Source organism: Sphingomonas sp. BRN-1R, from assembly GCF_057748035.1.
The window spans coordinates 2075776-2131577 of the sequence record NZ_CM173236.1 but is presented as its reverse complement, the minus strand read 5'-3'; the positions used below and the strand labels follow the sequence as shown (position 1 = coordinate 2131577).

At 67.3% G+C, this 55802-nt stretch carries 51 protein-coding genes and 1 pseudogene (1 of these 52 running past the window's edge); 24 read left to right on the top strand and 28 right to left on the bottom strand.

Annotation, left to right across the window (positions count from 1 at the left end; genetic code table 11):
• The 7 genes from hflX to dusB form a co-directional block, all read right to left on the bottom strand.
• On the bottom strand, nt 1-875 hold the 5' portion of the coding sequence (gene hflX / locus AC3ANX_RS09850) for a GTPase HflX (protein ID WP_488336817.1). It extends 412 nt beyond the left edge of the window; only the first 875 of its 1287 coding nucleotides appear in the window; it begins with the start codon at nt 873-875; its stop codon lies off the left edge, out of view.
• Nucleotides 876-885: 10 nt separating this feature from the next.
• Nucleotides 886-1380 carry an RNA chaperone Hfq gene (gene hfq / locus AC3ANX_RS09845; RefSeq protein ID WP_488336816.1) on the bottom strand — a complete coding sequence of 165 codons (495 nt, stop codon included), beginning with the start codon at nt 1378-1380 and terminating at the stop codon, nt 886-888.
• Nucleotides 1381-1618: 238 nt separating this feature from the next.
• The gene (gene ntrX / locus AC3ANX_RS09840; protein ID WP_488336815.1) at nt 1619-2992 is read right to left on the bottom strand and encodes a nitrogen assimilation response regulator NtrX; all 1374 of its coding nucleotides are present in this window, start codon (nt 2990-2992) and stop codon (nt 1619-1621) included.
• 3 nt (nt 2993-2995) lie between these two features.
• The gene (locus AC3ANX_RS09835) at nt 2996-5197 is read right to left on the bottom strand and encodes a sensor histidine kinase NtrY-like (protein ID WP_488336814.1); all 2202 of its coding nucleotides are present in this window, start codon (nt 5195-5197) and stop codon (nt 2996-2998) included.
• A gap of 84 nt (nt 5198-5281) precedes the next feature.
• The gene (gene ntrC, locus AC3ANX_RS09830; protein ID WP_488336813.1) at nt 5282-6703 is read right to left on the bottom strand and encodes a nitrogen regulation protein NR(I); all 1422 of its coding nucleotides are present in this window, start codon (nt 6701-6703) and stop codon (nt 5282-5284) included.
• Nucleotides 6700-7767: a two-component system sensor histidine kinase NtrB gene (locus AC3ANX_RS09825; protein ID WP_488336812.1), complete on the bottom strand. Its 1068-nt coding sequence runs from the start codon at nt 7765-7767 to the stop codon at nt 6700-6702. Before AC3ANX_RS09825 ends, ntrC begins: the two co-directional genes overlap by 4 nt.
• 12 nt (nt 7768-7779) lie before the next feature.
• Nucleotides 7780-8784 carry a tRNA dihydrouridine synthase DusB gene (dusB, locus tag AC3ANX_RS09820; RefSeq protein ID WP_488336811.1) on the bottom strand — a complete coding sequence of 335 codons (1005 nt, stop codon included), beginning with the start codon at nt 8782-8784 and terminating at the stop codon, nt 7780-7782.
• 94 nt (nt 8785-8878) lie between these two features.
• Here dusB and AC3ANX_RS09815 point away from each other — a divergent pair, with 94 nt between their 5' ends.
• Genes AC3ANX_RS09815 through AC3ANX_RS09805 form a run of 3 tightly spaced genes read left to right on the top strand, consistent with a single transcriptional unit; the run spans nt 8879 to nt 11120 of the window.
• A complete protein-coding gene (locus AC3ANX_RS09815) occupies nt 8879-10030 on the top strand; it encodes a bifunctional 2-C-methyl-D-erythritol 4-phosphate cytidylyltransferase/2-C-methyl-D-erythritol 2,4-cyclodiphosphate synthase (protein WP_488336810.1) in 1152 nt (383 codons plus the stop codon).
• Nucleotides 10027-10566, top strand: coding sequence for a hypothetical protein (locus tag AC3ANX_RS09810; protein WP_488336809.1), 540 nt, complete (start codon nt 10027-10029; stop codon nt 10564-10566). The genes AC3ANX_RS09815 and AC3ANX_RS09810 overlap by 4 nt, the downstream gene beginning before the upstream one ends.
• An 11-nt stretch (nt 10567-10577) precedes the next feature.
• Nucleotides 10578-11120 carry a CinA family protein gene (locus AC3ANX_RS09805; RefSeq protein ID WP_488336922.1) on the top strand — a complete coding sequence of 181 codons (543 nt, stop codon included), beginning with the start codon at nt 10578-10580 and terminating at the stop codon, nt 11118-11120.
• Here AC3ANX_RS09805 and AC3ANX_RS09800 read toward each other — a convergent pair.
• Nucleotides 11039-11539, bottom strand: a complete 501-nt coding sequence (locus tag AC3ANX_RS09800; RefSeq protein ID WP_488336808.1) for a type II toxin-antitoxin system RatA family toxin — start codon at nt 11537-11539, stop codon at nt 11039-11041. The genes AC3ANX_RS09805 and AC3ANX_RS09800 overlap by 82 nt on opposite strands.
• A 22-nt stretch (nt 11540-11561) precedes the next feature.
• The gene (lipA, locus tag AC3ANX_RS09795) at nt 11562-12506 is read right to left on the bottom strand and encodes a lipoyl synthase (RefSeq protein ID WP_488336807.1); all 945 of its coding nucleotides are present in this window, start codon (nt 12504-12506) and stop codon (nt 11562-11564) included.
• 124 nt (nt 12507-12630) lie between these two features.
• Here lipA and AC3ANX_RS09790 point away from each other — a divergent pair, with 124 nt between their 5' ends.
• Entirely contained in the window at nt 12631-13260 is a 630-nt protein-coding gene (locus AC3ANX_RS09790) for a carbonic anhydrase (protein WP_488336806.1), read from the top strand.
• Nucleotides 13261-13264: 4 nt separating this feature from the next.
• Here the strand turns inward: AC3ANX_RS09790 and AC3ANX_RS09785 are convergent, their stop codons facing one another.
• The 3 genes from AC3ANX_RS09785 to aspS are packed head-to-tail and all read right to left on the bottom strand — an operon-like array spanning nt 13265 to nt 16943.
• Nucleotides 13265-14278: a cell wall hydrolase gene (locus tag AC3ANX_RS09785; RefSeq protein WP_488336805.1), complete on the bottom strand. Its 1014-nt coding sequence runs from the start codon at nt 14276-14278 to the stop codon at nt 13265-13267.
• Nucleotides 14279-14325: 47 nt separating this feature from the next.
• A complete protein-coding gene (locus AC3ANX_RS09780) occupies nt 14326-15099 on the bottom strand; it encodes a polyphosphate kinase 2 family protein (RefSeq protein WP_488336804.1) in 774 nt (257 codons plus the stop codon).
• 53 nt (nt 15100-15152) lie between these two features.
• Nucleotides 15153-16943 carry an aspartate--tRNA ligase gene (gene aspS / locus AC3ANX_RS09775; protein ID WP_488336803.1) on the bottom strand — a complete coding sequence of 597 codons (1791 nt, stop codon included), beginning with the start codon at nt 16941-16943 and terminating at the stop codon, nt 15153-15155.
• Between the two features lie 168 nt (nt 16944-17111).
• Here aspS and rnd point away from each other — a divergent pair, with 168 nt between their 5' ends.
• On the top strand, nt 17112-18293 hold the full coding sequence (gene rnd / locus AC3ANX_RS09770; protein WP_488336802.1) for a ribonuclease D: 1182 nt from the start codon (nt 17112-17114) through the stop codon (nt 18291-18293).
• A 17-nt stretch (nt 18294-18310) separates the two neighbouring features.
• On the opposite strand, the gene AC3ANX_RS09765 is transcribed toward rnd, so the two are convergent.
• From AC3ANX_RS09765 to AC3ANX_RS09750, 4 genes are read right to left on the bottom strand one after another with little or no spacing between them, the layout of a single operon-like run.
• Nucleotides 18311-19804, bottom strand: coding sequence for a Ppx/GppA phosphatase family protein (locus AC3ANX_RS09765; protein WP_488336921.1), 1494 nt, complete (start codon nt 19802-19804; stop codon nt 18311-18313).
• Entirely contained in the window at nt 19801-21978 is a 2178-nt protein-coding gene (locus AC3ANX_RS09760) for an RNA degradosome polyphosphate kinase (protein WP_488336801.1), read from the bottom strand. Before AC3ANX_RS09760 ends, AC3ANX_RS09765 begins: the two co-directional genes overlap by 4 nt.
• Nucleotides 21975-22610, bottom strand: a complete 636-nt coding sequence (locus AC3ANX_RS09755) for an HdaA/DnaA family protein (protein WP_488336800.1) — start codon at nt 22608-22610, stop codon at nt 21975-21977. Before AC3ANX_RS09755 ends, AC3ANX_RS09760 begins: the two co-directional genes overlap by 4 nt.
• Complete coding sequence (locus AC3ANX_RS09750; protein ID WP_488336799.1) at nt 22607-23866, bottom strand: heavy-metal-associated domain-containing protein; 1260 nt, start codon at nt 23864-23866, stop codon at nt 22607-22609. Before AC3ANX_RS09750 ends, AC3ANX_RS09755 begins: the two co-directional genes overlap by 4 nt.
• Before the next feature lie 63 nt (nt 23867-23929).
• Here AC3ANX_RS09750 and purM point away from each other — a divergent pair, with 63 nt between their 5' ends.
• From purM to AC3ANX_RS09730, 4 genes are read left to right on the top strand one after another with little or no spacing between them, the layout of a single operon-like run.
• The gene (purM, locus tag AC3ANX_RS09745) at nt 23930-25021 is read left to right on the top strand and encodes a phosphoribosylformylglycinamidine cyclo-ligase (RefSeq protein ID WP_488336798.1); all 1092 of its coding nucleotides are present in this window, start codon (nt 23930-23932) and stop codon (nt 25019-25021) included.
• Nucleotides 25014-25577 (top strand): phosphoribosylglycinamide formyltransferase, encoded by a 564-nt coding sequence (gene purN, locus AC3ANX_RS09740; protein ID WP_488336797.1) that lies wholly within the window; start codon nt 25014-25016, stop codon nt 25575-25577. Before purM ends, purN begins: the two co-directional genes overlap by 8 nt.
• Nucleotides 25574-25951 (top strand): MmcQ/YjbR family DNA-binding protein, encoded by a 378-nt coding sequence (locus AC3ANX_RS09735; protein ID WP_488336796.1) that lies wholly within the window; start codon nt 25574-25576, stop codon nt 25949-25951. The genes purN and AC3ANX_RS09735 overlap by 4 nt, the downstream gene beginning before the upstream one ends.
• The gene (locus tag AC3ANX_RS09730) at nt 25948-26574 is read left to right on the top strand and encodes a hypothetical protein (protein WP_488336795.1); all 627 of its coding nucleotides are present in this window, start codon (nt 25948-25950) and stop codon (nt 26572-26574) included. Before AC3ANX_RS09735 ends, AC3ANX_RS09730 begins: the two co-directional genes overlap by 4 nt.
• Nucleotides 26575-26687: 113 nt before the next feature.
• Here the strand turns inward: AC3ANX_RS09730 and ndk are convergent, their stop codons facing one another.
• The 3 genes from ndk to AC3ANX_RS09715 form a co-directional block, all read right to left on the bottom strand.
• The gene (gene ndk, locus AC3ANX_RS09725) at nt 26688-27110 is read right to left on the bottom strand and encodes a nucleoside-diphosphate kinase (RefSeq protein WP_069206651.1); all 423 of its coding nucleotides are present in this window, start codon (nt 27108-27110) and stop codon (nt 26688-26690) included.
• 120 nt (nt 27111-27230) lie between these two features.
• Nucleotides 27231-27671 carry a DNA polymerase III subunit chi gene (locus AC3ANX_RS09720; RefSeq protein WP_488336794.1) on the bottom strand — a complete coding sequence of 147 codons (441 nt, stop codon included), beginning with the start codon at nt 27669-27671 and terminating at the stop codon, nt 27231-27233.
• Between the two features lie 100 nt (nt 27672-27771).
• The gene (locus AC3ANX_RS09715; protein ID WP_488336793.1) at nt 27772-29244 is read right to left on the bottom strand and encodes a leucyl aminopeptidase; all 1473 of its coding nucleotides are present in this window, start codon (nt 29242-29244) and stop codon (nt 27772-27774) included.
• A gap of 180 nt (nt 29245-29424) precedes the next feature.
• Here AC3ANX_RS09715 and AC3ANX_RS09710 point away from each other — a divergent pair, with 180 nt between their 5' ends.
• The 4 genes from AC3ANX_RS09710 to rsmA all read left to right on the top strand — a co-directional run bounded on the left by AC3ANX_RS09710 (nt 29425) and on the right by rsmA (nt 34977).
• On the top strand, nt 29425-31677 hold the full coding sequence (locus AC3ANX_RS09710; protein WP_488336792.1) for an LPS-assembly protein LptD: 2253 nt from the start codon (nt 29425-29427) through the stop codon (nt 31675-31677).
• Nucleotides 31678-31764: 87 nt separating this feature from the next.
• The gene (locus AC3ANX_RS09705) at nt 31765-33147 is read left to right on the top strand and encodes a peptidylprolyl isomerase (protein ID WP_488336791.1); all 1383 of its coding nucleotides are present in this window, start codon (nt 31765-31767) and stop codon (nt 33145-33147) included.
• A gap of 16 nt (nt 33148-33163) precedes the next feature.
• Nucleotides 33164-34159 (top strand): 4-hydroxythreonine-4-phosphate dehydrogenase PdxA, encoded by a 996-nt coding sequence (gene pdxA / locus AC3ANX_RS09700; RefSeq protein ID WP_488336790.1) that lies wholly within the window; start codon nt 33164-33166, stop codon nt 34157-34159.
• Nucleotides 34156-34977 carry a 16S rRNA (adenine(1518)-N(6)/adenine(1519)-N(6))-dimethyltransferase RsmA gene (gene rsmA / locus AC3ANX_RS09695; RefSeq protein ID WP_488336789.1) on the top strand — a complete coding sequence of 274 codons (822 nt, stop codon included), beginning with the start codon at nt 34156-34158 and terminating at the stop codon, nt 34975-34977. The genes pdxA and rsmA overlap by 4 nt, the downstream gene beginning before the upstream one ends.
• A 90-nt stretch (nt 34978-35067) precedes the next feature.
• On the opposite strand, the gene AC3ANX_RS09690 is transcribed toward rsmA, so the two are convergent.
• The 3 genes from AC3ANX_RS09690 to guaB are packed head-to-tail and all read right to left on the bottom strand — an operon-like array spanning nt 35068 to nt 38233.
• Complete coding sequence (locus AC3ANX_RS09690; protein ID WP_488336788.1) at nt 35068-35571, bottom strand: tetratricopeptide repeat protein; 504 nt, start codon at nt 35569-35571, stop codon at nt 35068-35070.
• Nucleotides 35572-35603: 32 nt separating this feature from the next.
• Nucleotides 35604-36779, bottom strand: coding sequence for an RsmB/NOP family class I SAM-dependent RNA methyltransferase (locus AC3ANX_RS09685; RefSeq protein WP_488336787.1), 1176 nt, complete (start codon nt 36777-36779; stop codon nt 35604-35606).
• Nucleotides 36776-38233: an IMP dehydrogenase gene (guaB, locus tag AC3ANX_RS09680; protein ID WP_488336786.1), complete on the bottom strand. Its 1458-nt coding sequence runs from the start codon at nt 38231-38233 to the stop codon at nt 36776-36778. The genes AC3ANX_RS09685 and guaB overlap by 4 nt, the downstream gene beginning before the upstream one ends.
• 165 nt (nt 38234-38398) lie before the next feature.
• Here guaB and AC3ANX_RS09675 point away from each other — a divergent pair, with 165 nt between their 5' ends.
• A complete protein-coding gene (locus AC3ANX_RS09675; RefSeq protein WP_488336785.1) occupies nt 38399-39376 on the top strand; it encodes an SPFH domain-containing protein in 978 nt (325 codons plus the stop codon).
• Complete coding sequence (locus tag AC3ANX_RS09670) at nt 39373-39828, top strand: NfeD family protein (protein WP_488336784.1); 456 nt, start codon at nt 39373-39375, stop codon at nt 39826-39828. The genes AC3ANX_RS09675 and AC3ANX_RS09670 overlap by 4 nt, the downstream gene beginning before the upstream one ends.
• Nucleotides 39829-39997: 169 nt before the next feature.
• Here AC3ANX_RS09670 and AC3ANX_RS09665 read toward each other — a convergent pair whose 3' ends face one another.
• Both AC3ANX_RS09665 and AC3ANX_RS09660 read right to left on the bottom strand, forming a co-directional pair.
• Nucleotides 39998-40318: a hypothetical protein gene (locus tag AC3ANX_RS09665; RefSeq protein ID WP_488336783.1), complete on the bottom strand. Its 321-nt coding sequence runs from the start codon at nt 40316-40318 to the stop codon at nt 39998-40000.
• A gap of 140 nt (nt 40319-40458) precedes the next feature.
• The gene (locus AC3ANX_RS09660) at nt 40459-42066 is read right to left on the bottom strand and encodes a phosphoenolpyruvate carboxykinase (RefSeq protein WP_488336782.1); all 1608 of its coding nucleotides are present in this window, start codon (nt 42064-42066) and stop codon (nt 40459-40461) included.
• A gap of 159 nt (nt 42067-42225) precedes the next feature.
• On the opposite strand from AC3ANX_RS09660, the gene AC3ANX_RS09655 reads away from it, so the two are divergent.
• From AC3ANX_RS09655 to AC3ANX_RS09625, 7 genes and pseudogenes are all read left to right on the top strand, one after another.
• Complete coding sequence (locus AC3ANX_RS09655) at nt 42226-42933, top strand: response regulator (RefSeq protein WP_488336781.1); 708 nt, start codon at nt 42226-42228, stop codon at nt 42931-42933.
• Nucleotides 42902-44470 carry a sensor histidine kinase gene (locus AC3ANX_RS09650; RefSeq protein ID WP_488336780.1) on the top strand — a complete coding sequence of 523 codons (1569 nt, stop codon included), beginning with the start codon at nt 42902-42904 and terminating at the stop codon, nt 44468-44470. The genes AC3ANX_RS09655 and AC3ANX_RS09650 overlap by 32 nt, the downstream gene beginning before the upstream one ends.
• A pseudogene (locus AC3ANX_RS09645) lies at nt 44467-44865 on the top strand (HPr kinase/phosphorylase); the annotation flags it as partial. The gene AC3ANX_RS09650 and the pseudogene AC3ANX_RS09645, both read left to right, overlap by 4 nt.
• 71 nt (nt 44866-44936) lie before the next feature.
• A complete protein-coding gene (gene rapZ / locus AC3ANX_RS09640; protein WP_488336920.1) occupies nt 44937-45836 on the top strand; it encodes an RNase adapter RapZ in 900 nt (299 codons plus the stop codon).
• 16 nt (nt 45837-45852) lie between these two features.
• Nucleotides 45853-46260 carry a PTS sugar transporter subunit IIA gene (locus tag AC3ANX_RS09635; protein WP_488336779.1) on the top strand — a complete coding sequence of 136 codons (408 nt, stop codon included), beginning with the start codon at nt 45853-45855 and terminating at the stop codon, nt 46258-46260.
• Complete coding sequence (locus AC3ANX_RS09630; RefSeq protein WP_488336778.1) at nt 46257-46532, top strand: HPr family phosphocarrier protein; 276 nt, start codon at nt 46257-46259, stop codon at nt 46530-46532. Before AC3ANX_RS09635 ends, AC3ANX_RS09630 begins: the two co-directional genes overlap by 4 nt.
• Nucleotides 46533-46741: 209 nt before the next feature.
• Nucleotides 46742-47314, top strand: a complete 573-nt coding sequence (locus tag AC3ANX_RS09625; protein WP_488336777.1) for a CC0125/CC1285 family lipoprotein — start codon at nt 46742-46744, stop codon at nt 47312-47314.
• A gap of 56 nt (nt 47315-47370) precedes the next feature.
• Here AC3ANX_RS09625 and AC3ANX_RS09620 read toward each other — a convergent pair whose 3' ends face one another.
• Nucleotides 47371-49761 (bottom strand): PAS domain S-box protein, encoded by a 2391-nt coding sequence (locus tag AC3ANX_RS09620; protein WP_488336776.1) that lies wholly within the window; start codon nt 49759-49761, stop codon nt 47371-47373.
• 88 nt (nt 49762-49849) lie between these two features.
• Nucleotides 49850-50518, bottom strand: coding sequence for a UPF0149 family protein (locus tag AC3ANX_RS09615; protein WP_488336775.1), 669 nt, complete (start codon nt 50516-50518; stop codon nt 49850-49852).
• A 95-nt stretch (nt 50519-50613) separates the two neighbouring features.
• On the opposite strand from AC3ANX_RS09615, the gene AC3ANX_RS09610 reads away from it, so the two are divergent.
• Together AC3ANX_RS09610 and AC3ANX_RS09605 are read left to right on the top strand one after the other, a co-directional pair.
• The gene (locus AC3ANX_RS09610; protein ID WP_488336774.1) at nt 50614-53025 is read left to right on the top strand and encodes a DUF3772 domain-containing protein; all 2412 of its coding nucleotides are present in this window, start codon (nt 50614-50616) and stop codon (nt 53023-53025) included.
• Nucleotides 53026-53086: 61 nt separating this feature from the next.
• Nucleotides 53087-53977: a type 1 glutamine amidotransferase gene (locus AC3ANX_RS09605; protein ID WP_488336773.1), complete on the top strand. Its 891-nt coding sequence runs from the start codon at nt 53087-53089 to the stop codon at nt 53975-53977.
• On the opposite strand, the gene AC3ANX_RS09600 is transcribed toward AC3ANX_RS09605, so the two are convergent.
• Both AC3ANX_RS09600 and AC3ANX_RS09595 read right to left on the bottom strand, forming a co-directional pair.
• A complete protein-coding gene (locus tag AC3ANX_RS09600; RefSeq protein WP_488336772.1) occupies nt 53974-55311 on the bottom strand; it encodes a DUF3443 family protein in 1338 nt (445 codons plus the stop codon). The two genes, AC3ANX_RS09605 and AC3ANX_RS09600, sit on opposite strands and share 4 nt — an antisense overlap.
• Nucleotides 55308-55718, bottom strand: coding sequence for a DUF2844 domain-containing protein (locus tag AC3ANX_RS09595; protein ID WP_488336771.1), 411 nt, complete (start codon nt 55716-55718; stop codon nt 55308-55310). The genes AC3ANX_RS09600 and AC3ANX_RS09595 overlap by 4 nt, the downstream gene beginning before the upstream one ends.
• Between the last annotated feature and the right edge of the window lie 84 nt (nt 55719-55802).

The window sequence follows — 55802 nt, the reverse complement described above, 5'->3', positions numbered from 1 at the left end:
TGGACGAGCAGATCGGCGGAGACCACTTCTTCAAGCGTCGCCTTGAACGCGGCGACAAGCTGCGTCGGCAGTTCCGAGACGAAGCCGACGGTGTCGGACAGGATCGCCTTGTCGATGCCGGGCAGCGAAATCTGCCGGAGCGTCGGGTCGAGCGTCGCGAACAGCAGATCCTCCGCCATAACGTGCGCGCCGGTGAGGCGGTTGAACAGCGTCGACTTGCCGGCGTTGGTATAGCCGACCAGCGCGATCACCGGCCAAGGCGCGCGCTGGCGCCGCTCGCGGTGGAGCCCGCGCGTGCGGCTGACCGAATCGAGTTCCTTGCGCAGCCGCGCCATGCGGTCGCGGATCAAGCGGCGGTCGGCCTCGATCTGCGTTTCACCCGGGCCGCCGAGGAAGCCGAAGCCGCCGCGCTGGCGTTCGAGGTGGGTCCAGCTTCGTACCAGCCGGCCGGCCTGATAATCCAAATGCGCGAGTTCGACCTGCAACCGCCCTTCGGCGGTGGCGGCACGCTCACCGAAAATTTCGAGGATCAGCCCGGTGCGGTCGATCACCTTGGCCTCGAGCGCGGTTTCGAGGTTGCGCTGCTGCACGGGGGTGAGCGCGGCGTCGAACACGACGAGCCCCGCCTCCTCCATCCGCACCGTCGCGGCGAGCTGCTCGACCTGACCGCTGCCGATCAGCGTTGCCGGCTTGGGCGCACGCACCCTGAGCGGCACCTTCTCGACCACCGTCACGCCGATTGCGGCGGCGAGGCCGGAGGTCTCCTCCAGCCGCGCCTCGGCGTCCCGCGATGAGACGCCGTGATCGGGATACACGACGATGGCGCGCGCACCGCGCGCGAACTCGTCGCGATCCCGTTCGAACCCTGTACTCAAATCGTCACTCTCAATCTTCGTCGTCCGTATCCGCCTGCTCGTCGGCGAGGTTCAGCGGGTGCGCCGGCTGGATGGTCGAAACCGCATGCTTATAGACGAGCTGCGACATGCCATCGCGCTGGAGCAACATGCAGAACAGATCGAACGCCGCAATGTGTCCCTGCAACATCACGCCGTTCACAAGGAACATCGTCACATTGTCGTTCGACTTGCGCACCGCGTTGAGGAAAATCTCCTGCAACAACGGTGCCTTGCGCTGCGCCTCGCCGACCGCGTTGACGATCGCGGCGATATCAACCGCGCTCGACGGCATGATGGTGGAGATGGCGTGCTTGTAGATGAGCTGCGATTGACCATCGCGGCGGAGCAGCACGGAGAAATTGTCGAACCACGTCACGATGCCTTGCAGCTTCACGCCCTTGACGAGGAACATCGTCACCGGGGTTTTCGAGCGGCGCAGCGCGTTGAGGAAGAGGTCCTGAAGGGAGGCTTGTTTGTCGGCCATCGGTCGATCCTTTGTTCTTGGCGGGTTTTTTCCCGCAGCGCGCCATTTCCGGCGTCGGTTGTGCGATTGTCGCCCACGCGATTTAGGGTGCGCCGCGGCATCCGTCCACCGATAACGGGATTAATCGTCCAGCCCGTCACTCCAGCGCATGCTGGAGTCTCCCGCGGCTCTTGTGGTGCCCTCCCCCGGAAGACGCCAGCTTTTGCTGGAGTGACGATTTGGGCTTACGGGTAGCCCCTCACTCGTCGCGACCTTCGGTGATGCCTAGCAACTTCAGCTTACGGTGCAGTGCGGAACGCTCCATGCCGATGAAGTTCGCGGTGCGCGAGATATTGCCCGAGAACCGCTTGATCTGGACGCGGAGATACTCGCGCTCGAACGTCTCGCGCGCCTCGCGTAGCGGCGAGCCCATGATCGCGGTTGCGCCGCCGCCAAGCTCGCCGGGATCGCCCAGCACCTCGCTTGGCAGCATGTCGAGGTCGATCCGGCCGATCCGATCGCCCGGCGCCATGATGATGACGCGCTCGACGATGTTGCGAAGCTGGCGGACGTTGCCCGGCCACTCGTAGCTTTGCAGCGCGACCATCGCGTCGGGCGCGATCTCGGGCGTCGGCACGCGGCGATCGGCGGCGTAATGCGCGACGAAGTGCTGGATCAAGGCGGGGATGTCCTCGCGCCGCTCGGCGAGCGGTGGGATCTGCACCGGCACGACGTTCAGCCGGTAATAGAGATCCTCGCGGAACCGACCCTCGGCGATTTCGAACGCGAGGTCGCGCGCGGTGGCGGAGACGACGCGCACATCGACCTTGACCACGCGCGTGCCACCGACGCGGGTGAAGCTCTGGTCGGTCAGCACGCGCAGGATGCGGGCCTGCGTGGTGATCGGCATGTCGGCGATCTCGTCGAGGAACAAGGTGCCGCCATGCGCCTGTTCGAGCAGACCCGAGCGGACGAGATCGCCCCCCTCCTCCACGCCGAACAGTTCCTCGTCGACGCGTTCAGGCGTCATGCGCGCGGCATTGACGATCACGAACGGTGCATCGGCGCGCTGGCTCCAGCCGTGGAGCAGGCGCGCGGCGATCTCCTTGCCGACCCCGGCCGCGCCCATCACCAGCACGCGGCTGCCGGTGGCGGCGACCCGCTTCAGCGTGGCGCGCACCGCGTTGATGCCGGCCGAGTTGCCGGTCAGGTCAGCATCGCGCGCCGCCACCGCGCGCAGGCTTGCGACCTCGCGGCGCAGCCGCTCGGTCTCGGTCGCGCGGGCTACCATCAGCAGCAGCCGCTCGGCCTCGAACGGCTTTTCGATGAAATCGGCCGCGCCGCGGCGGATCGCGGCGACGGCGGTGTCGAGGTTGCCGTGGCCCGAGATCATCAGCACCGGGATGGTCGGATCGCGCCGCTTGATCTCGTCAAGCAGATCGAGCCCGTCGAGCCGCGAGCCGTGCAGCCACACATCGAGCAGCACCAGCGACGGCCGCCGGGTCGAGATCGCCTCGAGCGCGGCATCGCTGTTGGCGGCGGTGCGGGTGCCGTAGCCTTCGTCCTCGAGCACGCCCGCCACGAGGTCGCGGATGTCATGCTCGTCGTCGACGATGAGGATATCGAGTGCCATAAACTATGTCCGGTTCTGGAAAGGTTCGCGCGCCTGGGCTTCGGGCGGGGGCGCGTCCCCGCTGTCGAGCGCCGCCAGCGCGTGGGTGTCGAAGCGTATCGACACGCAGGTGCCGCCGCCTTCGTTGTCGGAGAAGACGATCGTGCCGAAATGCTCCTCGACGATCTTCTTGACGATCGCCAGGCCGAGCCCGGTGCCGCGCGCGCGCGTCGTCACGTACGGCTCGACGATGCGGTCGCGGTTCGCCGGCAGGCCGATGCCGCTGTCTCGCACGATGAGCGAGGCCGAGGCGGCATCCTGCGAAAGCGTCATCGAGACAGCGCCATCGCTGCCCTCCCCCTTCGCCTCGATCGCCTCGACCGCATTCTTGATGATGTTGGTGAGCGCCTGACCGATCTGGCGACGGTCGCACACCAGCATCGGGCCGGGCTCGTCATATTGCAGCACGAAGCGGATCTGCGGATGCGCGACCTCGTGGAGGAACAACGTCTGCCGCGCGAGATCGAGCAGCGATTCGCTGCGAAACACCGGCTTGGGCATCCGCGCGAACGAGGAAAACTCATCGACCATACGCCGTAGATCGCCGACCTGCCGCACGATCGTGTCGGTCAGCCGCGCGAAGGTGCCGTCGTCGGCGGCGATCTGCTTGCCGTAGCGTCGCTGGAGCCGCTCCGCCGCAAGCTGAATCGGAGTGAGCGGGTTCTTGATCTCGTGGGCGATGCGGCGCGCCACGTCGGACCACGCCGCGCGGCGCTGATCGAGCAACTGGCCGGTGATATCGTCGAAGGTCAGGATCGGCCCCTCGACCGCGCGCGTGATCTTCACCGCCAGCGTCTTGGCCTCCCCGCCGGCATCGACCTCGACGATCGCCTCGCGATCCTCGCTGGCGATGAGCGCGTCGAGTTCGGGCGAGATCATCGACAGCGGGCGGCCGACCGGCGTCTCGTCGCCGGTGTTGAGCAGCACGGCGGCGGAACGGTTGATGAGCCGGATCTCACCCGTCGTGTTGATCGCGACGACACCGGCGGTGACGCCCGACATCACCGCCTCGATCAGCGCGCGGCGGCTTTCCAGCGCGCTGGTCTGCGCCTGGAGCCGCGCCGTCATCGTGTTGAAGGCGGTGGCGAGCGTGCCGATCTCATCGTTGGAGGCAGCGCCGGGCACGCGCACCGACAGGTCGCCGGTCGCGACCTGATCCGCCGCGCCGACTAGCTCGCCGATCGGCCGCACGAGGCGGTCCGCCACCTCCAGCGCGATCCACACCGCCAACGCGACGATCAGCAGCGAGATGGCGAGCAACGCGGCGTTGAACTTCAACTGCAAGGACCGCGAGCGGCTGATGAGATCGCGGTAGCTCGCCAGTACGGCGGCGCTGCGCTTCGATTGCGCCTCCATCACGCGCACGTCGGAGATCGCGACTGTCAGCAGGAACACGTTGGTCGTGCCGGGGATAGCCGCGATCGTCTGGATGCGGTCGCCCTTGACGGTGGTGATGCTCGGCACCTTGTCGCGGACCGCGACCAGATCACCGCGCCCGACCTCGCGTTCGAGCACGATCTTGTCCGGGTTGAGGCTGACGATCTGTTGGAACTTGCCATCGGGGGTGGCGATGAACAGGAACCCGTCCGAGAAACTGCGGTAGAAAATTTGGAACTTGCCGAAATAGTTCGGGAAATCGGGTCGACGGATCTTCTCGGCGAAGTTCTCGGAAATATCCTGCGCAGCGGTGACGGTGTTGACCTGCCAGCGTTGCAACATCTGTTCGTACGACGTCTTGGCGACCCCGGTCGCGTTCTCGATCATGCTGCGCGCCTGATCGGAATACCAGAATTGCACGCCGTATTGGAACAGCAACGAGGCGAACACGACGACGAACAGCGTCGGCACCGCCGCGATCACCGAGAACAACGCGACGAGGCGGACATGCAAGGTGCCGCGCCCGCCGACCGGAGATCGCGCGGCACGGCGCATCGCGATCCGCCGTCCGAGCAGCATCAGCAGCGCGATCGCGGGCACCAGATTGGCGACGAGCAGCAGCGCCACAAGCGGCGGCGTCAGCAGCGCTGGCGACGAACCGCTGCGAATCACGAAGTAGCTCGCGATAGCGACCGCGAATGCGATCGCCAGCACCGACACCTCCAGCGCCGGCGTGACCTGGAAGGTCCATCGCCGTACCGTGGCCGGTGTGGGAGACGCGACAGTCATCGTGCTTTATCTACAACGCCGCCGTTGCAAAGAAAACACACTAATCGTTCATGTCGCCCGGTTGCCGGCTCCGCCTGCCGTCGGTCAGGCGCCGATGCCGAGCGTGTCGAGCCGCTTGCGCAAGGTGTTGCGGTTGATCCCCAGCGCCCGCGCCGCGCGAAGCTGGTTGTTGCCGTGGCGTTCGAGCAAGGCCTCGATCAGCGGACGCTCGACCTCACCGATGATGCGATCGTAAAGCGAGCCATCGTCGAGCGCAGCCGGCTCCTCGATCGCGAGCCGTTCCAGTCGCGCGCGGATCGCGGCGGCAATGCCGGGATCTACCTCCGCCGGCGGGTTTGCCGAATAGGAGCCGCCGAGCAGCACGCGCACCTCGCCCGCACCGATCGTGTCGTCGCGGCTCAGCACCGCCATGCGGCGCATCATGTTCTCCAACTCGCGGACGTTGCCGGGCCAGTCGTGGCTCTCCAGCACCGCCACCGCCTGCGGATCGAGCTGCTTGCGCGGCAACCCGCTCTCGGCCGCGCGGTCGAGGAAATGGCGCGCGAGCAGGGCGATGTCCTGCCGCCGCGCGCGTAACGCCGGCAGCGTGACGGGCACGACGTTGAGCCGATAGAACAGATCCTCGCGGAACTGCCCGTTGGCGACGAGCTGCGACAGATCGCGGTTGGTCGCGGCGACGATACGCACGTCGGCGCGGATCGTGCGCGCGCCGCCGACGGTGGTGAACTCGCCCGATTGCAGCACGCGCAGCAGCCGGGTCTGCGCCTCCATCGGCATGTCGCCGATCTCGTCGAGGAACAGGGTGCCGCCCGACGCCTGTTCGAACCGCCCGGCCGAGCGGGTCTGTGCACCGGTAAAGGCGCCGCGCTCATGCCCGAACAGCTCCGCCTCGATCAGCTCTCGCGGGATCGCCGCCATGTTGATCGCGATGAACGGCGCGCGGCGGCGCGGGCCCAGATCGTGGATGGCGCGCGCCACCAGCTCCTTGCCGGTGCCCGATTCGCCCGACACCAGCACGGTGAGATCGTTGGACACGACGCGCGCGATCACACGGTACACGTCCTGCATCGCCGGCGAGCGGCCGATCAGCGGCAACGCGCGGTCCTCCTCGCCGATCGGCTCGATCGCGCCGCCCGATCCGCGGGCGAGCGCGCTCTGCACTGCGGCGGCGAGCGTATCGATGTCAAACGGCTTGGGGAGGTAATCGAACGCGCCGACTTCGGTCGACCGCACCGCGGTCGTCAGCGTGTTCTGCGCCGATAGCACGATGACGGGGAGGCGTGGGTGGTCGCGCATGACCTGCTCGACCATGTCGAGCCCGTTGCCATCGGGCAGCACCACATCGGTGATGAGCACGTCGGGCAGACCTGCCGCCATGCGCATCTCCAGTTCGGCGAGCGTGGCGGCGGTGGTGACGCGGTGGCCGTCGCGTTGCAGCGCATGGACGACGACGGTGCGGATCGCGCCGTCATCGTCGACGACCAGGATGTTGCCGGCTCTGGTCACGCGGAACCTCTGGGAAGCAGGATACGGAAAACGGTGGAAAGCGGCGAGCCCTCGCGCGCATATTGGACGATGCCGCCCATGTCGCGCACCAGCTTGTCGACCAGCGACAGCCCGAGCCCCTGCCCCTCGGGCTTCCCCGAGATGAACGGATCGAACAGATGGTCGGCGATCTCCTCGGGCGCGCCGGGGCCGTTGTCGATCACGCAAACCTCGATCGGCAGCGGGCGGCGCGGGCGGCCCGGCGCGGGGCTCACCGCCATGCCGTGGCGATAGGCGGTGGAGAGCAGGATGCGCGGCTCGGCGACCGTCGTCAGCGCCTCGCAGCCGTTCTTGAGCAGGTTGAGCACGACTTGCAGCAGCGCATCGGGATCGACCAGCACCGGCGGCAGCGAGGGGTCGAATTGCTCCTCGATCTTCACGCGCCGGCCGAACCCTGCCAGCGCCACTTGCCGCGCATGATCGAGCAAAGGATAGATGTTCGATGGCTTGAGGTTGAGCGGTCGGGTGTCGGTGAAATCCTGCATCCGGTCGATCAGCGCGGCAATGCGATCGACTTCGGTGGTGATGAGCGTGGTGAGCTGGTTGTCGGCCTTCGGCCCCGCCAGCAGTTGCGCCGCACCACGGATCCCGGAGAGCGGGTTCTTGATCTCATGCGCGAGCATCGCCGCCGCGCCGACCGCCGCACGCGCGGCAGATGCACGATCGGCGGAATGGCCGAGCCGCCGCGAGCCCGCGACATGATGCAGCGTGATCGTGCGCCAACCCGGCCGATCGGTCACGGCGGCTTCGAGGTAATCGACGCGGATGCGCCCGCCGCGCCGCATCTCTATCTCCGTATCGAAGGCCGCGAACAGTCGCCCGTCGCGGTCGCCGGGCGCGCGCGGCGCGTCGATGACGCTATGGAGCGTCTGCCCCTGCATCAACCGCTCCGAAAGGTTGAGCAACGTTTCGCATTCGGCGTTGGCGTAGGTGATCCGCGCGTCCGGGTCGATCACCAGCACCGCCACGGGCAACGTCGCGAACAGCTCGGCGAAGCCCGGCCCCGCCCCCTCACTTGCGATCATACCGTCATGGCGTCACGCCGCCACGCGGCTGCGATACGGCGCATAGAATTCGGCGAGCATCGCCTTGACCTGATTGGGGTCGGCGATCTGGTTGGTCTTGTTGCGGAACTCGGCCGAACCGTGGAGGCCGCGCGTGTACCAGCCGATATGCTTGCGCATCATGTTGACGCCGGTCTCATTGCCGTAATGCTCGAGCATCGACTCATAATGCTCTGCGATCAGGACATATTGTTCCTCAAGCGTAGGATCGGCAACGCGTCGCCCGCTGCGGAACCACTCCATCACCTGCCCGAGCAGCCACGGCCGGCCGTAGGAACCACGCCCGATCATGATGCCGTCCGCGCCCGATTGCTCCAGCGCCGCCTCGGCATCCTCGAGTCCGCAGATGTCGCCATTGGCGATCACCGGCACCGACACCGCCTGCTTCACACTACGGATGAAGCCCCAATCGGCATTGCCCTTGTACATCTGGTTGCGGGTGCGGCCGTGGACGGTGATCATCTTGACGCCGAGATCCTCGGCGATGCGGGCGAGTTCGGGCGCGTTGAGGCTGGAATGATCCCAGCCCATCCGCATCTTCAGCGTGACCGGCACCTTCACCGCATCGACGACGCCCTTGATGATCGCCGCCGCCAGCGTCGGGTCGCGCATCAGCGCCGAGCCGGCATCGCCGTTTGTCACCTTCCGCACCGGGCAACCCATGTTGATGTCGATGATCGCGGCGCCGCGATCCTCCGACAGCTTTGCCGCCTCGCCCATCTCATAGGGCGTGCAGCCGACGAGCTGCATCGACACGGGATCCTCGATCGGGTGCCACGCCGCCTTCTGGAGCGACTGGCGCGTCTCGCGGATCGCCGCCTGGCTCGCCACCATCTCGGTGACGTTGAGGCCCGAGCCGTAGCGGCGCACGATCGTGCGGAACGGCATGTCGGACACGCCGGTCATCGGCGCGAGGATCACCGGCTGGTCGATCGTCACCGGACCGATCTGGATGGGAGCGAGGGTGCGCGGGGTCACGTCTGGTCTGCCTGAAAAACGGGCAGCCTATAGGCCAAGCGCCGCCGCGCGGCAAGGTTGGCAGTCGTCACCGCTTGGAGTAGGCGCTGCGGCCATGTCACCTCCCAGAACATTCGCGATCATCGTTGCCGCCGGACAAGGGCTGCGCAGCGGCAGCACGCTTCCCAAGCAGTTCGCGCCGCTCGCCGGCAAGCCGATGCTCGCGCACAGCTATGCCGCATTGGCCGCGCACCCGGGAATCGAACGCGTGCTGGTGGTGATCGGTGCCGGGCAGGAAGCGCTGCTTGGCCAGGCGGTGGGCGACGTACCGTTCGTGATCGGCGGCGCAACCCGACGCGAGTCGGTGTCGAACGGGCTCGAAGCGGTCGCTCGGCAAGCACCCGATCGCGTGCTGATCCACGACGCGGCGCGGCCGTTCCTGTCGGCGGCGGTGATCGACCGGCTGATCGCCGCACTTGACGCCGATGTGGGGGCGTTCCCCGCGCTGCCGGTCGCCGATACACTGGTGCGTCATGACGGCGCGCTGGGCGAGACGGTCTCGCGCGATCACCTTTACCGCGTGCAAACTCCGCAAGCGTTCCGCTACTCCGAAGCGCTTGCTGCGCATCGCGACTGGCCTACACACGAAGATGCGACCGACGACGCGCAGATGGTCGCGCGATCCGGCCATACCGTCTCCATCGTCCAAGGCGACCCGATGCTCGAGAAGATCACCCACCCGTCCGACTTCGCCGCCGCCGAGGCGCGCCATGCGGCGACTTTGCGCGTGCGCACCGCGACCGGCTATGACGTCCACCGGCTGGTCGAAGGCGAGGAGCTGTGGCTGGGCGGGCTGCTGATCCCGCACGACAAAGGGCTCTCCGGGCATAGCGACGCCGACGTGGCGCTCCATGCGATCACCGACGCGCTGCTAGGCACCATCGCCGATGGCGATATCGGCATGCACTTCCCGCCGAGCGATCCGCAGTGGCGTGGGGCCAATTCGGCGCAGTTCCTCCAGCATGCCGCCTCCCTAATCGCGGCCAAGGGCGGCATCATCGACTTCATCGACCTGACGATCATCTGCGAGGCGCCCAAAATTGGTCCACACCGCGAGGGGATGCGCGCGCGCATCGCCGAACTGTTGCAGATGGAGCCGGGCCAGATCAGCGTGAAGGCGACCACCACCGAGCGGCTCGGCTTCACGGGGCGTGGTGAGGGCATCGCTGCGCAGGCGATCGTGACGATCCGGGTCGGCGCGCAATGAGCGCGCGGCGTCTGCTCGCCTTCGCAGCGGCGGCCTGCGCGCTGTCGACGCAGGCGGTGGCCGAGCCGCTGCGCGCCCGCGCCTGCCTGACCGCGCCGGAAGCCGAGTCGCTGCTCATCACCGTCATCCCCGATGCGCTGGAGGAAGTCGGCCGCACCTGCGCGAACCAGCTTCCGGCGAATGCGCTGCTGCGCTCGCCCGGCCGTGCGTTCGGCGATACCTATCGCACGCTTGCCGATGCCAATTGGCCCAACACGCGCCGCGCGCTCGCCAAGATCCTGCCGCCCGACGTCGCGCCGATGCTCGACAACGATCTCGCGCGGCTGATGCTGATCTCGCTCGCCGGCCCGATCGTCGCGCAACAGGTGACGCCGGCCGATTGTGGCCCGGCCAACCGCTTCCTCACGATGATCGCGCCGTTGCCGCCGAAGAACGCGGTCGGTGCAATTGTCGCGGCGATGCAGATCGCCGCCACCGACCGCAAGAACGGCATGAAACCTGCCGCCATTCCCATCTGTCCGTTCGGAGCCCAGTGATGACCGAGACGATGCTCACCATCCTCCCCGCCCAACTGATCGAAGCCGCGCAAAAGGTGGTCGACGCCGCGCTCGCCGCCGGGCGCACCGTCTGCGTTGCCGAAAGCTGCACCGGCGGCCTCGTGTCGGCGGCGCTGACCGAAATCCCCGGCTCCTCGACCGTGTTCGAGCGCGGCTACGTCACCTATTCGAACGACGCCAAGATCGACACGCTCGACGTCAGCCCCGACGTGATCGACACGTTCGGCGCGGTCTCGATCGCAACCGCGTGGAGCATGGCGCAGGGCGCACTCGCGGCGAGCGGCGCGGATATCGCGGTTGCCATCACCGGCGTCGCCGGCCCGGGTGGCGGCACCGAGAAGAAGCCGGTCGGCACCGTCGTGTTCGCACGCGCCGAGCGGGGTGCCGATCCGCAGCATGTCGTCGCAGATCGCAAGCAGTTCGGTGAGATCGGCCGCGGCGGCATCCGCCTTCAGGCGGCGTTGTGCGCGCTCGAACTGTTGCTGCCGTCGGCGGGCGCGCCCGACGAGGCTGAGGCCGAACCCGCGCCATAAAGCGCCGCCGCACGATCCTCGAACGCGCCGATCATCTTGCGCAGCGCGACGCCGAACACCTGCCCCGCGAGCATTTCGAACACGCGGTTCTTGAAGGCGAAATCGACCGTGAAATCGACCGCGCACCCGGTGCCGTCCGGGCGGAACACCCAGTCGTTGCGTAGATATTTGAGCGGCCCGTCGATATAGTCGACATGCACGCGGTTCGGCCGTTCCTTGTCGACCTTCGACGTGAACGTCTCGCGCAGGCCCTTGAAGCCGACGATCATGTCGGCGACCATCTGCGTCTCGCTGTTTGACCGCACCCGCATCGCCGACACCCAGGGCAGGAACTCAGGGTATCGCGCGACATCGGCGACGAGATCGAACATCTGTTCCGGCGTATAGGGCAGCCGGCGGGTCTCGTGATGTTTGGGCATCAGGTTCGTACCGTCGCGACGATCACGCCCGCACCGTCGCCAGCTTCGCCTCCCGCGCCGCGCGCAGGCGGGCGAAGTCGTCGCCGGCGTGGTAGCTCGACCGCGTCAGCGGCGACGACGCCACCAGCAGGAACCCCTTGGCGCGCGCGATCGCGGCATAAGCATCGAACGCCTTGGGCGTGACAAAATCGATCACCTTGGCATGGCGCGGCGTCGGCTGGAGATATTGCCCCATCGTCAGGAAGTCGATGTCGGCGGAGCGCATGTCGTCCATCACCTGATGCACCTCCAGCCGTTCCTCGCCCAGGCCGAGCATCACGCCCGATTTGGTGAAGATCGACGGATCGTGCCGCTTCACGCTCTCCAGCAGCCGCAGCGAGGCATAATAGCGCGCACCCGGGCGGATCGTCGGGTACAGGCGCGGCACGGTTTCGAGGTTGTGGTTGTACACGTCCGGTCGCGCAGTCACGATCGACTCGACGGCGGCCTGCGCCTTGTTGCGGAAATCGGGCGTCAGGATCTCGATCGTGGTGTTGGGCGTCGTGCGGCGCAGCGCTTCGATCACCTTCACGAACTGCGACGCGCCGCCATCGGGCAGATCGTCACGATCGACCGAGGTGATGACGATATGTTCAAGGCCGAGCTCGGCAGCGGCGTCGGCGGTGTGCTGCGGCTCCAGCTTGTCGACCGCGCGCGGCATGCCGGTCTTGACGTTGCAGAACGCACAGGCGCGCGTGCAGGTGTCGCCGAGGATCATCACCGTGGCGTGCTTCTTGGTCCAGCACTCGCCGATGTTCGGGCAGGCCGCTTCCTCGCACACGGTCGCGAGATTGAGGCGGCGCATCAGCCCCTTGGTCTCGTTGAAGGCTGCGCCCATCGGCGCCTTCACGCGGATCCAGTCCGGTTTGCGCTGACGCGGCTCGACAGGCGTGACGGCGGGGTGGGCGATCGGCGTGATGTCGTTCATAAGGTGGCAGATAGCGATCCGCGCGGCTCGCCACAACTGCCCGCCGCTGCATGCGCGCTTGCGCTTGTCGGAAGCTGCGCTTTGGCTCTAGGAACCGCGCACCATACCACAGCGGAGAGCAGGCATGAGCGGTTTCGACGATCTGATCGAGGGCTATCAGCGGTTTCGCGTGGTCGACTGGACTCGCCAGCGCGCGCGCTGGGCGGAATTGCGCGAGGGCCAGGCCCCCCGCGTGCTCGTGATCGCCTGCTCCGACAGTCGTGTCGATCCCTCGCAGATTTTCGATACTTCACCCGGCGAGATCTTCGTGGTGCGCAACGTCGCCAATCTCGTGCCGCCGTTCGAACATGACGGATCGCGCCACGGCGTCTCTGCGGCGCTCGAATTCGCGGTGACGCAATTGAACGTCACCGACGTGGTGGTGATGGGGCATGGCTCGTGCGGCGGCGTGAAGGCGTCGCTCACGCACGCGTTCGACGGCAAAGCGCCGGGCGAAGGCGGCTTCATCGCGCACTGGGTCGACATGCTCGACGCGGCGCGCGACCGGATCGTGGCAGAACACGGCACCGGCCCGGAGGCGATCCGCGCGCTCGAACTCGAGACGGTGCGGGTCAGCATCGCCAATCTGCGTACCTTCCCGTTCATCCCCGAACGCGAGGCGGCGGGTACGCTCAAGCTGCGCGGTGCCTATTTCGCGATCGCCGACGGCGTGCTGCATGTGATGGGCGAAGACGGCGCGTTCGCGCCCGCCTGAGCGGTTACGCCGGGTCGGCTTGCCCCGACGCCGCCTGCGAGACGGTGATGTGGCGCGGCTTGCCCTCGTCCTGCGCAAGCGCCGGTGTCGTGGCGGGCGCGACATCGCCGCCACCCCGGTGAATACGGACGCCGGCCGCACCGCTGTCCTCGGCGGGCGGGGCCGCTGCCATCGCCGACGCGGGCAGGTCTTCGCCCATGCTACGATGGATCGTGACCGAGCCGACCACCTGGATGCCGCCGTTGACCGCGCTCGACGGGGCGAAGCCGCTTTCGTCCATCGCCGCGATGAGCGGCGCGGCTCGCGTCGGCAGGCTTTCGCTGCCCGAATAGCTCTGGCGGAAGGCGAGCGCGTTCTCCATCGCGCCGCGCCAGCGGTAGAAGATATGCGCGCCGATCGAGGCGACCTGTTTCATGCTTCCCGCCCACCACGGCGATACGTAATTGGCGTGGTAGAAGGTCGATGCGCCGACCGGAGCATAGACCAGCCCTGCCAGCGCCCCCGTCGCGACTGCACGCGCGCGCGCCCAGGCGGTCGGCTCGATCGGGCGGTTCATCGATCCGTCGCAGGTGAAGCTGAACTGGCACCCCGTCGTGCGGTGCGAGCCTTGATAGACCACCCCGCACACGCTGTTCGGAAACGCACGGTCGCGCACGCGGTTGAGGACGACCTGTGCAACTGCCCGCTCGCCCTCGGTCGTTTCCGAACGCGCCTCGTAATAGACCGCAGCGGTCAGGCAATCGACCGCGCGCGTGGCATCCTCGACGGTCTGCGTCTGCGCGAGGAAGGCGGGCGCGGCCTGTTCCTCCGCCTGCGCTGCGTCTTCCTTCAGCGAGGCGTGGATCACGTCCTTGGGGATATTGAGGTCGAGACCCCTCAGCAGTTCCGGCGCGCGCACAACCGGCGGGATGTCCATCACCACCTGCATACGCGGCGCGCGCGTGCACGACGGCGCGAGCAGGACCGCCGGCAGCGCGAGCAGCAGGCACAGGATCACGGAGAGGCGACGCCAGTTCATCCGGCGCAGCCCTAGCGGGAAAGGTTTAGGCTCCGGTTAAGGACGCGTCAGCCCTTTAGCGCCGCGCGCGCCACTTTCTCCACTTCGGGGTCCAGCGCCGGCGGAGTCATGTCGACAGCCGCTTCGAGCGCGTCCGCGATCAGCGTGAGCGCGGCGATGCGCGCTGGCTTCTTGCTGTTGCCGTCGACGACATGCCACGGCGCCCAACGTGTATCGGTCCGGCGGAACATGTCGTGCATCGCGTCGAGATATTCGTCACGCTTGGCGCGGTTGCGGTAATCGTCGAGCCCGGTCTTCCAGCGTTTCCACGGATGATCGAGCCGCGCCTCGAGTCGCTTGTCCTGCGTCTTCTGGCTGGTGTGGACGAACAGCTTGACGATCGTCGTACCCGAATCGACCTGTTGCGCCTCAAACTCGTTGATCTCGTCGTAGCCGCGCTTCCACTCCTTCTCGGTGGCATAGCCTTCGACACGCTCGACCAGCACGCGCCCGTACCAACTCCGATCGAACACCGCGATGTCGCCATTCGCGGGCAGCCGCTGCCAGAACCGCCACAGGAAATGCCGGTCGCGCTCCTCCTCGGTCGGCGCCTTGATCGGCCAGACCTCGAAGTTGCGTGGGTCCCATTCGCCGGTCAGCCGCTGGATGATGCCGCCCTTCCCCGCCGCGTCCCAGCCCTCGAACAGCACGATCGCGCGCTTGCCGTGGACGATATGCGCGACCTGGATGTGCGCGAGCCGCTTTTGCAGCTTGGTGATGGCGTGTTCGTAATCGCCGTCGAAATCGGCGCCGGATTCGTAGTCGCTGAGGTCTATCGTCATGATCGCTCAATCCCGTCGCGCCGGAAGGGTTCCGGTGCGACGGGACTGACCGCTTACTTGTTGCCCGGCCCGTCGAGCTTGATGTGCAGTTCTTTCAACTGCTTCGGCGTCGCGAAGTTCGGCGCGCCCATCATCAGATCCTCGGCCTTCTGCGTCATCGGGAAGGTGATGACCTCGCGGATGTTGGGCTCGTCGGCGAGCAGCATTACGATGCGATCGACGCCCGGCGCGGAGCCGCCGTGCGGCGGAGCGCCGCACTTGAACGCGTTGATCATTCCCGCAAAGTTGGTGTCGACCTCTTCCTGCGTATAGCCGGCGATCTCGAACGCCTTGTACATGATCTCGGGCTTGTGGTTCCGGATCGCGCCCGACGACAATTCCACGCCGTTGCAGACGATGTCGTACTGGTAGGCAAGGATATCGAGCGGGTCCTTGGTTTCCAGCGCGTCCATCTCGCCCTGCGGCATCGAGAACGGGTTGTGGCTGAAGTCGACCTTCTTCAGGTCTTCGTCATACTCGAACATCGGGAAATCGACGATCCAGCAGAACTCGAACCGCTTGTCGTCGATCAGGCCCAGCGTCTCGGCGACGCGCGTGCGGGCGAGGCCGGCGAGCTTGGCGGCCTGAGCCTCCTTGCCGGCGGCGAAGAACATGCCGTCGTCCGGGCCGAGGCCGAGCGCGTCGGCCATTTCGGTCATCTTCGCCTCGCCGTGGTTCTTGGCGATCGGGCCACCCCATTCGCCACCCTTGCGCGTGGCGTAGCCGAGGCCGGCGAAACCTTCACCCTGCGCCCAGGAGTTCATGTCATCGAAGAACTTGCGGCTCTTGTCGGCGGTGCCCGGCGCGGGGATCGCGCGCACCACGTCGCCCGCTTCCACGATCGAGGCGAAGCGACCGAAGCCCGAACCGACGAACTGCGCCGACACGTCCGAGATCAGGATCGGATTGCGCAGATCGGGCTTGTCGTTGCCGTACTTGAGCATCGATTCGCGGTAGGGAATACGCTTGAACGGCAGCGGGCTGACGGTGCGGCCCTTGCCCTGCCAGTCGGCGAACTGCTCGAACACGCCGTGCAGCACCGGCTCGATCGCGGCGAATACGTCGTCCTGCGTCACGAAGCTCATCTCGAAATCGAGCTGGTAGAATTCACCCGGCGAACGGTCGGCGCGCGCATCCTCGTCGCGGAAGCACGGCGCGATCTGGAAATACCGGTCGAAGCCTGCGACCATCAGCAACTGCTTGAACATCTGCGGCGCCTGCGGCAGCGCGTAGAACTTGCCCGGATGCACCCGGCTCGGCACCAGATAATCGCGCGCGCCCTCAGGCGAAGATGCGGTCAGGATCGGCGTCTGAAACTCGGTGAAGCCCTGTCCGATCATGCGCTGGCGCAGCGACGAGATCACCTGCGAGCGCAACAGGATGTTGGCGTGCAGCCGCTCGCGGCGCAGATCGAGGAAGCGATAGCGCAGGCGGATATCCTCGGGATATTCGTTCTCGCTCGCCACCGGCATCGGCAGATCGTGCGCGGCGGACTGCACCACCGCGGAGGTCGCCCGCACCTCGATCGCGCCGGTCGGCAGGTTCGGGTTCACCGCCTCGCCCGCACGCGCCACGACGGTGCCGGTGATCGTCACCACGCTCTCGCTACGCAGGCCCTCGATCACATCGAACACCGGGCCGCTCACGTCCGTCACGATCTGGGTAATACCGTAATGGTCACGCAGGTCGACGAAGACGAGATCGCCGTGGTCGCGCTTCTTGTGGACCCAGCCCGACAGGCGGACTTCCTGGCCGACCTGTTCGGCGCGAAGCTCTGCGCAAGTGTGCGTGCGATAGGCGTGCATGTTTCTCTACTCTCGTCGCCCCGGCGGAGGCCGGGGCCGCTTTATTGGGTACGCTGCGCTCCGTTACGCAGCGGCCCCGGCCTGCGCCGGGGCGACGTGAATGTGTCCGCGCACCTCCCTTTCCGACACGCCTTTGTCAAGGCGCGCATCCCTCGCTAAAGGGTCAAGATGCATATCCATCCGCTCATTACCGACAGCGCCACGCTCGCCAACCTGTGTACGCGTCTCGCCGAAGCCGATTTCGTCTGCGTCGATACCGAGTTCATGCGCGAGAACACGTTCTGGCCCGAACTCTGCCTGATCCAGATCGCCGACGAGAACGAGGCGGCGGCGATCGACCCGATGGCGCCGGGGCTCGACATGACGCCGCTGCTCGACCTGATGGTCAACAACGAGGACGTGCTGAAGGTCTTTCACGCCGGCGGGCAGGATCTCGAGATCGTCTATAACCTCACCGGCAAGACGCCCTACCCGCTGTTCGACACGCAGGTGGCGGCGATGGCGCTCGGGCAAGGCGAGCAGATCGGCTATTCGAATCTGGTCGACGCCTATCTCGGCATCAGCGTCGACAAGGGGGCGCGCTTTACCGACTGGAGCCGCCGGCCGCTCGATGCGCGGCAGATCGAATATGCGATCGGCGACGTGACGCACCTCGCCAAGATCTTCCCCAAGATGCTCCAGCGGTTGCGCAAGACCGGGCGCGGCGCGTGGCTCGACATCGAAATGGAGCGAATCGGCGATCCCGCCAATTACGCGAACGATCCCGACACGGCGTGGCGGCGCATCCGCGTGCCGAGTCGCAAGCCCGATATCCTTGGCCGGCTCAAGGCGCTCGCGCGGTGGCGCGAGCTGGAGGCGCAAGGCAAGAACCTGCCGCGTGGCCGCATCGTCAAGGATGAGACGATCGCCGATATCGCCGGCCATCCGCCGCGCAAACAGGCCGATCTCGCCAAGGTGCGCGGCCTCTCCCCTACCTGGGCGACCAACGATATCGGCGGCCGGCTGATGGCGGCGCTCGACGCGGCCGAGCCGATGTCCGCCGACGAAATGCCCGCGCGCGACGATCGCAAGCCGGGGCTTGGCAAGGACGGCGCGTTGGTGGCGGACCTGCTCAAGCTGCTGCTCAAGATCCGATCGCGCGATATCGACGTGGCGGCACGGCTGCTCGCGCGCGGCGACGATCTCGATGCACTCGCCGCCGGTCAGCGCGAGGGGCTCTCGATCCTCGAAGGCTGGCGGTTCGAGCAGTTCGGGCGCGATGCGCTCGACCTCGTCGAAGGACGGCTCGCGTTCGCGGTGGTGAATGGCAAGCTCAAGATGACCCGTACGGAGGATGTGGCGGAGGCCTGAGCCGCCGCCTCGCCGCCTCAGGTCGCGAAGATCGCGGTCTTGCCCAGCGCCACCGCCAGCGCGCTGTGCCGCCGCTCGACCGCCTCGCTGTAGAGCGCGCGGTCCGCGACCGGCACGTTCAGCACGACCGTGCCGCCGGCCTCGCTCAGCCGGGTGCGGCGCAGCGGCCCTTCCAGCCCGCCGCTCAACCGCTGGCCGAGTCGCATCGCCAACCCCCAGCCGATCGCACGCTTGAGTTCGGCAGGCGGCGCGAGCGCAGCCACCGGCGCCGGCGCTTCGATGCCGCCGCCGAGGCTGGTGAACAATGCCTGCGCCATCAGCGCTCGCCCACGGGCGTCGATACCCACCCAATTGCCATGCAGCGCGATCTCGACGCCGCGCTCGGCACGGAAATCGGGGTTGGCGCGCCAGCCGACATCGGCGAGCAGACATGCCGCCAGCCGCAGCCGCTTCATCGCCGCGCTGTCGCCCTCGAACAGCGGCGCGATCCAGCCATCGAGCAGATCGCCATGCTCGGCGAAGCGGCCGAGCCGCTGCCCCTCATCGCGCGCCGCGACGATCAGCGGATCGAGCGCGCGCGTCTCCGGATCGAGCGCCTGATACAGCAGCCCCTCACGCAGGCCGTAGGCCGAGACGATCGTGCGCTCGCATTTCAACTGCTTGAGCAGCACCGCGAGCAGCGCGGTGGCATCGCCGAGCGTGCCCGCGCGCGCCGATTGCAGCCCCGGCACCGCGCGGAGCCAACCCTTGTTGACCTGCGCGATGGTGCGCCCCATCCGCGTGATCGCACCGCGCGGCATCGCATATTGGTGGATCACCGGCAGCGGATAATCGCCGAGGTACATGTCAAGCCGCGCCAGCGAGCGCCACGACCCGCCGACGAGATACAGCGGCAGCCCCTCGCCCCGCCCCGCCCAGCCCGCGTCCGCGATCAGCCGCGAGACCTGCCGCTGGAGCGCCCCCGCCCCCTTGCGGATCGCCGCGACGCGCAGCACGCCGAGCGGAAACGACACCCTGTCGCGCACCGCGCCGCCGCCGACGCGGATCAGTTCGAGACTGCCGCCGCCAAGATCGCCGACGATCCCGTCGGCGTCGGGAATCGCCGACAGCACGCCATAGCCGGCGCCGATCGCCTCCTCCTCGCCCGACAGCGTCTCGACCGCCAGCCCGGCGGCTTCCGCGATCTTGAGCAGCGCCTTGCCGTTGCTCGCATCGCGTACCGCCGCCGTGGCGACGGTGCGGAGCTGATCCACTTCCATCTCGCGCGCGACGGCGGCGAAGCGGTGCAGCGCATCCTCCGCCATGCGCAGCGACTCGCGCGAGATCGCTCCGGTGTCTGCCAGCCCGCGACCGAGCCCGGCCATCACTTTCTCGTTGAACAGGATCGCCGGGAGCCGCGCCGGCCCTTGATAGACGACGAGGCGAATCGAGTTGGATCCGATATCGACGATCCCCGTGCGCGGCTCGGCGACGGGTTCGCTGCTGCGCTTGCCGAACAATGCCACGCTCAGCGATGACGCCGCAGCGACAATTTGGGCACCGCATCGCTGGCGGTGAGCGCCGCACCGCGCCCGGACAGCGACGGATTGGTCATGAAGTAGCGGTGGAGGTTGAACGGCCGGTCGCCCGGCTGGTCTCGCACATAGCTGCCATCGCTCTGCAATTCCCAGCTCTGTTCGTTGTCGATGAGGTTGGCGACCATCACCTGATCGAGCACCTGGCGGTGGACGGTCGTATTCTCGATCGGCAGCATATATTCGACGCGGCGATCGAAATTGCGCTGCATCCAGTCGGCCGAGGAGATGAAGACCTTGGCGGCATCGTTAGGCAGTTCCGCGCCGTTGCCGAAGCACCAGATGCGGCTGTGTTCGAGAAACCGGCCGACCACCGATTTTACCCGGATATTCTCCGACATGCCCGGCACGCCGGGGCGCAGGCAGCAGATGCCGCGCACGATCAGATCGACCTCGACGCCGGCGTTGCTCGCCTCGTACAATTTCTCGATCACCTGCGGATCGACCACCGAGTTCATCTTCGCCCAGATCGCGGCGGGCTTGCCGCCGAGCGCGTTGGCGATCTCCGAATCGATCAGCCCGATCAGGCGCGGGCGCAGGTCACGGGGGGACAGGCTCATCTTGGCCATGCCCATCGGCTCGACATAGCCGGTGACGTAGTTGAACATCTGCGCGGCATCATGCCCGATTGCGGGATCGGCGGTGAAGAAGCTGAGATCGGTATAGATGCGCGCGGTGATCGGGTGGTAATTGCCGGTGCCGAAGTGGCAATAGGTGCGGTATTGCCCCGCCTCGCGGCGCACCACCATCGACACCTTGGCGTGCGTCTTCCAGTCGATGAAGCCATAGACGACCTGCACGCCGGCACGCTCCAGCGCGGAGGCCCACAGCAGGTTCTGCTCCTCGTCGAACCGCGCCTTCAGTTCCACCACAGCCGTCACCGACTTGCCGGCCTCGGCCGCGGTAATCAGCGCATTGATGACGGCGGGCTGCTTGCCGGCGCGGTACAAAGTCTGCTTGATCGCGACCACATCGGGGTCGTTCGCCGCCTGTTTGAGGAAGGCGAGCACCACGTCGAACGTCTCATACGGGTGGTGGACGATGATGTCCTTGGCGCTGATCGCCGCGAAACAATCGCCGCCGAATTCGCGGATGCGTTCGGGGAAGCGCGGCGAGAACGGCGGGAACTTAAGGTCGGGCCGATCCTCGTCGACGATCGCGTCGAGATCGCCGACGCCGAGGAAGGCGCCGCTTTCGGTCACGAACGCATCCGCTTTGCCCAGCTCCTCGCGCAACACCGCGCCAAGCTCCTCGGGCATGCCGCTTTCCAGCTCGAGCCGGATCACGCGCCCGCGCCTGCGCCGCTTGATCGCATTGGCGAAGTAGCGGACGAGGTCTTCAGCCTCCTCCTCGATCTCGATATCGCTGTCGCGCAGCACGCGGAACTCCGCGCCGCCGAGCACGCGGTAGCCGGGGAAGATCAGCGGCGCGAACCGCTTCACCAGCGATTCGACCGCAACGTAGCGTACGGTCTCTCCCGGCACGCGCAGGAAGCGCGGCATCGGCGCGGGCAGCATCACCAGTTCGCGGATCGGCTGGTCGTCCGACACGCGCAACAGATCGAACATCACCGCCAGCCCCTTGTTGGAGATGAACGGGAACGGATGCGCCGGGTCGAGCGCCTGCGGGGTCAGGATCGGGAAGATCTGCTCGCGGAATTGCGTCTCCAGCCACCGCAACTCGTCGGCGGTGAGCGATTCGTCGATGGTCCGCGAACTCAGCACGACGATGCCGGTCTCCGCCAGCAGCCCACGCAGTTCGCGCCAGACGGTGCGCTGGCGCTCGATCAGATCGTCCGCCTCGCCCACGATCGCGGCGAGCTGCTGGCTGCTGTTGAGGCCGTCGGCGGAAAGCCGGTCGACGTCCTGCAACTGCTGCCCCTTGAGGCCGGCAACGCGCACCATGAAGAATTCATCGAGGTTGCTGCCCGAAATCGACAGGAAGCGCAGCCGTTCGAGCAGCGGATGCGCGGCGTTGCACGCTTCCTCCAGCACGCGGCGGTTGAACGCCATCCACGACAGTTCGCGGTTGAAATAGCGATCGGTGCCCTCACCAACGGCGAACGGATCCTCGTCATTGTCGAGCCGTGCGAGATGGGCCGGTCTGTTCATAAGAGTCCTGCCAATTCTGGTTGTGAGCCGCCGATCAGCCCTGCCTCGGCCAGGGTCGTGCGCGCAAGCGGGATCGACAGGCGCTTACGGCTCTCCAGCACCGCCTCGTCGAGGACGTCGACCGCGCGCAGCACGTCGACATGGGTGCGCTCGATCCGTTTGGCGAGCCAGTCGATCAGGTCCGGACGGGCATCGAGCCCGCGCCTGTAGAACTGCCGTTCGAACAGCGCGCGCATCAGCGCCTCGTCGGGATCGGCGAGCTTCACGGTCGGGCTCGCCACCAGCCGCGAGCGCAGATCGGGCAGCTTGATCGCCCATTCGGGCGGCGCGGCATAGGCGACGATCACCACCGGCTTGCGGGTTTCCTGCGCGCGGTTCCACGCGTGGAAGATGTCGGCTTCCTTCTGCTGCTCGGCATCGTCGATCAACTGCCCGCCGGTCTTCGCCGCGAAGATCCGGGCGAGCAGGCTGCGTCCGGACTTGCGCGGACCGGCGATCACCACCGCCGCCACCGCCCAGGTGCTCCAGTGTTCGAGCTGCCGGATCGCGCGCTCGTTCGACTCGGTTACCAGAAACTCGTCGTCATGCGGGTCCGCCGGCCATTCGAACGGCAAAGCGAGTTGCGCGCTCACCCCGGATTACCGTCCGCCGCGCGCCGGATGCGGACGGTCGTGCCGCTGCCGCTCACCGTCCAGCCCTTCGCCTCCAGTTCGGCGCGGAACAGCGCGGGATCGGCGTCGAACGCCACGCGCATCACCGATACGCCGCCGAGCGCGAGGCTCGTCGTGACCGCGCTGCGCACCCCGACGAGGCTGCGCAACGCGGCTTCGGTGGCGGTGACGGCGGCGGCGCCGGGCGTGTCGACCTGCACCGTGATCGTCACCGTCGCGGTGTCGCCGGGCGCAAGCGTGATCGGGGCGGCGCCCGGCAGCACAGGCGTGTCGGTCGCCACTTCGGTCGGCGTCGGGGTCGGCGTGGGCGTCGCGCTGACCGGGGGCACGTAGGCGAGGCTCGAATCGGGTTGCAGCCCACCGCTGCGCAGCTCCGCCTGATACGCCGCGTCGATCCGCTTCACGCCCTCGTCGAGCAGCAGCGGCAAGGCATCGCCGTTGCCGACGCGCAAGGTGAAGCGTGTGACGAGATGATTGTCCGGCCCGTGCCGCGCCTCAAACGCGCCGATGATCGGTCCGCCCGGCCATTGCCGTGACAGCCGCACGATCGGCACGAGAATGTCGTTCGAGCCATATTGATCGAGCACGGTGCGCCACCACGCGCGCCCCGGCCGCGTCGTCTGGCCGAGGTTGAGCAGCAGCGAATCGTTGCCGGTGCCGCTTGGCCGCACATAATCGACCGCGCTGCTGTTGGCGCGGAAGCGTCCCCACGCCTGCACCCACGGATTGTCCTGTTCGAACGCGATCGCAGCACCGCCCGAATAGGCGACCGGGATCGTCAGCATCGAGGTCGAGCGTTGCTCCTGATCGGCCACGCCGAGCAGCGACCCTGCGCGCGCACGGCTGAACAGCACGCCGAGCCGGGCGATATAGCGGTTCGGCCCGATCTGTTCGTTCTCGATGATGATGCCCGACACCATCGAATCGAGCGTTCCGTCCGAAACCCCGCCCGCACTCGCGCCGAGCCGGGCGGCGAGCATCTGCCACCCCTTGCGTTGCGCCAGCCGCCAGCCGGCGTAGCGCGCGGCATCGGCGTTGGGCGCGGTCACGTCGACGCGCACGCCGTCCACCTCGTAACTGCCTGATCCGTCACCGATAGCAGTCGACGGGGACGCTGGCGCCGGCGGGGCGGCGTCCTGGGCAAGCAGCAGTCCGCCGCTGGCGACACAGGCCGACGCGAGGAGAAACTGGATCGGGCGGGAAAGGCGCGGGGGCATGTCGCGGCCCTTTTGGCGAAGCAGGCGTGGAAATCCAAGCGCCATGTGGCTAGGGCACAGCGGATGAGCGACAAACCTTACACCTATGCGCAGGCCGGCGTCTCGATCGAAGCCGGAAATGCCCTCGTTCGCGCGATCGCGCCGCTGGCGAAATCGACCCGTCGGCCGGGCGCCGATGCCGATCTCGGCGGCTTTGGCGGCTTCTTCGATCTGAAGGCGGCGGGCTTCGTCGATCCGCTGCTGGTGGCGGCGAACGACGGGGTCGGCACCAAGCTGAAACTGGCGATCGAGCATGACCGGCATGACGGGGTGGGCATCGATCTGGTCGCAATGTGCGCGAACGACCTGATCGTGCAGGGCGCCGAGCCGTTGTTCTTCCTCGACTATTACGCGACCGGCAAGCTCGAGGCCGGCGTCGCCGAGCGCGTCGTCGCCTCGATCGCGGACGGGTGCCTGCAAGCGGGTTGCGCTCTGATCGGCGGCGAGACCGCCGAGATGCCGGGCATGTATGCGCCGGGCGATTACGATCTCGCCGGCTTCTGCGTCGGCGCGGTGGAGCGCGACCGGGTGCTGACCGGCAAGGACATCGCAGCCGGCGACGTGGTGCTCGGGCTCGCCTCGTCGGGGGTGCATTCGAACGGCTTCTCGCTGGTGCGCCGGCTCGCTGCGGACAAGGGCTGGAAGCTCGACCGGCCGGCGTTGTTCGATATAGACACTTTGCTGATCGACGTGCTGATGGCGCCGACGCGTATCTATGTGAAAAGCCTGCTGCCTGCGTTGCGAGTCGGCCGGATCAAGGGTCTGGCGCACATCACCGGCGGCGGTTTGCTGGAGAACATTCCGCGTGTGCTGCCCGAGGGTGCGCACGCGATGATCCACGCCGATGCGTGGGAGCAATCGCGGCTGATGGCGTTCCTGCAAGCGCAGGGCGGGATCGAGCCGGGCGAGATGGCGCGCACCTTCAACTGCGGCATCGGCATGGCGGTGGTGGTCGCCGCCGATGCGGCGGACGACGTGGCGGCGATGCTGGCGGGTGCGGGGGAGACCGTGCTGCGCATCGGCGAGATCGTCGCGGGGACGCGCGGCTGCACCGTCAGCGGCCGGATCGAGACGTGGAGCGCCAAGGCGGCGTGGTCGGCGACGCATCATGCCTGATCGCGCACGCGTCGGCATCCTGCTGTCCGGGCGCGGCTCGAACATGATGTCGCTGGTCGAGGCGGCGGGTGACGCCTACGAGGTCGCGCTGATCGCCTCCGACAAGCCCGACGCCGCCGGCATCGCCTGGGCCGAGGCGCAGGGGCTGCCAACGTGGACGCTGTCGCCCAAGGGCATCGGCAAGCCGGCCTACGAGGCGGCGCTTGATGCCGCGCTGCTCGCGGCGGGCGTCGAGACGATCGCGCTGGCCGGCTATATGCGGCTGCTGTCGGACGATTTCGTCGCCAAGTGGCGCGGGCGTATCCTCAACATCCACCCCTCACTGCTGCCCAGATACAAGGGCCTCGACACCCACGCCCGCGCGATCGCGGCCGGCGATTCGCACGGCGGCTGCTCCGTGCATATCGTCACCGAGGAACTCGACGGCGGCGCTGTACTCGGTCAGGCCGAGGTGCCGATCCTGCCCGGGGACACGCCCGAGGCACTTGCCGCGCGGGTGCTCGTGGAGGAACATCGTCTTTATCCCCGCACTCTGGCAGAGTTCGTGAACCGATGACCCAAGACGCCGAAACCGCCCTCGTCCGCCTGCGTGCCCTGTGCCTCGCCATGCCCGAATCGACCGAGAAGCTGGCGCACCGCGCGCCGACCTTCGTCGTCGGGGAGGACAAGGTGTTCGCCTATTTCTGGCACGATCACCACGGCGACGGCGAGACGGTCGCGGTGGTGCGCACCACCGGCGAAGGCGAGCAGCGCATGTTGATCGACAGCGATCCGGCCTTCTACCTGCTGCCCGCCGAACTCGGCGCGTTCGGCTGGGTGGCGATGCGGCTGACCCGCGACGGGCTCGACTGGGACAGGGTCGGCGACCGGATCGCGGTGAGCTGGGAACTGGCCGCGCCGCGCGGACTGCTGGAGGCGGGCGGGCGATGAGCGGCACGGGGACGGAGCCCAACGCCACCGAACGCGCCGAGGCGCGCGCGATCCGCAAGCGCTGGGTAACGCTCGCGGAGATCGTCGCGGTGGCGGGTTTGCTGATCTCCGCGACTGGCCTGTACCTCACCTGGTCCGAGCGGCGCAGCGACGATCGCGAGAAGCAGGTCGAGAAGGTGACGGAGGCGCGCACCCGCTCGCTCGTCCGCCTGACCGCGACACCGGAAAAAGGCGGCGAGAGCCTCGTGCTCAAGGATGCCGAGCATGACGTGCAAAGCGTCGATATCCGCTTTCCCAAGGCGCTCGGCGTGGCGGCGCAGAACAGCATCCTCACCCCGCATGTCGAGGCGGCGTGGATCAAGGATGCGTTGCTCGACGCGGCGAAAGACGGCCCCGACAAGGTCGACGGCCGCCTGCCGGTGCTGGTGAGCGCAAGCTATTGGGACGGCGACCAGCAGCGCACCGATACCGCGATCTACGATCTGGTGTGGCAGATCCGTGGCGGCACATTGTGGGGCCACACGCTGAAAATGAAGGGCATGCTGCTGCGCGAGCGGACCGCTTCGGCGACGCGGCTCGATGCGGTTTGGGCAGCGGAAAAGCCCAAGTCGAGCGGCTCGTAAAGCGCGCCTAGCCGCAAACATGTGCTCCCGCGAAGGCGGCAGCCCAGTCTGGGTCCCCGCCTCCCGCGGGGACACATGGTTGCTGGGGACAGTCTTTGCCCCCAGCGCAACACTCAGCCGACGATTTCTTCCGGCTTGAAGAAGAACGCGATCTCGGTCGCGGCGTTCTCGTCGCTGTCCGAACCGTGAACCGAGTTCGCCTCGATCGATTCGGCGAGTTCCTTGCGGATCGTGCCGGCATCGGCGTTGGCGGGGTTGGTCGCGCCCATGATGTCGCGGTTGCGCTGCACGGCGTTCTCGCCTTCGAGCACCTGCACGACGACCGGGCCGGAGATCATGAACGTCACCAGATCGTTGAAGAACGGACGCTCGCGGTGGACGCCGTAGAACTCTTCGGCCTGCTCGCGGCTCATGTGGATGCGCTTGGAGGCGACGACGCGCAGGCCGGCTTCCTCCAGCATCTTGGTGACGGCACCGGTCAGGTTGCGGCGGGTGGCGTCGGGCTTGATGATCGAGAAAGTGCGGTTCGCGGCCATGACCGTGAAGCTCCTGTGTTGGAAAGGCTGGAAGTCGCGGCTCCCTAGTCGGGCGGTGGGGGCGATGCAAGCGGCGGTGTCGCCGATTTGGTCGGCGCGCGTGCGCTTGGCGGGCTCGTCCTACGCCGCCTGCTCCCAACGGCCGTTGTCGTTCTGCTTCCAGTAACGCCGCTCGATCCCGTCACGGTCGCCAAGCGCGCGCCATGCCGCGCGCGCCTCGACGATGCGGTCCTCGTCGAAGAAATGAAACGCGCGGTCGAAGTCGAGCGCGGCATCCCGCCACACGCCATCGACCAGAGCGACATTGCGCGCCGCGTTGACAGCATCGGGCGCGGCCGCGATCAGCACCGGCTGGTCCGCCTCACCCTCGGCGCCGGCCTGCGCATGCGGGAGGAAACTCTCCGCGCTGTACGTCCAGAGCACGCGGTCGAGCGCGCCACGCTGTGCCTCGCTCTCGGCGACGATCAGCAAGCGGCCGCCGCTGGCCAGCACCTTCTCCGCAATCTGCGGCAAAGCGCGGTCGAGCGGGGTGACGGTAAGGTGGTAGAAATCGACCTTCATCGCACCCTCCGTCGCCCCGGCGTAGGCCGGAGCCGCTGCGTAATCTGGCGAGCCGTGTGGACCCAACATAGCGGCCCCGGCCTGCGCCGGGGCGACGAATTCAACCTTCGAAATGGTCCGCCACGAACCGGTCGAGCAAGCGCACGCCGAACCCGGTCGCGCCCTTGTCGTAGGTCGCACCGGCCTTGTCGGACCAGACCATGCCCGCGATATCGAGGTGCGACCAGCGCACGCCCGTATCAATGAAGCGCTGGATGAACTGCGCCGCCGTGATCGACCCCGCGCCGCGCGGGCCGACGTTCTTCATGTCCGCGATCGGCGAGTCGATCAGCTTGTTGTACGCATCCGCCAGCGGGAACCGCCACAGCAGATCGCCCGTCGCCTTGCCGGCGGCGAGCAATTGATCGGCGAGCGCATCGTCGTTGGCGAAGCAGCCGCCATGTTCGTGCCCGAGGCTGACGATCATCGCACCGGTCAGCGTGGCAAGATCGACGATCGTCTTGGGGCGATGCGTGCGCTGCACCCAGGTCAGCACGTCGCACAGCACCAGCCGGCCCTCGGCGTCGGTGTTGATGACCTCGATCGTCTGGCCGGACATCGACGTCACGACGTCACCCGGGCGCTGCGCGTACCCATCGGGCATGTTCTCGACGAGACCGCACACGCCGATCACGTTCGCCTTGGCCTTGCGCGCGGCGAGCGCCTTCATCGTGCCTACCACGGCACCGGCGCCGCCCATGTCCCACTTCATGTCTTCCATGCCGGCGGCGGGCTTGATCGAGATGCCGCCGGTGTCGAACGTCACGCCCTTGCCGACAAACGCGAGCGCAGGATCGCCGGCCCCCGCCCCGTTCCACTTGAGCGCGAGGATCTTCGCTTCGCGCGGCGAACCCTGGCTGACGCCGAGCAGCGAGCCCATGCCGAGCTCACGCATCTCCGCCTCGCCGAGCACCGTCGCTTCGAGACCGAGTCCTTCGACCGAGGCGAGCACGCGGTCGACGAAGCTCTCGGGATAGAGGATATTGGCAGGCTCGGCGACGAGCGTGCGGGTGAGGTCGAGGCCCTGCGTCACCGCATCGTGGCGCGCCCACGCCGCCTGCGCACCGTCGGGGGCGCGGTGCAGCGTGATCGTCGCGAGCGTGGGCTTGCTCTTTTCCGCCTGCTTGGTGCGATACGTGTCGAACCGCCACGCCCGCTGCGCGGCGGCGGCGGCGAAGCGCGCGGCGGCGGCAGGCGTCGGCGCGGAATTGCCGAGATCGACCGAGACCTGCGCCACCCCCGAGGTGAGCAGCTTGGCGGTCAGCGCACCACCGGCCCGTTCGTACTCGACCTCGCTCCCGCCGCCGACGCCGAGCAGCAGCACGCGCCGCGCTTCGCCGCCTGCCGCCACGAACAGCTCGACCATGCCGCCCGCTTCACCTTCGAACCGGCTCGCCCGCGCCGCCGATTGCGCCAGTACGATCGTCGCGACGTCGAGCCCCGGCGAAGCGAGGCGCGAGACGCCGTCCTTCTCGACCGTGAGGGCAAGCGGCGCGCCGGCATCGGGCGCGGCGGTGGAAAACGCGATATTCATGGGGATAGGCCCTCGGGGTTCGTCGTGTCGTTGAGTCGAAGGTATCTAGGGTGTGTGTTCCCCCCCGGCAACGCCCGCACCGAAACCGCACAGCAGCGCCGTTGCAGCATCGCCTCGCCAATGCGATAGGGCGGCATCAAGATGCCGCCTTTCGCGCGGACACCGGGGTTCAGGGCCGACGTGAAGCGTTTTCTTTTTCTTGCCAGTTGTGCGCTGCCGTTCGCCTGCTCGATCGGCCTGTATCCCGTTACGGGCGCGCAGGCGCAGGATCTCCAGACTCCGGCGGTGCCGCTGCCGCCGCCCTCCGCCGCGCCCAGCGCGAGCGACGATCAGGTGCAGTTCAGCGCCGACGCGCTCGATTACGAGGGCAGCGACGACACCGTCACCGCGACCGGCGACGTGCGCATGTACCGCTCGGGCCAGCGACTGCGCGCGGACAAGGTGGTCTGGAACCGCACCACCGGCAAAGTGGTGGCGACCGGCAGCGTCGTCAGCACCACTCCGGGCGGCGACACCGCCTATGGCGATTCGATCGAGCTGACCGATTCGCTGAAGGACGGCGTGGTCGACAACATGCTGATCGTGCTGGAACACGGCGGCCGGCTGGCGGCGCGGAAAGGCACGCGCGCGCTCGACGAATCCGTGACGCTGGAGGACGCGGCCTACACGCCTTGCGCGGTCAACAGCATGAGCGGCTGCCCGAAGGAACCGTCGTGGAAGATCACCGCGGTCCGCGTCACCTACCGCCCCGACAAGCAGCGCATCTATTACAAAGGCGCGCGTATCGACCTGTTCGGGCTGCCGACGCTGCCGCTGCCGGCTTTCTCGAACCCGGTCGGCCCCGGTAATTCGAGCGGTCTGCTCAGCCCCGATATTCGCTACGACCGGGTGAACGGCGCCGAGTTCGCCCAGCCCTACAACGTCGCGCTTGGGCCGAACCGCAGCCTGATCGTCACGCCGATGCTGTTCAGCGCCACCGCGCCGATGCTGCATACCGATTTCAGCGCGCTGACCGATCTCGGCGCATATCGGATCGGCGGCTATGTCACGGTTAGTCGTCGCAGTGACGACCTTCAGTCCACCGCGCCCGTTTCGACCGAAAACGCGTTGCGGGGCTATGTCGATGGCGTTGCCCATTTTCAGCTCGATCCGAACTGGAGCGTGAGCGGGTCGCTGCGCTACGCCAGCGACAAGACTTTCCTGCGGCGCTACGATATCTCGCGCGACGACCGGCTGCGTTCGACCGCGAGCCTGGAGCGGATCAGCCCCAACGCCTATTTCTCGATCAGCGGCTGGTACGTGCAGACACTGCGCGCCAACGACAGCCAGGGCCAGCAGCCGATCGCTCTGCCCGAGATCGACTGGCGTTACCGGTTCAACGACGGCATCCTCGGCGGCAAGGTATCGTTGCAGGCGAACAGCCTCGCGATCAGCCGCACCGAGGGGCAGGACACGCAACGCGCCTTCGCCAGCTTTCAGTGGGATCTGCGCAAGCTGACGCCGTGGGGCCAGGAGGTGACGTTCACCGCTTATGGTCGCGGTGACGTCTATCACGCGTCCGACGTCGGATCGACCAGCATCGCCAGTTATCGAGGGCTGGACGGCTGGCAGACGCGCGCGATCGGTGCGCTCGCGGTCGACGTGAAATGGCCGTTTATCGGCAACTTTCTGAGCGGTACGCAGCGGCTCACCCCGCGCGTGCAGATCGTCGCCTCGCCGCACATCGCCAACATCAACATCCCCAACGAGGATGCGCGCGCGATCGACCTCGAGGATTCGAACCTGTTCGCGCTCAACCGCTTCCCGGGCTACGACCGCTTCGAGGATTCGAGCCGCGTCACCTATGGCGTCGACTGGGCGGTCGATCTTGCCGGCTTCTCGCTGAAGGCGAACATCGGGCAGAGCTACCGGCTCGATGCCCGGCCGAGCCTGTTCCTCGACGGCACCGGCCTCACCGACCGTTTCTCCGACATCGTCGGGCGCACCGAATTGCGCTTCCACGATTTCATCTCGGTCATCCACCGTTACCGGCTCGACAAGGACGGGCTCGCCGTGCGCCGCAACGAGATCGACGCGACGATCGGCTCGCGCAGCACCTATCTGCTGCTCGGCTACCTGCGCCTCAACCGCAACATCTTCCCGATCATCGAGGATTTGCAGGACCGCGAGGAAGCGCGTGTCGGCGGGCGTGTGCAGGTGACGCGCTTCTGGTCGGTGTTCGGCTCGACCGTGATCGACCTGACCGATCGCGACGAGGATCCGCTGTCCACCGCAGACGGGTTCAGCCCGGTCCGCCACCGGCTGGGCGTGCAATATGAGGACGATTGCCTCCGGCTGGGCATGACGTGGAAGCGCGATTATCAGAACACCGGCGATGCGCAGGCGGGCAACAGCTTCCTGTTGACGCTGGCATTCAAGAATCTTGGCCGCTAAGCGGTGGTTCAGGTGCGACCGGCATATTGGCATGCCGGCCTGTGGGGCCGTGGGCGCGAACACGCGCGGGATGGGAAGTTTGACCAGGTGAACAATTCGTCGATCAAGGCGGCCCGTCTCGGCCGCATCATGGGATATGCCGGTCTCGCGCTCGCAGCGGTGTCGATGACGGCCTCGTCGGGTGCACAGACGGTGGCCGACGACAGCACGCCGCAGACCTCGCTCGACATCCCGAGCAACCTCCAGATCTTCGGCAAGGTCGATCCCAACGTCCGCAAGGCGACCGCGATCGTCAACGACAGCGTCATCACCGGCACCGATGTCGATCAGCGCGTCGCGCTCATCATGGCGGCGAACCAGCTCAAGCTGAGCGACGAGGACAAGGAGCGGCTGAAGCTCCAGGTGCTGCGCTCACTGATCGACGAGACGCTCCAGATTCAGGATGCAAAGGCCAACGAGGTCACGATCTCCAAGGAGCAGATCGACCAGGCGTTCAACCGCGTCGCCGCCAATTTCGGCAAGACCACCGCAGAGTTCCGCGCCTATCTGCGCGATGCCGGATCGTCGGACCGCTCGCTGCGCCGCCAGATCGAGGCGGAACTGGCGTGGAGCGGCTATCTGCGCCGCAAGGTCGAGCCGATGGTCAACGTCGGCGACGAGGAGATCAAGATCATCCTCGATCGCATGAAGGCGTCGAAGGGCAGCGACGAATACCACCTCAAGGAGATCTATCTCTCCGCCGGGCCGGACCGCCAGCAGCAGGTGTTCGAGCAGGAAAAGCAGATGATCGCCGATATTCAGAAGGGCACCAAGCCGTTCGAATATTATGCGCAATATTCCGAAGCGACGACGCGCAGCACCGGCGGCGATCTCGACTGGATTTCCGCCAGCCAGCTCGGCGCCTTGCCGCAGCCGCTCGCCGAAGCGGCGCGCACGATGGGGTCCGGCCAGATCGCCGGGCCGATCGAGGTGCCGGGCGGCTTCTCGATTCTGTACCTGGTCGATAAGCGCAAGGTGCTGGAAGCCGATCCGCGCGACGCCAAGCTGTCGCTAAAGCAGGTCAGCGTGAAGTTCGCCGCCGGGCTGACCCAGGCCGACGCGAACGCACGCGTCGCGCAGTTCGCCAAGGATCTGCAAGGCATCCACGGCTGCGGCGGCGTCGCCAAGGTGGCGAGCGCGATGGGCGCCGATGTGGTCGACAACGACGCGGTCAAGATCCGCGATCTGCCGCCGCAGTTGCAGGAAATTCTGCTCAAGCTCCAGGTCGGCGAGGCGACTCCGCCGTTCGGCTCGCAGAAGGATGGCGTGCGTGCGCTGGTGCTGTGCGGCCGTGACGATCCCAAGTCGGCCGAGGCGACGATGCCGGGCATGGATCAGATCCGCGATCAGATGGAGCAGCAGCGCGTCAACCGCCGCGCACAGCAGATGCTGCGCGATCTGCGCCGCGACGCCGTGATCGAATATCGCTGAACCGGGAGATGCGTCGATGATCCAGCCGCTCGCCGTCGCCATGGGCGATCCGGCCGGTATCGGCCCGGAGATCATCGCCAAAGCCTGGGCGCTACGGGTGGCGCGCGCGCTGCCGCCGTTCTTCGCGGTCGGCGATGCGCGCGCGGTTCAGCAGGTCTGGACCGGCCCAATCCGCGAGATCCGCGATCCAGCCGAGGCGGTGGCAGCCTTCGATGAAGGGCTCCCCGTGCTTGGCGTCGCCGACGGTGGAGAGATCGTGCCGGGCAGCCCCGACGTGGATGGTGCGCGCTGTGCGCTCCACGCTCTCGAGCTTGCGCAGGGGCTGGTGCGATCGGGCGCGGCGGGGGCGCTCGTCACCGGGCCGGTATCGAAGACGCAACTCTATCAGATCGGCTTCAACTATCCCGGCCAGACCGAGTTCGTCGCCGAACGCTGCGGCATCGCCGGCGAGAATGCGGTGATGATGCTCGCCGGGCCGGACCTGCGCGTCGTGCCGATCACCACGCACGTCCCGCTCGCCGACGTGGCAGGGCTGCTCACGATCGAGCTGGTCGCCGCCAAGGGCCGCGCAACCGCACGCGGGCTGATGCGCAACTTCGGCATCCTCAATCCGCGTATCGCCTTTGCGGGGTTCAACCCGCACGCCGGCGAAAGCGGCAAAATCGGCCGCGAGGAGATCGACATCCTGATCCCCGCGATCGAGCAGCTTCGCGCCGAGGGGATCGATGCAACCGGGCCGTTCGCCGCCGACACCATGTTCCACGGCCGCGCCCGCGCCGGCTATGATGCGGCGCTGTGCTGCTATCACGATCAGGCGCTGATCCCGATCAAGACGCTGCATTTCGACGATGGCGTCAATATCACCCTCGGCCTGCCGATCGTGCGCACCTCGCCCGACCACGGCACCGCCTTCGGCATCGCCGGCAAGAACGTCGCCGAGCCCGGTGCGATGATCGCCGCGATCGCGATGGCGGCAGAGGCTGCGACGCGCCGCGCGAGCGTGGCGGTGTGACGCCCGACCTGCCGCCGCTGCGCGACGTCATCGCGCGCCATGGCCTCGCCGCGAGCAAGGCGCTCGGCCAGAACTTCCTGCTCGACGCGCAACTGCTCGCCCGCATCGCGCGCGTGCCCGGCGACCTCACCGGTGCCGAAGTGCTCGAAATCGGACCCGGACCCGGCGGGCTGACCCGCGCGCTGCTCGCGGCGGGTGCGCGCGTCACCGCAATCGAGCGGGATCATCGCTGCATTCCCGCGCTGGCGGAACTCGGTGAGGCGTACCCAGGCAAGCTGCGCGTGATCGAAGGCGATGCGCTCGAGATCGACGGGCCGGCGTTGTTCGAGGGCAAGCCGCACATCGCCTCGAACCTGCCCTACAACATCGGTACCGCGCTGCTGGTGCGGTGGCTGAGCGCGGGCTGGGCGCCGTGGTGGCAAAGCCTGACGCTGATGTTCCAGCGCGAGGTCGCCGACCGGATCGTCGCTGGCGTGGGTGACGACGCCTACGGACGGCTCGCGATCCTGTCGCAATGGCGCAGCACCGCGAAGCTGGCGATGCCGGTCCACCGCTCCGCCTTCACGCCCCCGCCCAAGGTGATGTCGGCGGTGGTTCATATCGTGCCCGTTGAGGAGCCCGCCGAGGTCGATCTCAGCGTGCTCGAACGGCTGACCGCCGCCGCGTTCGGCCAGCGGCGCAAGATGCTGCGGCAGAGCCTCAAACCGGTGCCCGGCGCATTGGCTGCATTGGAGAGCGTCGGGATCGATCCGGCGCGGCGCGCGGAAACGGTATCGGTGGCGGAGTTCGTCGCGCTGGCGCGGACGGTCTCAGCATAATCGTCGCCCCGGCGTAGGCTGGGGCCGGCCCGTAGTTTGGCAAAACGCCCGAGCAAAACAGATCGGCCCCGGCCTGCGCCAGGGCGACGATCAGTTCTTGGTTTCGCTCGCCGTAGTCTTGGCCGAAGCGGTCACAACCGGCGGCCCCTTGGCGATCGCCGCGCCGAGCTGCGCGATCTCCGGGCAGCTCTTCTTGGCGCAGATCGCGCGCAACTTGGTGAGATTGCCCTTCGCACGTTCAACCGCACCCTGCTGGACGAGCGCCTCGCCCTGTTCCTTCAGCGCGGCGACATCGTCGGGATGCAGTTCCAGGGCCTCACGATAGAAACGGATCGCCTTGCCGGGCAGGTCGCGCGTGCGTGAGATTTCGCCGAGCCCGATGAACGCCTCGCGATTGCGCGGATCGACCGCCAGCGCACTCTCGTAATTGTCGGTCGCGCCATCGAGATTGCCGCCCGCCTGCGCCGCCCTGCCCTTCGCCACCAGCGCCTGCGAACGCGCGTCGATCGCGCTATCCGGCCGCTGGCCGTGGACCGCGGTCGACACGGTAAGCAGCGTCATCGCAGCGGCAGCGGCGACGGACAAATAACGCATGATCCACTCCAGCTTGGGCACAATGGGTCAAACTAGCATGCGCGTTGCAGTCTTGCGACATAAAAGCCGTCGGTATCGTCGTGCGCGGGCGTCAGCCGCACGCCAGCGCCACGCGCCCGCCCGGCAGGCAGCGCGAGCGTTTCGGCGCGCCACTCCGGCCGGCCATCAAGGAAGCGCGCGACCTGCCCCGCACCCTCGTCGTCGAGCAGCGAACAGACGATATAAACGAGCGCCCCGCCCGGCTTGACCAGCGCCGCGCCGACGCCGAGCAATCGCGCCTGCGTCTCGACCAGCCGCGCCAGCCGCTCGGGCGTGAGCCGCCATCGCGCTTCGGGGTTGCGTCGCCACGTTCCAGTGCCCGAACACGGTGCGTCGATCAGCACGCAGTCGGCCTGCGCATCCCAATCGGTCAGCGCCTCGGCCTCGCGGCCGGGGTTGAGCAGCCTCGTCTCCACGATCGACACACCCGCGCGTTCGGCACGCGGGGCAAGCCGCGACAGCCGGGCGCGATCGCTGTCGCTGGCGAGGATCGCGCCCTCGTTCGCCATCGCTGCGGCGAGCGCGAGCGTCTTGCCACCCGCGCCCGCGCAGAGATCGACGATGCGGTGCCCCGGCTGCGCGCGTGCCGCCATCGTCACGATCTGACTGCCGGCGTCCTGCACCTCGATCGCGCCCGCTTGCCATGCGTCGAGCGTCTCGATGTTGGTGCCGCTCGGCAGCCGCAATGCATCGGGCAGGCCGGTGATCGGCTCAGCCCCGTCGATCGCGTCAGGCTCGCCACGCAGGCGGTTGATGCGAATGTCGAGCGGCGCGCGCGACACCAGCGCCGCGCGTTCGGCCGGGTCCACGCCCGACGCCTCCAGCGCCGCGCCCAGCCATGCCGGTACGACTCCGGTCGTCGCCACGACCTCGCCCGGTCCGACCGGCGCGGGACCGTGGCCCTCACCCGAAAATTGCGCGGCGAGCGCGAAATCGGTATTGGCCAGCGCGAGCATCGCCGCGCGCCCGCTCGCCGGGATTTCGCCACACAGCCGGATCGCCGCATAGACCAGCTCCCGCACCGCACGCCGATCTCTCGATCCCGCGTAGCGCCGCGCGGCGAAATAGCGCGCGATCAGCGTATCGGCGGCGGCACCACCGGCGCGGGCGGCGGCAATGATCTGATCGAGCAGCTCGATCGCCGCCTGAACACGTGCTGCCGGGGTCACCGCGTCGGGTAGTTCGGGGCTTCGCGCGTGATCGTCACGTCATGGACATGGCTCTCGCGCAGGCCCGCGCCGGTGATCTGCACGAAGCGCGCGCGGCTTTGCAAATCGGCGATCGTCGCCGACCCTGTATAGCCCATCGCCGCACGGATGCCGCCGACGAGCTGGTGGATCACATCGCGCGCCGGCCCCTTGAAGGCGACCTGACCCTCGATGCCCTCGGGCACCAGCTTCAACTGATCCTTGATGTCGCCCTGGAAATAGCGGTCGGCCGAGCCGCGCCCCATCGCGCCGACCGAACCCATGCCGCGATAGCTCTTGTACGCGCGCCCTTGGTACAGGAACGTCTCGCCCGGCGCTTCTTCGGTGCCCGCCAGCAGCGAGCCGATCATCACGCACGACGCGCCCGCCGCCAGCGCCTTGGCGATGTCGCCCGAGGTGCGGATACCGCCGTCGGCGATCACCGGCACGCCCGCCTTCATGCCCGCTTCGGCGCAGTCCATCACCGCCGTCAACTGCGGTACGCCGACGCCGGCGACGACGCGCGTCGTGCAGATCGAGCCGGGCCCGATGCCGACCTTAATCCCATCCGCGCCCGCGTCGATCAGCGCGCGCGTCGCTTCGCCGGTGGCGACGTTGCCGGCGATTACCTGCACCGAATTGCTGAGCTTCTTCACCCGCTCGACCGCACGCGCGACGTCGCGGTTGTGGCCGTGCGCGGTGTCGATCACCACCAGATCCAGCTCCGCGTCGATCAGCGCCTCGGTACGCGCGAACCCCTTGTCGCCGACCGTCGTCGCAGCGGCGACGCGCAAGCGGCCGGTCGCGTCCTTGGTGGCGTTGGGATAGGTGACGGCCTTCTCGATATCCTTGACGGTGATGAGGCCGATGCAGCGATACGCCTCGTCCACCACCAGCAGCTTCTCGATGCGGCGCTGGTGAAGCAGCCGCCGCGCCTCCTCCGAGGTCACGCCGGGCGAGACGGTCGCGAGATTGTCGTGCGTCATCAGCTCGGACACCGGCTGCGCGGGGTTCTCGGCGAAGCGCACGTCACGGTTGGTGACGATGCCGACCAGCCGACCATCGGCCTCGACCACCGGAATACCGCTGATCTTGTGGCGCGTCATCAGCATCTGCGCATCGGCGAGCGTCGCGGACGGGCTGATCGTAATTGGGTTGACCACCATGCCGCTTTCGAACCGCTTGACCGCACGGACGGCAGCGACCTGCTCCTCGACCGTGAGGTTGCGGTGAAGCACACCGATGCCGCCCAATTGCGCCATTACGATCGCCATGTCGGCCTCGGTGACGGTGTCCATCGCCGAGGAGAGGATCGGGATGTCGAGCGCGATGCCGCGCGTCAGCTGCGTCGCGGTGTTGGTCTGGCTAGGGACGATATCGCTTTCGGCGGGGTACAGCAGGACATCGTCGAAAGTGAGGCCGAGGCGAATGTCCATGGAGTGCCGTGTCCTGCTTGGGGGGAAAGCGAGTCGTGGCGGTCCATGTAAACAACCGCCCCCGCTGGCGCTAGGGGGCGGGTGCGCGGCAGCGGTGCGAAACGGATTACACGCGCGCAACGATCTGCTAATTGAGAGCGGATAAAACGATTGGGGATATCGGGGATGGCACTGACGCTCGCCGGGCTGCTTCTGCTGCTGGTCTTCTTCTACCTCATGATGGGGATGAAAGTCGTCCGTCAGGGTTACCAATATACGATCGAGCGTTTCGGCAAGTTCACCTTCGTGGCGCAGCCGGGATTGACCTTCATCGTGCCGGTGTTCGACCGGATTGGCCGCAAGGTCAATATGATGGAGCAGGTTCTGGATATTCCGGGGCAGGAGATCATCACCAAAGACAATGCGATGGTCGCGGTCGACGGGGTGGTGTTCTTCCAGGTGCTTAATGCGTCCAAGGCCGCCTATGAGGTGAGCGACCTCTACGTCGCGATCATGCAGCTTGCCACGACCAACCTGCGCACGGTGATGGGCTCGATGGACCTCGACGAATTGCTGTCGAAGCGCGACGAGATCAACGCGCGGTTGCTTGCGGTGGTCGATCAGGCGACCGAATCGTGGGGCGTGAAGATCACCCGCGTCGAGTTGAAGGACATCCGCCCGCCCGCTGATATCGTCAACGCGATGACCCGCCAGATGAAGGCCGAGCGCGAAAAACGCGCGACCATCCTCGAATCCGAAGCCGCGCGGCAGAACGGCATCAACCGCGCAGAGGGCCTGAAGCAGGCGCAAATCCTCGAAGCGGAGGGCCGACGCGAGGCGGCGTTCCGCGACGCGGAGGCGCGCGAACGCTCGGCGCAAGCCGAGGCGACCGCGACTAAGCTCGTCTCCGACGCGATCGAGGGCGGCAGCACGCAGGCGATCAACTATTTCATCGCGCAGAAATATGTCGAGGCGATCGGCAAGTTCGCGACCTCGCCCAACGCCAAAACGATCCTGTTCCCGGTCGAGGCGACGCAGTTGATGGGGACGCTCGGCGGGATCGGCGAACTCGCCAAGCAGGTGTTGAACGATACGCCCGCCGCTCCCTCGCCGCCGCCGGCGAACCTGCGCCCGCGCGGGCCGTTCGAGCCGGCCCAGCCATGACCTTCGCCGCGATCGGATGGAGCGATGCGACCTTGTGGTTTGCCGCCGCCATCCTGCTCATCATCACCGAGATCGTCGCGCCCGGCTTTTTCCTGATCTTCCTTGGGGTTGGCGCAGGACTTTCCGGGCTGGTGGCAATGGTACCCGGCGTGTCGATCCTCGTCCAGACGCTTGCCTGCGCGGTGTTCACCGCGGCATCGGTGGCGGTCGGCTGGCGTTGGTATCGCGGCGCGCGCATGGGCGTGGCAACCGATCCTTTGCTCAACGATCGGGCGGCGCGGCTGATCGGCGAGCGGGTGCGCGTGTGCGAAGCGATCGTCGGTGGTGCGGGCCGCGTCGCGGTCGCTGACGGGAGTTGGCCGGCGCGCGGACCGGATGCGGCGGCGGGGCTGTTCGTGCGTGTGGTGGCGGTGCGCGACGGGGCTCTGCTGGTCGAGCCGATCGCGAGCTGACACGACGGGCGACACTTGCGGAAGCGATGCGCAGCCGAGCCGGCCTGCCCAGTGCCACCTGCTCCCGGTCGCAGCGTCGCGGCGAAGCTCAGGATATTCCGCCCTCGACAGAAGCGTACGCCCGCCGCGAACCGGAGCGGCGCCGGACCTCACCGACGGCGCCGGACGATCACTTCCGCCCAAACAACCCGCCGGCAAGACCGCCCAACTGCCCGAGCACGCTTTGCCCCGCCTCACTCTGCAAGGCGCTTGCGAGGTGGCCGAGCGAACCCTCGCCGCCGAGGTGGTCGATGATCTGCTGGAGCGTGTCGGTCGGGAGCCCGGTATGGTCGGCTGCGGTCGCGACCGTATCGCTCGGCGCGGTGTGGGCATGCGCGAGCGCGGCGATCGCGGCTTCCGCCTGTTCGGGCGAGATACCGACCTTCTCCGCGAGGTTCGCGACATCGACATTCTGAGCGACCTGCGCGAGCAATCCGTCGAGCAATCCCATGACCATATCCTTGTAGCTGGCGTCCCGGACAGTTCGCCTACCATGCCACAGGATCAGGTGCGAGATCGTTCCGCCCGTCGCGATGCGCAGCCGCCTAGCGGGGGCACCGGCCGCCTAGGCGACTGTTGCCCCCGAGGTCATCACACGTTTTCGGCCGCCTTGGGCGCGGCCTGAAGCACGCCCGCATCGACGTGATCGGCGAAGTCGGCGAAGTTCTCGACGAACTGGTCGACCAGCTTCGCCGCCGTCGCGTCATACGCGTCCTTGTCCGCCCAGGTGTCGCGCGGATCGAGGATCGCGGTGTCGACGCCGGTGACCGCCACCGGCACCTTGAAGCCGAAGTTCGGGTCGGTACGGAATTCCGCGCCGTTGAGGCTGCCGTCCAGCGCCGCGTTGAGCAGCGCGCGCGTCGCACGGATCGGCATGCGGCGGCCGACGCCGTACTTGCCGCCGGTCCAGCCGGTGTTGACCAGCCAGCAATCGACCCCGCCCTTGGCGATCCGCTCCTTGAGGAGATTGCCGTACACCGACGGGTGACGCGGCATGAACGGCGCGCCGAAGCAGGTCGAGAAGGTCGCCGACGGTTCGGTGACGCCGATCTCGGTGCCCGCCACGCGCGCGGTATAGCCCGAGAGGAAATGGTACATCGCCTGTTCGGGCGTCAACTTCGCGATCGGCGGCAGCACGCCGTAAGCGTCCGCGGTCAGGAAGATGACGTTCTTCGGCACCGGCCCCATATTCTCTGCCGATGTATTGGGGATGAAGTCGATCGGGTACGATCCCCGGCTGTTCTCGGCGAGGCTGTTGTCGTTGAAGTCGAGTTCGCGCGTGTCGGCGTTCATCACGACGTTTTCGAGGATCGTGCCGAAACGCTTTGTCGTTGCGTAGATTTCCGGCTCCGCCTCGGGCGAGAGGTTGATCATCTTGGCGTAGCAGCCGCCCTCGAAATTGAAGACGGCCGTGTCCGACCAGCCATGCTCGTCATCGCCGATCAACGTGCGGCTGGCGTCGGCCGACAGCGTCGTCTTGCCGGTTCCCGACAGGCCGAAGAACACTGCCGTATCGCCATTCGGACCGATGTTGGCGGAGCAATGCATCGGCATCACCCCCATCGGCGGCAGCTTGTAGTTAAGCAGGCCGAACACCGACTTCTTCATCTCGCCGGCATAGCGCGTGCCGCCGATCAGGATCAGCCGTTCGGTGAAGTTGACCGCGATCACCGTCTCGGTGCGCGAACCGTGGCGGGCGGGATCGGCGCGGAAGCTCGGCAGGTCGATAATGGTGTATTCGGGTGCGAACCCTTTGAGGTCACCCTCCTCCGGCCGCACCAGCAACGTGCGGATGAAGCTGTTGTGCCACGCCAGTTCGTTGATGACGCGCACGTGTACGCGATATTCGGGCTGCGACCCGCCGAACAGATCCTGCACGAACAGCTCGTCCTTGTCGGCGAGCGCCGCGAGGAAATCGGCCTTCAGCGCGGCGAAATGCTCAGGCGTCATGCCCTTGTTGGTCTTGCCCCACCAGACGGTATTCTCGGTTTCGGCATCGCGGACGATGAACTTGTCCTGCGCGGATCGGCCGGTGTGTGCGCCGGTCTCCACCACCAGCGCACCGTCGACCGAGAGCTTTCCCTCGCCGCGTGCGACTGCTTCCTCGACCAACCGTGCGGTCGGCAGGTTCCAGTTCACTTTCGCTTTCGTCTCAATACCTTGTGCGGCCAGGCCGGCATCAGGAATCCGCTCGCTCATATGTCATTCTCCCCAGGTCGCCGATCGTACCGATCGTGCGCGTGTCTTTGCACGCGCCAAGGCATATCGCCCGCTTCCGGCCCGGTCAAACTGGTGAGGATTGAGCGCTGGTCCGCTTTGGACTAACGCAGGCACCCAGCAACGAAGGTTCCCGCGCCGATGACGGCTACGATCGCGCTTGTCGATGATGATCGCAACATCCTCACCTCGGTCTCGATCGCGCTTCAGGCCGAAGGGTTCCTGACGCGGGTCTATTCGGATGGCGAGACCGCGCTGAAGGCGCTGATCGAGAACCCGCCCGATCTCGCCATCTTCGATATCAAGATGCCGCGCATGGACGGGCTGGAGCTGCTGCGGCGCATGCGCGAAAAGAGCATGGTGCCGGTGATCTTCCTGACCTCCAAGGACGACGAACTGGACGAGGCGCTCGGCCTGGCGATGGGGGCGGACGACTATATCGCCAAACCGTTCTCGCAGCGGCTGCTCATCGCACGCATCCGCGCGATCCTGCGCCGTACCGAAGTGTCGCAGGCCGGCACGCCCGACCATGACGATCCCGCCGACGTCGTGCTGGTACGCGGGCGGCTGACGATGGACACCTCGCGCCACAAGGTGACGTGGAACGGCGCGGACGTGACGCTGACCGTCACCGAATTCCTGATCCTCGAGGCACTGGCGCAACGGCCCGGCGTGGTGAAGACGCGCAACCAGTTGATGGATGCCGCCTATCAGGACGACATCTACGTCGACGATCGCACGATCGACAGCCACATCAAGCGCGTGCGGCGCAAGTTCCGCCAGAGCGACCCCGAGTTCGACGCGATTGAGACGCTTTATGGTGCCGGTTATCGCTTCTCCGAGGAGTGACGACCGCGAACTGACGTTACGCTGGTCCGCGCGCGTCTCGCTCACGCCGCGCATCCTGTTCGTCAACGTGTTCGCGCTCGCGCTGCTGGCAGGCGGCTTCTTCTACCTCGATTCCTACCGCAGCCGCATCGTCGACAGCCGCGTCGCGCAGGCACAGCGCGAGGCGCGGCTGATCGCGGAAGCGCTCGGCGCCGTCGATCCGGGCGAGCGCGCGGGCGTGGCGTTGCGGCTGGCGCGCGATACCGGTGCGCGCATCCGCCTGTACGACGGCGCGGCACGCAGCGTGCTCGACACGCGCGCGCTGGGCTTACGCAACTTCGTGCTCGCCGACCCGGACAAACAAGGCTGGGGCCTGTCCGCCGCGCGGTTCCTCGATGCGATGATCGATACGGTCGTGGGCGCGCCGCGGGTGCCACTGTACCGCGAACGCCGTACCGGGCTCGACTGGCCGGTGGTCCGCGCCGCGCGCACGACCGGGATCGCTCCCGCCAACGTATGGCGCGCGCCCGATCGCACCCCCGTCATCACCGCCGCCGCGCCGGTGCCAGGCGGCGGCGTGGTGATGACGACGGTCAACGCGCGTGACATCACGCAGACAGTGCGGCTCGAACGCTTCCGGCTGAGCGTGGTGCTGCTGATCGTGTCGATCGTGTCGGTGCTGCTGTCGCTGTTCCTCGCGCGCACGATCGTGCGGCCGCTGCGACGGCTCGCGCGCTCGGCGGTGCGGGTGCGGATGGGGCGTGCGCGCGAGGTGGTGGTGCCGCGCCTGCCCTCACGCCGCGACGAGATCGGCATGCTGGCGCGGGCTCTCTCGGACATGAGCCTTGCGCTCCGCGCGCGGATCGACGCGATCGAGGCGTTCGCCGCCGACGTGACGCACGAGATGAAGAACCCCCTTGCCTCGTTGCGCTCGGCGGTCGAGGGGCTGGCGAGCGTGCGCGATCCCGAGCTTCAGCAGCGGCTGCTCGCGATCGTGCGCGACGACGTGCACCGGCTCGACCGGCTCATCACCGACATAGCGGAGGCGTCGCGGCTCGATGCGCAGCTCAGCCGCGCCAAGTTCGAGAGCGTCGATCTCGGCGCGCTGCTCGCCGGCCTGATTGCGCAGCGTGAGGCGCGCGGAGTGGAGCATGACGTGGTGCTCCGCTTCGATCGCCCCCCGGCGGTTCCGCTCACCGTGCAGGGCGAGGGCGCACGGCTGGAGCGGGTGTTCGAGAATCTGATCGACAACGCCATCTCCTTCTCGCCCGAACACGGCGTCGTCGCGATCTCGGCGATGACGGACGGCGACGATCTGGTGGTGCGCGTCGAGGACGAAGGCCCCGGTGTGCCCGAGGAATCGCGCGAGACGGTGTTCGACCGCTTCCACTCCTTCCGGCCCGAGGGCGAAACGTTCGGCAAGCATTCCGGGCTCGGCCTCGCCATCGCACGCACCATCGTCGAGGCGCACCACGGCACGATCCACGTCGAATCGCGCGAGGACCGCTTGCACGGTGCGCGCTTCGTGGTGCGGCTTCCGCTTGGGTCACGCGGATGATGCGCGTCCATGCCACCTGCGTCGCGATCGAGGGGAGAGCATTGCTGCTGCTCGGACCATCGGGTAGCGGCAAGTCCGACCTCGCGCTGCGGCTGATCGATCGCGGCGCGGTGCTGGTGAGTGACGACCAGACCAAACTCACCGTGGCGGATGGCGTGTTGATCGCCGCCGCGCCCGCAACGATCGCCGGGCTGATGGAGGTGCGCGGCATCGGCATCGTACCCATGCCGCACCTTGCCACGGCACCGGTCGTGCTGGCGGTGCGTTTGGCCGAGGTGGTCGACAGAATGCCCGAGACGGGGCTGACTGAGGCATTTACCGGAGTTGCCATTCCGCTGCTGCGGGTCGATCCTCATGAGGCTTCGGCGGCGATCAAGGTGGAACTGGCGCTGAAGCGCGCGATGGACGAGGCGATATGACGGGTACGGCTACGGGCGAGCGCAAGGACATCCTTCTCGTCACCGGCATGTCCGGCGCGGGTAAGTCGACCGTGCTGCGGACGCTGGAGGATCTCGGCTGGGAGATCGTCGACAATCTGCCGCTGGTGTTGCTCGACCGGCTGCTCAGCGCGCCTCTGCCCGAGGGTGCGGAGGGTTCGTCGCAGCCGCTCGCGATCGGTATCGATGCACGTACGCGCGACTTCGATCCGGGCAAGATCGTCGCCCGCATCGAGTCGCTGCGCGCGGGGCATAAGCTCGATATCGGCACGCTCTTTCTCGATTGCGCGGGCGGCGAGCTTGCGCGGCGCTATTCGGAGACGCGGCGGCGGCACCCGCTCGCGCTCGACCGCCCGGCGGCGGACGGCATCGCGCGCGAACGCGAGCTGCTCGCACCGCTCAGAACCTGGGCAAACCGGCTGATCGATACCACCGATCTCACCGCCAACGAACTGGCGCAGCAGGTCCGCTCGACCTTCTCGGGCGAAGGACTCGGCGAGCCGACGCTTCAGGTGATGTCGTTCGGTTTCGCACGCGGCATTCCGCGCGGGGCTGATCTGGTGTTCGACATGCGCTTCCTGCGCAACCCGCATTGGGTGCCGGAACTGCGCCCGGGCACCGGGCTCGACGCCGATGTCAGCGCCTATGTCGCGGGCGATCCGGCGTATGACGCCGCGCTCGGCCAGATCGAATCGCTGCTGCTGCTGCTGCTGCCCCGATACAGGGCGGAGGGGAAATCCTACGTCACGATCGCGTTCGGCTGTACCGGCGGGAGACACCGCTCGGTCCACGTCACCGAACGGGTGGCGTCAAGGTTGCGTGACGCCGGTTTTTCGCCCACGGTCACGCATCGCGATCTTGCTGCGGCGCCGCAAGACTCGCTGGAGGGCGCCCATGCGGCAGCCGACGGGGACGGGAAACAGAAGTGATGATCGGGTTTGCGCGATGATCGGGCTCGTATTGGTGACACACGGCCGGCTCGCCGACGAATTCGTGACCGCGATGGAGCATGTCGTCGGCAAGCAGGCGCAGGTCGCGACCGTCGCGATCGGGCCTGAGGACGACATGGAGGCGCGCCGCAACGATATCGACACCGCCATCAAGGCGGTCGACGGCGGGCGCGGCGTGATCGTGCTGACCGATCTGTTCGGCGGCACCCCTTCCAATCTCGCGATCTCGCTGATGGAGCGCGGGCGGGTCGAGGTAATCGCTGGCATCAACCTGCCGATGCTGATCCGGCTCGAATCGGCACGCAAGTCGATGAAAGTGGTGGACGCGGTCGCTGCGGCGCGCGAAGCTGGCCGCAAATACATATCGGTCGCATCCGAAGTATTGGGAGAGGCGGCGGCGTGAGCCAGGTTACACGGACGGTTCTCATCACGAACAAGCGCGGCCTGCACGCGCGGGCGAGCGCGAAGTTCGTGACGCTCGCCTCGACGCAACCTTGCGAGGTCGCGGTCGAAAAGGACGGGGCCGGCTCGGTGACAGGCACCTCGATCATGGGGCTGATGATGCTCGGCGCGGCGATGGGTGATTCGATCATCATCCGGGCCGAGGGCGACGGCGCCGAAGAGGCGGTCGGCGCGCTCGTCGAACTGGTCGAGGCGCGCTTCGGCGAGGACTGAGGTCGGCGCGGAATTCCTCGACAATCCGTGGCTTAACGTATGCTAAGCCGTTGATATCATATTTGTCATGCGACATCGGCGCGCGCGTCTTTATGCTCGTTCGGACGTTTCTCATCCGACGCGCCACCGGCTCCGTTCGCCGCGGGCGTCTGCATCTGGAGGCCCGAATGTTTCCGACCCGAACGCTGCCCCCCGTCCTGAAACGCGCCATGACCGGCGCCCTGCTCGCCACCACCCTGCTCGCGGCGGGCTGCGCGACCCAGACCACCTATCGTCCCGCCGCCGGCTCCGGGTACGACCGTACCGGCTATAGCGATCGTCAGATCGAGGCGAACCGCTTCATGGTCAGCTTCGCCGGCAACGGCTACACCCCGCGTGAGACGGTGGAGCGCTATCTGTTGTACCGCGCGGCCGAACTCACCGTGCAACAGGGCTTCGACTATTTCGTCCTCGCCGATCGCCAGACCGACAAGAGCACCCGCACCTTCGCAACGCCGGCGTTCGGGGGCTATGGCGGGTTCGGCGGTCTGTACGGCGGTTGGGGTCCGAGCTGGCGCTATTACGGGCGCGGCTTCGGCTGGCGTTCGTGGGAGCCGTTCGGCGGCGATCCGTTCTGGGATCGCAGCATCGACGTCCAGACGATCGACAAGTTCGAAGCGCATGCGGAGATCGTGATGGGTCACGGCCCCAAACCCGACCGCAACGTGCGTGCTTTCGACGCGCGCGACGTCATCCAGCACCTCGGCCCCTCAATCGTGATGCCGCAACCGAACAAGCGGTAACGCTCGCGTCCGGCGTTCGGGACTTCCCAACCCGAACGCCGGCGCGAACGCAGCGATCAGCGCCGTTGCGTCAGGATCGCACGGACGCGGGTGGCGAGCGCCTCCATCGCGAACGGCTTGGTGATCATCTCCATACCGGGTTCGAGGAAGCCTGACGCCAATGCGGCATTCTCCGCATAGCCGGTCATGAACAGCACCGGCAGATCCGCCCGCAACGCGCGCGCCGCATCGGCAAGCTGTCGCCCGTTGATCCCGGGCAACCCCATGTCGGTGATGAGCAGGTCGATACGGTGTTTCGAGCGGAGCAGTTCGAGGCCGCTCGGCCCGTCGAACGCCTCCAGCGCGGCGTAACCGAGTTCCTCCAGCTCCTCGAGGATCAACCCGCGCACCACCGGCTCGTCTTCGACGACGAGGACGACCTCACCCTCCTGCGCCTTTTGCGCGGGCGCCGGGCGGGATGGCGCATCCTCGCGCTCCACATCGCCGTGGTGGCGCGGCAGGTACAGCTTGAACGTGGTTCCCGCGCCGATCTCGCTGTAGATCTTGGCATGGCCTTCGGACTGCTGGGCGAAGCCGTAGATCATCGACAGGCCAAGCCCGGTCCCCTGCCCGATCGGCTTGGTGGTGAAGAACGGCTCGAACGCCTTGGCGATCGTGTCGGCATCCATGCCGGTGCCGGTGTCGCTCACGCAGATGCAGACGTACTGGCCGGGCCGCACACCCTTCTGTTTGCTGACATAGACACGATCGAGATGTGCGTTGCAGGTCTCTATGGTGAGCTTGCCGCCATCGGGCATGGCGTCGCGCGCGTTGATCGCGAGGTTCAGGATCGCGCTTTCGAGCTGGTTGGGGTCGCACTTGGTGATCCACAAGCCTCCCGCCAGCACCATTTCGAGATCGACCCGCTCGCCGATCGTGCGGCGCAGCAGATCCTCCATCGAGGCGACCAGAGCGTTGGCCCGCACCGGCTTGGGATCGAGCGGCTGGCGGCGCGAGAAGGCGAGTAGCCGGTGGGTCAGCGCCGCCGCGCGGTTGGCCGCCGTGGTCGCACCACCGATGAACCGATTGAGGTCGTCGATCTTGCCCTGCGCGACGCGGCGCTGGACGATCTCCAGGCTGCCGGTGATGCCTTGCAGGAGGTTGTTGAAATCATGCGCGATACCGCCGGTGAGCTGCCCGACCGCTTCCATCTTCTGCGCCTGGCGCAGCGCCGCCTCGGTCTCGGCGAGGGCCGCGGCCGCTTCGACTTCCGCGGTCACGTCATGGCCGAAGCCATAGAAGGTGCCGTTTTCGGGTACGGTGGTCCATTTGATGACGCGCCGCTCGTCCGCCTTGGTCCACAGGATCGTCTGATATTCGAACAACGACTGGCCGGACTTCAGCGCAGCGACGCGCGCGTGCCAGTTCGCCTCGTCATCCACCATGAAATCGGTCGAGCGTTTCCCGAGCGTCTCCTCCCGGCTCCAGCCGAGCAGGCGCGTCCACGACGGGTTGATGTCGGCGATCACGCCTTCACCATCCGTGACGACCTTCAGGATCGGCGACAGCGTCCAGATCCGCTCCCGATCACGCTCCAGCCGGCGTTCGTCGGTGATGTCGCGGCCGACCGCGTGGATGCGTCCGGCATCGGGCACCGCAGTCCACGCGAGCAGCCGGTATCCGCCCTCGCGCGTACGATAGCGGTTCTCGAACGCGAGCGTCGTCATGCCGTCGCTGAGCTTGCCGACTTCTGCGGCGGTGCTGGCGAGGTCCTCGGGATGGAGGAACTCGTCGAGCCGGTGGCCGACCATCTCGTCCTCGCTCCAGCCCAGCATGCGCGTGGCGGATGGGTTGACGGCGGTGATGACGCCCTCGAACGTGCAGACCAGCAGCAGATCCTGCGAGATCCCCCACAGCCGGTTGCGGTCGTCCTGCAACCTCTGGTTGGCGAGCACCTTCTCGGTCGTCTCGATCACGACCGCGATTACACCGATCGGCGTACCGCTCGCGTCGAACGCGGGCGAATACTCGAGATCGGTCCACAGCCGCCGCGCGGTGCCGTCACGGATCAGCGTAAGCTCCTGATCCTGATAGGACAGGGTGCCGCCCTCGCGATACACTTTTTGCATCACGTTAGCGTTGAAATCGGCGACTTCGTGCCAGCCTTCCAGCACGTTGGTGCCGAGGATGGCGGGGTGACGCCCGCCCGCGAACGCGCGATAGGCGTCGTTGTAGATCATCACCCCCTGTTCGCCCCACAACGTCACGATCGGCACCGGAGAGCGCAGGACGAAGGCGAGCATCGTCTTCATTTCGGTCGGCCAGTCCCCGATCGGGCCGATGCTGGTCCGCTCCCACGCGAACCGCGCGATCAGGTGGCCGAGTTCGCCACCGCCGGCGAGGAAGGTTTCGTCCGAAGCCGTTTCACTATTCACCACCGTCGCAGGCCCATCCGGAATGTCTCGCATGATCGTCGTTCGAGCATCGACCGAACATATCGGCGACAGGACGGTTCCGATATGGCCGCATACGGCCCAAATCGGGTCAGGGAAGCGCTCAGCTCGCGCCGCAGCAGCGTTTGAACTTCTTGCCCGAACCGCACGAGCACGGGTCGTTGCGACCTGGCTTCGCGACGCGGCTGGCGATGGCCGGTGTCGGCTCGGCTGGCCCGTTCCGCCGCGCGTACACCGCCAGCACATCGCGCGGAATGCGCGTGGGTGCTTCGTCGCAGATCGCGTTGATCTCGGCGCTGGTCAGCTCGGTCTCGTCGCGCGCGACCGCGATCAACGTCAGCATGTCGGCGAGCGCCTCCGCCGCGTCGCCACCCTCGAGAGCGGACCAGCTTTCCGGCCGCAGCGCCATCGCCATCGCAAATCCGTCGATCCATTCCTCCCACAACGGTTCGCCGCTGCGAGGATCGACATCGAAGATCGGCTGGGGCTTGCCGCGCGCGAGATCGCGCAGGATCTCCGCGAGCCGCGCGGTCACCATCTCCGCGAACAGCCGCACGTCGATCGGGTCTTCGAACGGCGCTTCCTCGCCAAACGCCCCGTCCCAGATCGGCGGCAGCCACTCGCTTTGCGTCATCGGCTCGGGGGATAGCGCGACGCCGGTAAGATACCCGTCGAGTTCGGTCAGCAACATCGGATCGTCCATCGGCAGATCGGCGAGGATCTCATCAAGGCGGCGGAAGCGGGATGGGAAACGGAGCCGGGGACTTGCCATGACACGCCCTTACCCGTGCTCCGCCGCTGTGTCGCCCCTCTCGTTCCAGCGCGTAGAGGCTGGGCGCGCCGCGCCGCAGGCGGTAGGGCAGCGGCATGACATGGCGTCTCCTTCTCCCGCTTCTGCTCGGCCTCTCGGCGATCACGCCCGTAGCTGCGCAGGATATCGACCCGATCATCGCCGCGACCCGCGCGCTCGATCACGACGGCAGCGAGTTCGATGCGATCGACGCGGCGTTCAACGGCCATACCGATCCCAACGAGGCGCAGTCGCTTCAGGATCGCGCCGATGCGGTGCAGCAGGACAGTAATGCTCAAGTCGCCGCGCTGACTGCGCAGCTTCAGTTGATCGATGCCCGCATCGCGCAGCTCGGCCCGGTGACGCCCGGGGTGGTCGAGACGCCCGACATTCAGGCGCAGCGCAAATTGCTCGCGCGGCAGCGCTCGGTGGTCGACTCCGCCATCAAGCGCGGCAAACTGCTCGGCACCGAGGCTGACCAGCTTTCCACCGAAATCGGGCGGAGCCGTGCCGAGGCGTTCTCCGAACGCATGTCGGTACAGACCGCCTCTCCGCTCACCCCCGGTTTCTGGGGGCCGCTGTTCCGCTCGCTGCCGCGCGACGGCCGGCGGCTGTCCGCCTTCGTGGCTGCGGAGACCGACGCGATCGGCACGGGCGCGCTGCACGGCGGACTGCCGGCCGCGCTGCTCGGGCTGGCGCTCGCGATCGTGCTGATCTGGCCGGTGCGCGTCGCGCTGCGGATGGCGGGGCGCCGCTACGTGATCGAGCGTGTGCCGGGCAACCGCATCCGCCGTTCGGGGCTGGCGCTGTGGCTGACGCTGGTCGGCACGCTGGTGCCGTGGCTCGCTGCGGTCGCCCTGGTGAGCGGCTTACGCGGTGCGGGCATGATCGCGCCGGCGTGGGACAAGGTCGCCGGTAATTTCGAGCAAAGCTGCTTCATCGCCGCGCTGATCGCCGCGCTGGGCGGGGCGCTGCTCCAGCGGCGGCAATCCTCCTGGCGGCTGATCGCGATCACCGACGATACTGCCAACCGCTTGCGCCCATGGACCTTTGCGGCCGCCGCCGTGACGATGCTGAGCGTGCTGCTGATCGCGGTGCGCGGTGGCGTCGGCGCGAGCGGGCCGGTGCAGGCGCTGACCGAGGTGACAGCGGCCATCCTCTACATCGTGCTCATGTTCGGTATCCTGCTGACCGGTGCGCGGCTGCGCGCGGGCGCGGTGCAGGAGGCGGAGGAGGAGCGCGGCGACCAATCGGTGATCGCGTTCCTGTCGCTCGCCACCTGGGGCGTGCTGGCGGTATCGGTCGTATCGCTCGCCACCGGCTACGTCGCGTTCGGCTATTTCCTCGCGCGCTTCACCGTATGGATCGCGGTGGTCGCCGCGGCGCTCTACCTCGTCCTCGTCAGCATCGACGATATCTGCTGCACGGTGTTCCGCCGCGACGGCAAGGTCGCCGACGTCTTCCACCAGGGCTTCGGCGTGCGCCGCAGCCTGATCGACCAGTTCGGCGTGGCACTCTCCGCGCTGCTGCGGCTGCTGATGATCCTTATCGCCGCGGGACTGGTGCTGTTCCCGTTCGGATCGGACATCCCCTCGCTGTTCGGGCAAATCGGCCAGGTCGCCGAAGGCATCACGATCGGCCAGGTGACGATCTCTCCGGGAGCGATCCTGCGCGCGTTGGCGGTGCTGGTGGCGGGGCTGTTCGCGACGCGCGGCATCCAGACGTGGCTCACCACCCGCTATCTGCCCGCCACCGAACTGGACGCCGGCGCGCGCAATTCAATCGCGATGGTGGCGCGCTACACCGGGCTGATCCTCGCGGTGCTGTGGTCGCTCGCGTCGCTCGGCATCGGCATCGAGCGGATCGCGCTGCTGCTCTCCGCTTTGTCGGTCGGTATCGGCTTCGGCTTGCAGGCGATCACGCAGAACTTCGTGTCGGGGCTGATCCTGCTCGCCGAGCGACCGGTCAAGATCGGTGACTGGGTGCGGATCGGCGATCAGGAAGGTGACGTGAAGCGGATCAGCGTGCGCGCCACCGAAATCCAGATCGGCGACCGGTCGACGCTGATCGTTCCCAATTCCGAACTCATCACCAAATCGATTGTCAACAAGACGCTGGCCGATCCGCTCGGCCGCATCCAGCTGCAATTCTCCGTGCCGATCGGCAGCGACATCGCGCAGGTGCGCGAGATGCTGATGGCGATCTACACCGCGCAGGCGGCGGTGCTCGACGATCCCGTGCCGGTGCTGTTCATCGACTCCGTGCTCGACGGGCGGATCAACTTCAACAGCTTCGCATATGTGAATTCGCCCCGCTCGGTCTATCCGACGCGGAGCGACATCTGGTTCGAGCTTCTGTCCAAACTGCCCGCGGCGGGCATCGAACTCGGCACGACGCCGCAGCAAGTGCAGTGGATCGGCGCGCAGCCGGCGGGCGCGCAAGGCATCATCGGCGACGAGGATGCGGGTGCGAAGGTGACGAAAAGCTGAGGGGAACGAAGCGCTTAGCCGCGTCGTTGGAACAGCCCTGCCCCCACGATCGGACCCGTGAATGCGATTCCTCGTTGCCGAAAGCGAACCACCCGAGGCACGCGAGAAGCGGCGCGACAGCGTCGGCAGAAGTTCGGGCGAGACCTATGTCGACATGCTCGCCGAACTTGCGCCGGGGGCAAGTTGCGAGCGCATCACGCCGGCCGACGACGACGGCCCCCCGCCGTCCGCCGACGCGCTCGCCCGGTATGACGCGGTGTTCCTCACCGGCTCGCCGCTCCACGTCTATGATCCCACGCCCGAGGTCGCGCGCGAGCTGGCCTTCATGCGTGCGGTGTTCGCATCGGGCACGCCGTCGTTCGGCTCCTGCGCGGGGTTGCAGATCGCCGTCATGGCGGCAGGCGGTAAGGTTCGTGCGATGGGAGAGCGGCGCGAGGCGGGCTTCGCGCGGCGGATCGTGCCGACCGACGCCGGGCGCGCGCATCCGTTGCTCCGCGGCCGCCCGCTCGCGTTCGATGCGCCGGCGGTGCATACCGACGAGGTCGCCAGCCTGCCCGACTGCGCGACTTTGCTCGCGACCAATGCCGTCACCCAGGTGCAGGCGGTCGAGATCCGTTTCGACCGGGGGGTGTTCTGGGGCGTGCAATATCATCCCGAACTGTCACTCGGCGAAGTCGCCGCCGCGCTGCGCCGCCAGTCGTCGGACCTGATCGAGCATGCGCTGGCCACCAGCGAGGCGGACGTGGAGCGGATCGCCGGGCTGGTCGACGGCCTCGCCGATGCGCCGGAGCGGCCCGATCTGGCGTGGCAGCTCGGGCTCGATCGCGAGATCACCGACACCGCGCTTCGCCGCACCGAGTTGCGCAACTTCATCGATCTGCTCGTCACGCCCACCATGGCCGAGCGGGACCGCGTGTTCCGGAGCGAGGACAGCCCTGCGCTGGTCGCCTAATAGGCGATGTACGGCCCCGGCGTGCTGCCCGCCGTGCGGCCCTCGATCGCGGTGTAGATCGTCCGGCCGAAGAAGAACGGCATGCCGAAATCGAAGCTGTTCGACAAAGGCAGCGGCGGTTTGACGAGCGTCGGGTTGATGCCCAGCCCCGGCGCGACGTGCGCAGAATTGGCGACATTGCGCGGGCTGTAGAGCGTGAACGCCGCAGTTCCGGTCGCGCCGTTGGTGGCCGTCAACATCGGCGACAGGCTGACCGGTGACGCCGGACAATAGAAGGCGATCAGTCCACTCTCGCTACAGGCGGCGAGCGATGCGTCGATGAAGAAATATTCGTTGCTGCCGCTGTCGACGAAGCTCTGCGTCAGCGCCTTGCCATTGTAGGTGGCGGTCAGCAGCCCCGGCCCGAGACGACTGGCCGATGTCGTCAGCGGAAGCACTGTGGCGGCGGTGAGCGTGTTGTTCGCCTGCGTGCCGATCCCGAAGGTCACCTTGCCGGTGAGCGAGGCGACGCCGCTGCTCGGCACGGCGGGCAGAGTGATGATCGTGCCGTTGTTGTCCCTGGCGAACGCCGCGACCGGGTTGGGCAGTTGTTCGAACGGTGCGACCGCGTTGGAGGCGCGGGTGATCGTCGCGGCGCATCCGCTTGCCGGGCAGGCGTAGTAGATCGCCGCCGCCGATCCTCCCGCCGTGGTGCAATAGCTGCCGCAATCGGTGGTGGTGGTGCCGACGCCGATGATGCCGTTCGCGCCGAAATCCTGCACAGACGTCACCGGATCGCCGCCGCCTGCCGAGCAACTCGCCGGCACGGTCGCGAACCGTCCGGTGTCAGCGATCACCTGGAACGGCATCGACGCGACCTGTTCGCCCGCGATTGCGAAATCGCCGGTCCTGACCGAACCGAAAGCGTAGGAGTTCACGTATTGATAGCATTCCCCCACCGCATTGCCGCTGGCATCGTTTTGCTGCGGCAGCGCGGCGAGCAGCGCGGGGTTGAGCACCGGCTGAAGGATACGCAGGCCGACCGAACCCGTATCGAGGATCACATGATCGATCGTCTGGCAGTTGGTGGTCGATCCCGGCGCGCAGATCGTCACGCTGACATAGGGTTCGTTGAACGCGTCATAGCCGTCCGTGCCGGTCTGAAGCGCGGCCGGCCCGGCATCGAGCGTGACGGTCGCGGTGTTGAGCACAAACGCGGGCGTAGGGGTCGAGGTCGGCGTGGGCGTGGGCACAGGCACGGCGGCGAGCTGCGACTGACCGCCGCCGGAATCGCCCCCGCAGCCGGTGAGGCACAGCGCGGCGAACACCGCGATCAGCGGGCGCAGGCGCTTCATGGCTGCACCGGCAGCGTCTCGGCCGAAAAGCCTTCGGGCGCGAGCGAGGGGACGAGCGCGACGCCGTGGAACCAGCCCATATGCCCGCTCGCCTGCATCTGGAGATCGCTCTGGGCAATCTGCGGCGGGCGCCGGAAGCCGTGCATCGCCCGCCCGATCGAATGGCGCTGAACCGTCGGGAAATAGCGGCCGAGCAGGACGCGCAGATCGGGCTTGCCCGGCCCCGACCAGCTCACCGCGAACACCTCGCCCTTGGCATTGGTATATTCGCGAATCAGCCCGCCATTATCGCGCGTCAGGTCGTGCCGCGCATAATTGCCGAGCGTGCGCGAAGCCATGTGCGTCTTCATGCGCGCGTTGTCGGCCTCCACCCCGGAGATCGGGCCGCCGAGTTCGGCGTGAGCCACACCGACAGTCGAAGACAGGACGAGGGCAACGGCACCCGCGAGGTGCTGTCTGGAAGGCACGGGCAACACGATGGGCGAGCTTTC

What these genes read in the sequence shown, in the direction of transcription:
- AC3ANX_RS09715 (WP_488336793.1), bottom strand. Translation starts at nt 29,244, where the DNA reads ATGAATATCGCGTTTTCCACCGCCGCGCCCGATGCCGGCGCGCCGCTT.
- AC3ANX_RS09635 (WP_488336779.1), top strand. Translation starts at nt 45,853, where the DNA reads ATGATCGGGCTCGTATTGGTGACACACGGCCGGCTCGCCGACGAATTC.
- rnd (WP_488336802.1), top strand. Translation starts at nt 17,112, where the DNA reads ATGCATATCCATCCGCTCATTACCGACAGCGCCACGCTCGCCAACCTG.
- AC3ANX_RS09615 (WP_488336775.1), bottom strand. Translation starts at nt 50,518, where the DNA reads ATGGCAAGTCCCCGGCTCCGTTTCCCATCCCGCTTCCGCCGCCTTGAT.
- lipA (WP_488336807.1), bottom strand. Translation starts at nt 12,506, where the DNA reads ATGAACGACATCACGCCGATCGCCCACCCCGCCGTCACGCCTGTCGAG.
- AC3ANX_RS09605 (WP_488336773.1), top strand. Translation starts at nt 53,087, where the DNA reads ATGCGATTCCTCGTTGCCGAAAGCGAACCACCCGAGGCACGCGAGAAG.
- AC3ANX_RS09720 (WP_488336794.1), bottom strand. Translation starts at nt 27,671, where the DNA reads ATGAAGGTCGATTTCTACCACCTTACCGTCACCCCGCTCGACCGCGCT.
- AC3ANX_RS09675 (WP_488336785.1), top strand. Translation starts at nt 38,399, where the DNA reads ATGGCACTGACGCTCGCCGGGCTGCTTCTGCTGCTGGTCTTCTTCTAC.
- purM (WP_488336798.1), top strand. Translation starts at nt 23,930, where the DNA reads ATGAGCGACAAACCTTACACCTATGCGCAGGCCGGCGTCTCGATCGAA.
- AC3ANX_RS09750 (WP_488336799.1), bottom strand. Translation starts at nt 23,866, where the DNA reads ATGCCCCCGCGCCTTTCCCGCCCGATCCAGTTTCTCCTCGCGTCGGCC.
- AC3ANX_RS09835 (WP_488336814.1), bottom strand. Translation starts at nt 5,197, where the DNA reads ATGACTGTCGCGTCTCCCACACCGGCCACGGTACGGCGATGGACCTTC.
- AC3ANX_RS09780 (WP_488336804.1), bottom strand. Translation starts at nt 15,099, where the DNA reads ATGACGATAGACCTCAGCGACTACGAATCCGGCGCCGATTTCGACGGC.
- rapZ (WP_488336920.1), top strand. Translation starts at nt 44,937, where the DNA reads ATGTCCGGCGCGGGTAAGTCGACCGTGCTGCGGACGCTGGAGGATCTC.
- AC3ANX_RS09825 (WP_488336812.1), bottom strand. Translation starts at nt 7,767, where the DNA reads ATGATCGCAAGTGAGGGGGCGGGGCCGGGCTTCGCCGAGCTGTTCGCG.
- AC3ANX_RS09690 (WP_488336788.1), bottom strand. Translation starts at nt 35,571, where the DNA reads ATGCGTTATTTGTCCGTCGCCGCTGCCGCTGCGATGACGCTGCTTACC.
- AC3ANX_RS09600 (WP_488336772.1), bottom strand. Translation starts at nt 55,311, where the DNA reads ATGAAGCGCCTGCGCCCGCTGATCGCGGTGTTCGCCGCGCTGTGCCTC.
- pdxA (WP_488336790.1), top strand. Translation starts at nt 33,164, where the DNA reads ATGATCCAGCCGCTCGCCGTCGCCATGGGCGATCCGGCCGGTATCGGC.
- AC3ANX_RS09665 (WP_488336783.1), bottom strand. Translation starts at nt 40,318, where the DNA reads ATGGGATTGCTCGACGGATTGCTCGCGCAGGTCGCTCAGAATGTCGAT.
- AC3ANX_RS09660 (WP_488336782.1), bottom strand. Translation starts at nt 42,066, where the DNA reads ATGAGCGAGCGGATTCCTGATGCCGGCCTGGCCGCACAAGGTATTGAG.
- AC3ANX_RS09735 (WP_488336796.1), top strand. Translation starts at nt 25,574, where the DNA reads ATGACCCAAGACGCCGAAACCGCCCTCGTCCGCCTGCGTGCCCTGTGC.
- AC3ANX_RS09760 (WP_488336801.1), bottom strand. Translation starts at nt 21,978, where the DNA reads ATGAACAGACCGGCCCATCTCGCACGGCTCGACAATGACGAGGATCCG.
- AC3ANX_RS09655 (WP_488336781.1), top strand. Translation starts at nt 42,226, where the DNA reads ATGACGGCTACGATCGCGCTTGTCGATGATGATCGCAACATCCTCACC.
- AC3ANX_RS09800 (WP_488336808.1), bottom strand. Translation starts at nt 11,539, where the DNA reads ATGCCCAAACATCACGAGACCCGCCGGCTGCCCTATACGCCGGAACAG.
- purN (WP_488336797.1), top strand. Translation starts at nt 25,014, where the DNA reads ATGCCTGATCGCGCACGCGTCGGCATCCTGCTGTCCGGGCGCGGCTCG.
- AC3ANX_RS09670 (WP_488336784.1), top strand. Translation starts at nt 39,373, where the DNA reads ATGACCTTCGCCGCGATCGGATGGAGCGATGCGACCTTGTGGTTTGCC.
- AC3ANX_RS09730 (WP_488336795.1), top strand. Translation starts at nt 25,948, where the DNA reads ATGAGCGGCACGGGGACGGAGCCCAACGCCACCGAACGCGCCGAGGCG.
- aspS (WP_488336803.1), bottom strand. Translation starts at nt 16,943, where the DNA reads ATGCACGCCTATCGCACGCACACTTGCGCAGAGCTTCGCGCCGAACAG.
- AC3ANX_RS09610 (WP_488336774.1), top strand. Translation starts at nt 50,614, where the DNA reads ATGACATGGCGTCTCCTTCTCCCGCTTCTGCTCGGCCTCTCGGCGATC.
- guaB (WP_488336786.1), bottom strand. Translation starts at nt 38,233, where the DNA reads ATGGACATTCGCCTCGGCCTCACTTTCGACGATGTCCTGCTGTACCCC.
- ntrX (WP_488336815.1), bottom strand. Translation starts at nt 2,992, where the DNA reads ATGGCACTCGATATCCTCATCGTCGACGACGAGCATGACATCCGCGAC.
- AC3ANX_RS09650 (WP_488336780.1), top strand. Translation starts at nt 42,902, where the DNA reads ATGGTGCCGGTTATCGCTTCTCCGAGGAGTGACGACCGCGAACTGACG.
- ndk (WP_069206651.1), bottom strand. Translation starts at nt 27,110, where the DNA reads ATGGCCGCGAACCGCACTTTCTCGATCATCAAGCCCGACGCCACCCGC.
- AC3ANX_RS09790 (WP_488336806.1), top strand. Translation starts at nt 12,631, where the DNA reads ATGAGCGGTTTCGACGATCTGATCGAGGGCTATCAGCGGTTTCGCGTG.
- AC3ANX_RS09625 (WP_488336777.1), top strand. Translation starts at nt 46,742, where the DNA reads ATGACCGGCGCCCTGCTCGCCACCACCCTGCTCGCGGCGGGCTGCGCG.
- AC3ANX_RS09620 (WP_488336776.1), bottom strand. Translation starts at nt 49,761, where the DNA reads ATGCGAGACATTCCGGATGGGCCTGCGACGGTGGTGAATAGTGAAACG.
- AC3ANX_RS09805 (WP_488336922.1), top strand. Translation starts at nt 10,578, where the DNA reads ATGCTCACCATCCTCCCCGCCCAACTGATCGAAGCCGCGCAAAAGGTG.
- hfq (WP_488336816.1), bottom strand. Translation starts at nt 1,380, where the DNA reads ATGGCCGACAAACAAGCCTCCCTTCAGGACCTCTTCCTCAACGCGCTG.
- AC3ANX_RS09810 (WP_488336809.1), top strand. Translation starts at nt 10,027, where the DNA reads ATGAGCGCGCGGCGTCTGCTCGCCTTCGCAGCGGCGGCCTGCGCGCTG.
- AC3ANX_RS09785 (WP_488336805.1), bottom strand. Translation starts at nt 14,278, where the DNA reads ATGAACTGGCGTCGCCTCTCCGTGATCCTGTGCCTGCTGCTCGCGCTG.
- AC3ANX_RS09815 (WP_488336810.1), top strand. Translation starts at nt 8,879, where the DNA reads ATGTCACCTCCCAGAACATTCGCGATCATCGTTGCCGCCGGACAAGGG.